Genomic DNA, 57,671 nt, shown 5'->3' on the forward strand with positions numbered 1-57,671 from the left:
GATCCTGGTGGCCGCCGGCGTATTCGGCCTGGCCACCGTGCTGGCGCATAACCCGGTATTGCTGGCGATTGCCCGCTGGGGTGGTGCGGCGTTCCTGCTCTGGTACGGTACCCTCGCCCTGCGCCGGGCCTGCTCGAAGCAGAGCCTGGGCGAGGGCGAGAACCTCAAGGTACGCTCGTTGAAGGCGGTGATGCTCAGCGCCCTGGCAGTGACGTTGCTCAACCCCCACGTGTACCTGGACACCGTCTTGTTGATCGGCTCCCTCGGCGCCCAGCAAACCGAACCGGGCGCCTACGTGGCCGGCGCCGCCAGCGCTTCGTTCCTGTGGTTCATGACCCTGGCCCTGGGCGCCGCATGGCTGGCACCGTGGCTGGCGCGCCCCGCCACCTGGCGGATTCTGGACCTGCTGGTAGCCGCCATGATGTTCAGCGTGGCCTATCAATTAATCAGCGCAGCGTAGATATTCCAAAACGCTCTGGAACCTCTATCCCACACAGTTGTTGCGTGGTTTTGCCGCACCCCCGGTGCTATGATCCAGCCCCTGCGCCGCAAAGAGTACAAACTCCCCGGCGCTTGTTTGGCCGCCCGTGATCGGCCTTGCGCTCACCGCAACTGACCTGATTAGGAGAATCATCATGGCTTTCGAATTGCCGCCGCTGCCCTACGCACACGATGCCCTGCAGCCGCACATTTCCAAGGAAACCTTGGAATACCACCACGACAAGCACCACAACACCTATGTCGTGAACCTGAACAACCTGGTGCCTGGCACCGAGTTCGAAGGCAAGACCCTGGAAGAAATCGTCAAGTCTTCTTCGGGCGGCATCTTCAACAACGCCGCTCAGGTCTGGAACCACACTTTCTACTGGAACTGCCTGGCGCCAAACGCTGGCGGCCAACCTACCGGCGCACTGGCTGAGGCGATCAACGCTGCCTTCGGTTCGTTCGACAAGTTCAAGGAAGAGTTCACCAAGACTTCCGTCGGCACCTTCGGTTCCGGTTGGGGCTGGCTGGTGAAAAAGGCTGACGGTTCCCTGGCACTGGCCAGCACCATCGGCGCCGGCAACCCGCTGACCAGCGGCGACACCCCGCTGCTGACCTGCGACGTCTGGGAACACGCTTACTACATCGACTACCGCAACGTGCGTCCAAAGTATGTGGAAGCGTTCTGGAACCTGGTCAACTGGAAGTTCGTGGCTGAGCAGTTCGAAGGCAAGACCTTCACCGCTTAAGTACCGCTTGCAGTAGAAAGAGCCCGGCGATTGCCGGGCTTTTTTGTGGGCGATTACAAATGGAAAAATGCCAGGAAAACGCTGGAACTCATCAAAAGGATTTCGCCACGCAGCATGTAAGAGGAATGTCCCTCTGATTGACTGCAGGAGAACTTGATATGGATCTAGCATCTTTGATCGGCATGGCCCCTCAAGCACTTAACGTGTTCGATAACGTGACAGATAAGGGCCTGGACGTCCTGGACAAAAGCTTGGGCATCCTTGATAAGACCGTGGACATAGCTCGACAGGCCTTGGGGCAAATCGACCCTCAGGCGCAAGACCAGCCACAACCGCCGAAAATTTCGTTTACCTGATGGGCGCTGACGCTCGACGGTTTGTTTCGCTGGCCTGAAAAACCCGCGCTCGTCCTGAAAAGACAGTACAAGAAGTCGGCACGTACGATCCGCCGACTTCACTCCATGCCAGGCCTGCCTTTCCATTCCCCCTCCCAACGTCTTACCCCCGGACGCGCTCATCTAAACTGCAAAACCTGCCCTGGCCGCAATGTCCCTTTGACTGCCCTCACGGGATTGCCAATACTCATGGCATATTGAGGCTACCCGCATGGAACAAGGAATAACCCTTTGAAGCTGGAACTCAAAAACAGCTTGTCGGTGAAGTTGCTACGGGTGGTACTGCTTTCGGCATTCGCCGTGGGCGTGGTACTGAGCGCGGCGCAGATCGTCTTTGATGCGTACAAGACGCGCCAGGCCGTGGCCGGTGATGCCCAGCGCATCCTCGACATGTTTCGCGACCCGTCCACCCAGGCCGTCTACAGCCTGGACCGGGAGATGGGCATGCAGGTCATCGAAGGCCTGTTTCAGGATGATGCCGTGCGCATGGCCTCCATCGGCCACCCCAACGAAACCATGCTCGCGGAAAAAACCCGCGACCTGCAACAATCCCCGAGCCGCTGGCTGACCGACCTGATCCTGGGCCAGGAACGCACGTTCACCACGCCGCTGGTGGGGCGCGGGCCTTACAGCGAGTACTACGGTGACCTGAGCATCACCCTCGACACCGCCACCTATGGCAAAGGGTTTCTCGTCAGTTCGGTGATCATTTTCATCTCCGGGGTGCTGCGGGCCCTGGCCATGGGCCTGGTGTTGTACCTGGTCTATCACTGGCTGCTGACCAAGCCGCTGTCGCGCATCATCGAGCACCTGAGTTCGATCAACCCCGACCGCCCCAGCGAGCACAAGATCCCGCAGCTCAAGGGCCACGAGAAAAACGAGCTGGGGCTCTGGATCAACACCGCCAACCAGTTGCTCGAATCCATCGAGCGCAATACGCACTTGCGCCATGAGGCGGAAAACAGCCTGCTGCGCATGGCCCAGTACGACTTCCTGACCGGCCTGCCGAACCGCCAGAAACTGCAGGAGCAACTGGACAAGATCCTGATCGACGCCGGCCGCCGGCAACGTCGGGTCGCGGTGTTGTGCGTGGGGCTGGATGACTTCAAAAGCGTCAACGAGCAGTTCACCTACCAGGCCGGCGACCAGTTGCTGCTGGCCCTGGCCGACCGCCTGCGCGCCCACAGCGGCCGCCTCGGCGCCCTCGCCCGCCTCGGCGGCGACCAGTTCGCCCTGGTGCAGGCCGATATCGAGCAGCCCTACGAAGCCGCCGAATTGGCACAAAGCATCCTCGACGACCTGGAAGCCGAATTCGCCCTCGATCACGAACAGATCCGCCTGCGTGCCACCATCGGCATCACCCTGTTCCCGGAAGACGGCGACAGCACCGAGAAGCTGCTGCAAAAAGCCGAACAGACCATGACCCTGGCCAAGAGCCGCTCGCGCAACCGCTACCAGTTCTATATCGCCAGCGTCGACAGCGAAATGCGCCGCCGCCGCGAGCTGGAAAAGGATCTGCGCGACGCCTTGAGCCGCGAGCAGTTTCACCTGGTGTACCAGCCGCAGATCAGCTATCTCGACCACCGTGTGGTGGGTGTCGAAGCGTTGATCCGCTGGCAGCACCCGGAGCACGGCCTGGTGCCGCCCGACCTGTTTATCCCCCTGGCCGAACAGAACGGCACCATCATTGCCATCGGCGAATGGGTACTGGACCAGGCCTGCCGGCAACTGCGGGAATGGCATGACCTGGGCTTCACCGAGCTGCGCATGGCGGTCAACCTGTCGACCGTGCAGTTGCACCACGCCGAGCTGCCACGGGTGGTCAACAACCTGCTGCAAATCTACCGCTTGCCGCCGCGTAGCCTGGAGCTGGAAGTCACCGAGACCGGCCTGATGGAAGACATCAGCACCGCCGCCCAGCACCTGCTGAGCCTGCGCCGCTCCGGGGCACTGATTGCGATTGATGACTTCGGCACCGGCTATTCGTCCCTGAGCTATCTGAAAAGCCTGCCGCTGGACAAGATCAAGATCGACAAGAGCTTCGTCCAGGACCTGCTGGATGACGACGACGATGCGACCATCGTGCGGGCGATCATCCAGCTCGGCAAAAGCCTTGGCATGCAGGTGATCGCCGAGGGTGTGGAGACCGCCGAACAGGAGGCCTACATCATCTCCGAGGGTTGCCACGAGGGTCAGGGCTACCACTACAGCAAACCCTTGCCGGCACGGGAGTTGGTGGCCTACTTGAAACAGGCCCAGCGCAATAACGCCGCCATCCTCTGAAGCGATGCCGGCCATCGGGGCCACGCGCACCGATGGCCGGCAAATCGATACTAAATATTTCCTGCTTATAACGCTTTACACAAAATGCAAATCTTTCGCATTATGTCGCAGTTTTGCGCGCCCCCCGCGTGCCCCATCAACAACCGAAGCAGGATGTTCGCCATGATTCGTATGCCCCTGGCCACCGCCAGCCTTCTCGCCATTGCCATTTCGCTCGCCGGTTGCGGTGAAGGCAAAGACAAGGCCGCCGCGCCTCAAGCCCCGGCCGCCGCCAGCACCACCGCCCCGGCGGCTGCCCCGGCAGGCCAGGTAGACGAGGCCGCCGCCAAGGCCGTGGTCGCGCATTACGCTGACATGGTGTTCGCGGTGTACAGCGATGCCGAGTCCACCGCGAAAACCCTGCAAACCGCGATCGACACTTTCCTTGCCAACCCGAACGACGACACCCTGAAAGCGGCCCGTACCGCCTGGATCGCCTCGCGCGTGCCGTACCTGCAGAGTGAAGTGTTCCGCTTCGGCAACACCATCATTGACGACTGGGAAGGCCAGGTGAACGCCTGGCCCCTGGACGAAGGCCTGATCGACTACGTCGACAAGACCTACGAACACGCCCTGGGCAACCCTGGCGCCACCGCCAACATCATCGCCAACAACGAGATCCAGGTCGGCGAAGACAAGGTCGATGTCAAAGACATCACCCCGGAAAAACTCGCCAGCCTGAATGAGCTGGGCGGTTCCGAAGCCAACGTAGCCACCGGCTACCACGCAATTGAATTCCTGCTCTGGGGCCAGGACCTGAACGGCACCGGCCCGGGCGCCGGCAACCGTCCAGCGTCGGACTACATGACCGGTGATGGCGCCACTGGCGGCCACAACGAGCGCCGCCGCACCTACCTGCGCGCCGTGACTCAACTGTTGGTCAGCGACCTGGAAGAAATGGTCGGCAACTGGAAGCCCAACGTCGAAGACAACTACCGCGCCACGCTGGAAGCAGAACCTGCGACCGATGGCCTGCGCAAGATGCTGTTCGGCATGGGTAGCCTGTCCCTGGGCGAGCTGGCCGGTGAGCGCATGAAGGTTTCCCTGGAAGCCAACTCGCCGGAAGACGAACAGGACTGCTTCAGCGACAACACCCACAACTCGCACTTCTACGACGCCAAGGGTATTCGTAACGTTTACCTGGGTGAGTACACCCGCACCGACGGTACCAAGATGACCGGCGCCAGCCTGTCCTCCCTGGTGGCCAAGGCCGACCCGGCGGCCGATGAAGCGTTGAAGGCTGACCTGGCCTCCACCGAAGCGAAGATCCAGGTGATGGTGGACCACGCCAACAACGGCGAACACTACGACCAGTTGATTGCTGCCGGTAACGACAAAGGCAACCAGATCGTACGTGACGCCATCGCCGCATTGGTGAAGCAGACCGGTTCGATCGAACAGGCTGCTGGCAAGCTGGGCATCAGTGACTTGAACCCGGATAACGCTGATCACGAGTTCTGATCAGTGCCGCGTTGAATGAGGCGACCTTCGGGTCGCCTTTTTTGTGCCTGCCCTCCAAGCTCCATCAACCTGCACAAATCTCCTGTGGGAGCGGGCTTGCTCGCGAAAGCGGTGGGTCAGCCAATGCATCCGTTGACTGATACACCGCTTTCGCGAGCAAGCCCGCTCCCACACTTGATCTGCCACGTCTCCAACGCCCCCCGGTTTACTTGCCCTGCACCGCAGGTAGAATGGCGCCTTTCCTGTCACCCCGAGCGGACCTCATGGCGTTGCCGACCTTACGGATAATCGGTTTCATTATCGGCATCTTCCTGATCACCCTGGCGATCGCCATGGTCATCCCCATGGCGACCCTGGTGTTTTTTGAACGCACCAGCGACCTGCCGTCGTTCCTCTGGGCCAGCCTGATTACCTTTATCGCGGGCCTGGCACTGGTCATCCCCGGCCGTCCGGAACACGTGCACCTGCGCCCGCGGGACATGTACCTGCTGACCGTCTCCAGCTGGCTGGTGGTGTGCATCTTCGCCGCACTGCCGTTTCTGTTGACCCAGCACATCAGCTACACCGACTCGTTCTTCGAAAGCATGTCCGGTATCACCGCTACCGGTTCCACGGTGCTCAGCGGCCTGGACACCATGTCCCCGGGCATCCTCATCTGGCGCTCGCTGCTGCACTGGCTCGGCGGTATCGGCTTTATCGGCATGGCGGTGGCGATCCTGCCGCTGCTGCGCATCGGTGGCATGCGCCTGTTCCAGACCGAATCCTCCGACCGCTCGGAAAAGGTCATGCCCCGCTCACACATGGTGGCGCGCCTGATCGTGGCGGCGTACGTGGGCATCACCATCCTCGGCAGCCTGGCGTTCTGGTGGGCCGGGATGGGGCTGTTCGATGCGATCAACCATGCGATGTCGGCGATTTCCACCGGCGGGTTTTCCACTTCCGACGAATCCCTGGCCCACTGGAAGCAACCGGCGGTGCACTGGGTGGCGGTGGTGGTGATGATTCTCGGCAGCCTGCCGTTCACCCTGTATGTGGCCACGATGCGCGGCAACCGCCGGGCGCTGATCAAGGATCAGCAGGTGCAAGGCTTGCTCGGGTTGCTGGTGGTGACCTGGCTGGTGCTCGGCACCTGGTATTGGTGGACCACCGACCTGCCTTGGCTGGACGCGCTGCGCCACGTGGCGGTGAACGTCACCTCTGTGGTGACCACCACCGGTTTCGCACTCGGGGACTACAGCATCTGGGGCAATTTCTCGCTGATGCTGTTCTTCTACCTGGGCTTTGTGGGCGGTTGCTCCGGCTCCACGGCTGGCGGGATCAAGATCTTCCGTTTCCAGGTCGCCTACATCCTGCTCAAGGCCAACTTGAACCAGCTGATTCACCCACGGGCGGTGATCAAGCAGAAGTACAACGGTCATCGCCTCGATGAAGAAATCGTGCGTTCGATCCTGACCTTCTCGTTTTTCTTCGCCATCACCATCTGCGCCATTGCCCTGGCCCTGTCACTGCTGGGCCTGGACTGGATGACCGCACTGACCGGCGCCGCCAGCACCGTGTCCGGTGTAGGCCCGGGCCTGGGTGAAACCATCGGCCCGGCCGGTAACTTCTCCACCCTGCCGGACGCGGCCAAGTGGATCCTGTCATTCGGCATGCTGCTGGGCCGGCTGGAGATCATTACGGTGTTTGTGCTGTGCATTCCGGCGTTTTGGCGTCACTGACAGGCAGCTCATGCAACCGCGCCCGGTACTCGCCGGGCGTGGCATCGAACCAGCGGCGGAACGCACGAAAGAAGTTGCTCGGGTCGGCAAACCCCAACAGGTAGGCAATTTCCAGCAGGGTCATGCTCGGCTGCGCCAGGTATTGCTCGGCCAGTTCGCGGCGGGTGTCGTCGAGCAAGGTCTGGAAACTCGTGCCCTCCTCCTGCAAGCGGCGCTGCAAGGTGCGCTGGGACAGGTGCAACGTCTGCGCAACCACTTCACGCTTGGGCTCGCCCTGGGGCAGCAATCGGCATAGCACCTGCCGCGCCTTGTGGGTCACCCGGCTCTCGGAAAACCGCGCCAGGTACTCCCCGGCAAAACGATCGTGCAACAACGCCATCGCCTCGTTCGCCGTGGGCAACGGCGCCTCCATATCGGCCCGTTCGAAGATCAGCGCGTCATAGGGCGCGTTGAACACCAGCGGTGCATGGAAGGCTTGTTTATAGGGTGCCAGGTCCGCTGGCTGATCGCCCTGCACCAGCACCTTGCGCGGTTGCAACGTGCGCCCGGTCAGCCAGCCGCATAACGCCAGGGCACTGGCCAGGGACGCTTCGGCACTTTGCCGGGTAGGCGGCAGGTGGTCGCCGTGCACCGTCAGAATCAGCGCATAACCTTCGGGCAACAGGCGGAAACTCAGGTCGGCACTTTCAGCAATGATTCGCTGGTAACGCACCAGCCGCATAAAACCTTCGGCCAGGGTATTGCTGGACATCAAGGCGTAGCCGGCCACATGAAACGACGCCGGGCGCACCACCTTGCCCATGTTCAAGCCAATCGCCGGGTTGCCCGACAGCTCGACCGCGCGCTGCCAGAGGCGGGTCATGGAGTCCTGGGGGAAGCGTGCATCCGGGTCATTCAGCGCGGCGTAATCCAGGCCAAGCTGCTTGAACAAGGCACGGCAATCCAGGCCGTCCATTTCCAGCGCCTTGACTATCCCCATCGCCCAGCTTGCAGAAGTCGTTCGTTCGCTCATGGCGTTTTCTTAACAAGGAAGGCTGAAACGACAGCCAGGAATCCGAAGGATACTAAAGTGGCATCTATTGTCACTGGCTGTTACCACTGATGACTCTAGACTCAAATAAGCTCCCCGCCGAACATCTGTCGGGCAGAACAATAACCAGAGGGCCGACCACTGTGGAAAATGCCAGGCAATTCAACAGCTTCGCCGATTTCTACCCGTATTACCTGAGCGAACACGGCAACAGTACGTGCCGTCGACTGCACTTTATCGGCACCAGCCTCGTTATCTTCATACTCGCGTTGGCGATCGGCAAAGGTGCGTGGTGGCTGCTGCTGGCGCTGCCGGTGGCCGGCTACAGCTTTGCCTGGATCGGCCATTTCTTCTTTGAAAAGAATCGCCCGGCGACCTTCCAGCATCCGCTGTACAGCCTGTTGGGGGATTTCGTGATGTACCGCGACATGATTCTGGGCAAGGTGCCGTTCTAGCCCCACGCTTGAAGAACAATAAGAGAGGCTTTGATGAACCAGCAGGCCCGTTTCACCCATATGCAGGATGGTACCCAGGAAGACTGGGCGATCATCGCCAAGGATTTCAGTGCTTACGCCCGGCAATTGCCAAGCCGGATCCTGGCGCATCTACGGCTGCTGGAGGGCGACTTCGGCGGCTTCCCGGTGGACCGCCTGACCCACTCGCTGCAAACCGCCAGCCGCGCCTGGCACGATGGCCGGGATGAAGAGTACGTGGTGTGCGCCCTGCTCCACGACATCGGCGACACCCTCGGTTCCTACAACCACCCGGACATCGCCGCCGCGATCCTCAAGCCGTTTGTGAGCGCCGAGAATCTGTGGATGGTGGAGAAGCACGGGATCTTCCAGGGCTACTACTTCTTCCACCACCTGGGGATGGACCGCCACCTGCGCGAGCAATTTGGCGACCACCCGCAGTACCGGCAAACCATCGAGTTCTGCGCGCAGTACGACGCGGCGGCGTTCGACCCGGCCTACGACACCCTGCCGCTGAGCTTCTTCGAGCCGATGCTGGCGCGGGTGTTTGCCCAGCCGAAGAACTCGCTCTACAAGGCGGCGATGGAACGCCAGGGTTAAACCGGCAGCAATGTGCCGCCGTGACCGGTTTGGGTGGCTGGCTCCGGATCTTTGACGATCTCCCGGGCCACCATCAGGATCACGATGGCCGCAATGATGTCGAAAATCGCCAGCACCACAAACAGCGGGCTGTAGCCGACCTTGGTCACCAGCACGCCGAACACCGCAGTAAATGCCGCAGCCCCGATAAACCCGCACATCTGCCCGCCACCGGTGGCGGTGGCCACGTCGTTCTTGCCGAATGAGTCCGAGGCGATGGAAAACAGTGCACCCGACAAGGTCTGGTGGGCGAAACCGCCGACACACAGCAGGGCAATCGCGGTGTAGGCACTGTCCACCAGGCCGATGCACGCCGGGCCGATCATGCACAGGCAACCGAACAGCATCACCAGCTTGCGCGAGGTGAACAGCGAGACCTTGAAGTAGCGGTGGAACAACGGGCTCAGGTAGCCACCCAGCACACAGCCAATGTCGGCGGCCAGGAACGGCAGCCAGGCGAACAGCGCCATTTCCTTGATGTTCATGTGCCGCTCGGTCATCAGGTACAACGGAATCCAGGCATTGAACGTCTGCCAGGCCGGCTCCGAGAGCATGCGCGCCGAGGCGATGGCGAAAAAGTTGCGGCTCTTGAGGATGCGCTTCCAGCTGGCTTTCTTCTGCACGCCTTCCTTGAGGTGGGTTTCCTGGCCGGCCTCGATGTACTCACGCTCGGCCTGGGCCAGCAGGCGCTGGTCACGCGGGTGCTTGTACAGCAGCAGCCACAGCCCGCTCCACACCAGGCCGATGCCGCCAACGATCAGGAATGCCAACTGCCAGCCGCTGTGCAAAATCGCCCAGACCACCAGTGGCGGCGCCAGCAACGCACCAAACGACGAACCAAAGTTGAACCAGCCGATGGCGACGGAGCGCTCCTTGGCCGGGAACCACTCGGTAATCGCCTTGACGCCGCCGGGGAAGCCCGCCGACTCCGTCAGCCCCAGTGCGCCACGGGCCACTGCCAGGCTCTGCCAACCGGTGGCGAATGCCGCCAGGGCACAGACTACCGACCAGGAGATGGCGAAGATGGCAAAGCCCATCTTGGTACCGATCGCATCGATCACATAACCGGCGATCGGCTGCATCAAGGCGTAGCACACCTGCCAGGCAACAACGATGTGGGAATACTGCTCAGTGGAGATGCTCAGGTCGGTCATCAGCGTGGGGGCTGCGACTGAGAGCGTGTTGCGGGCCAGGTAGTTAATAATCAGGCCGACCGTCATCAGCCCGACCATCCACCAACGGATGCCTTTGATTTTCATCGCTTCACCTTAATTATTTTTAGATTTGAGGCGTACGTTCTGCGACCGAGCGCATCCGTATTACGGGCGCTATAAAACTGTAACGTCATATGTCGTCATACAACTGTTAGCGTTATATTCAGTCCGCAGCACGATGTCAATCCGTGAAGGGTGATGTTGTACGATGACAATCGACACCCCTGTGGCGCCACGTCACTTGCGCGGCGGGATGAAGACGCGTTCATTTTCTGAGATAAAATCTTTCTGTCATTTACAGTGCTGTATCCTGCACAGGCTTTTTGAACGCGCGGAATCACCTGCGATTGATAAAACAGATCTTGCGAGGAGCGACGACGATGCACGAAATCCCTAATCTCCCCTTCCCAAGCCTGCACGAAACTGAGCAGCCAACCCCGCAACAGGCCGGTGCCACCAAGCCCGAGCCCAAAGAGGCAAAACCGGTCGACCGCAAGAGCGAAGACTGAGAGCCGTACCCAGACCGTGTGGAAAGCGTGACATTGCGCGCTTTCCACACCGCCTGAACACCGTGAGCCCCGCCATGACCGACACCACCCCCGATACCGCCCTGCTCGACACTGCCTTGCACATGGTCGACGTATGGAACCGCCTCACCCCGGAAAAACAGGCCCTCCTGCTCAAGCGCTTCGGCACCCAGGAAAACGCCCTCGCCGCGTTGGTAACCACGCAACTGCTCAACCCCGCCGATCGCTAAAAGTTTGCTTTGCTGCCCCCGCACGCGCCCAGCATCGGTATCATAAGCAGCCTATCTTTTCCTGCTGCGACAGTGGACCTCTCCCCATGCCAGATACCCAGCGCCCCATGGCGGTCACGCTGCAAGTCGTTTCCATCGTTTTGTTCACCTTCATCGGCTACCTGAATATCGGCATTCCCCTGGCCGTGTTGCCTGGCTATGTGCACAGCGACCTGGGCTTTGGCGCCGTGATCGCGGGCCTTGTGATCAGCGTGCAATACCTGGCCACTCTGCTGAGCCGGCCCTATGCCGGACGCATCATCGATAATCGCGGCAGCAAGCGCGCCGTCATGTACGGCCTGGCCGGTTGCGGGTTGAGCGGCGTGTTCATGTTGCTCTCGGCGTGGCTGTCACACCTGCCGGCGCTGAGCCTCACCAGCCTGCTGATTGGCCGCCTGGTGCTGGGCAGCGCTGAAAGCCTGGTGGGCTCGGGTTCCATCGGCTGGGGCATTGGCCGGGTGGGCGCGGCGAATACCGCCAAGGTCATCTCCTGGAACGGCATCGCCAGCTACGGCGCCCTGGCCATCGGCGCACCGCTGGGGGTGTTGCTGGTCAGTCATTTCGGGTTGTGGAGCATGGGCGTCAGTATCATCCTGCTGGCGGTGCTGGGCCTGCTGCTGGCCTGGCCGAAAGTCGCCGCGCCGATCGTGGTGGGCGAGCGCCTGCCGTTCATGCATGTGCTGGGGCGCGTGTTGCCTCACGGCTGCGGGCTGGCGCTGGGCTCGATCGGGTTTGGCACCATCGCCACCTTCATCACCTTGTATTACGCGACCCAGCATTGGGATAACGCGGTGCTGTGCCTGAGCCTGTTCGGTGCCAGCTTTATCGGGGCGCGGTTGTTGTTCGGCAATTTGATCAACCGCATTGGCGGGTTTCGCGTAGCGATTGCCTGTTTGTCGGTGGAGACGCTGGGGCTGCTGCTGCTGTGGCTGGCGCCGGATCCTCATTTGGCGTTGGCGGGTGCGGCGTTGAGCGGGTTTGGCTTTTCCCTGGTGTTTCCGGCCTTGGGTGTGGAGGCGGTCAACCTGGTGCCCGCCTCGAGCCGGGGCGCGGCGGTGGGGGCGTATTCGCTGTTTATCGATTTGTCGTTGGGGATCACCGGGCCGTTGGCCGGGGCGATTGCGGCGGGGTTCGGGTTTGCCTCGATCTTCCTGTTTGCGGCGATCGCGGCGTTTGGCGGGTTGCTGTTGAGCCTGTATTTGTATCGGCAGGCGCCGAAGTATCGCGAAGAACGTCAGGCGAGTTAGAAGTCCACCTTGCCGCGGCCGGCCTTGATGCTGCCGCGTTTGGTCTTGGATTCGAGGCGGCGCTTCTTTGAGCCCAGGGTGGGTTTGGTGGGGCGGCGTTTCTTTTCGACCTTGGTGGCGCTGAGGATCAGTTCCACCAGGCGCTCGAGGGCGTCGGCGCGGTTTTGTTCCTGGGTTCGGTATTGCTGGGCCTTGAGGATCAGTACGCCTTCGCTGGTGATGCGGGTGTCGCGCAGGGCCAGCAGGCGTTCCTTGTAGAAGTCAGGCAGGGACGAGGCCGGGATGTCGAAACGCAGGTGCACGGCGCTGGAGACCTTGTTGACGTTTTGACCGCCAGCGCCCTGGGCGCGGATGGCTGTCAGCTCGATCTCGGCGTCGGGGAGGTGCACGTTGTTGGATATCACCAGCATTTTTTGATCGGGCCTTGGGGTGGAGGGGTAAGGATACGCCAATGTGTTGGGCTGCTGGGGGCTGGGGGCTGGGGGCTGGGTACATATCCGTTATTTGGGTGATGGCTGATATTGGTTCCGCTCTTACAGCGGCTCACTTTTGAACAGCGCAAAAGTAAGCAAAACGCTCTTGCCCCACCACTCGGCACCTCGCCTAGGCTCGGTGTGCCCTCACTCCGGCTTTGGACCGTGGGCCGCCGTCATGGGCCATCCTTGGCCCAGGACGGCTAACCCGGCGTCCTGCCGGGTTACCCACGCTCCAAAGCCTGCGTTCGGCCAGCGTGGTTTAACGGGGCGCCTAAGATCAAGATCAAAAGCAGATCAAGAGCACAGCGGCCTACCGGCCGGCTTGAGTGTTGAAGAGCAAAAGCCAAATCAAAATCTAAAGCGGGCACGGTCAAAAATGTGGGAGCGGGCTTGCTCGCGAAGGGCGTTAACGATGACCCGGGCATTCTGAATGAACGCGGCGCCCTCAGGTTTTTCGCGAGCAAGCCCGGCTCCCACAGAAAAGCAGATCGGTTTTCGCTCTGGTTTTTGATCTGGCTTTTAACACTCAGGTCGGCTTTCAGGCCGCCGTGCTTTTGCTTTTGATTTTGATCTGCGGGCCCCGTCAACCACGATGGCCGCAAGCAGGCACGGTGGAGCGGGTAAACCGGCAAGGATGCCGGTTTAGCCGCGCCGGGCCATGGATGGCCCGTCGCGGCGGCCCGCGGAACCGGGCCGGAGTGCGGGCATGCCGAGCCTAAGCGAGGCACCGAGTGGTGGGGCAAAGACCTTTTGGTTACTTTTGGGGCGTTTGCCAAAAGTGACCCGCTGTAAGAGCGGAACCATAAGTGGCCGTTACCGCAGCAACGGATATGTACCCGAGATCAACCCCGACTCAACACCACCCCCTCCCGAGCCTTGCGCCTGTTCTTGATCCCATAACAAACCCACATAAACACCACCCAAACCGGAATCGCATACACCGACACCTGAATCCCCGGAATCAGCAGCATCACCCCAAGAATAAACACCACAAACGCCAGGCAAACATAATTCCCATACGGATACCAAAGCGCCTTGAACAACGGCACCTGCCCCGTCCGATCCATATGCTGCCTAAACTTGAAATGCGAAAAACTGATCATCGCCCAGTTGATCACCAGGGTCGCCACCACCAGCGACATCAACAACTCCAGCGCATGCTGCGGAATCAGGTAATTCATCAACACCGCCACCAGCGTAATCGCCGCCGACGCCAGGATCGACCGCACCGGCACCCCACGCTTGTCGATCTTCGCCAATGCCCGCGGCGCATCACCCTGCTCGGCCATCCCCAACAGCATCCGGCTATTGCAGTAAGTGCCGCTGTTGTAGACCGACAACGCCGCCGTCAGCACCACAAAGTTGAGAATATGCGCTGCCGTGTTACTGCCCAACATCGAAAACACCTGCACAAACGGACTGCCGCTATAGGCGTCCCCGGAGGCATTCAGGGTCTCCAGCAAGCTGTCCCAAGGCGTCAACGACAACAGCACCACCAACGCGCCGATGTAGAAAATCAGGATCCGGTAGATCACCTGGTTGATCGCCTTCGGAATCACCGTGCGTGGCTTGTCCGCCTCAGCCGCAGTAAACCCGAGCATCTCCAGGCCGCCAAACGAGAACATGATGATCGCCATGGCCATCACCAAACCACCCACGCCATGGGGAAAGAACCCGCCGTGCTCCCACAGGTTGGTCACCGAGGCTTGTGGCCCGCCGGTGCCGCTCACCAGCAGGTAACTGCCCAGGGCGATCATGCCGACAATGGCGACCACCTTGATGATCGCAAACCAGAACTCGGCCTCGCCGAAGACTTTGACGTTGGAAAGATTGATCACATTGATCAACACAAAAAACGCCGCCGCCGACACCCAGGTCGGGATCTCGGGCCACCAGTAGTGCACATACTTGCCAACTGCCGTCAGCTCCGACATGCCCACCAGGATGTACAAAATCCAGCAGTTCCAGCCCGACAGGACGCCGGCGAAACCGCCCCAATACTTGTGGGCAAAGTGGCTGAAGGAACCGGCCACCGGCTCTTCGACGATCATCTCGCCCAGCTGGCGCATGATCATGAAGGCAATAAAGCCGCAGATGGCATACCCGAGGATCATCGACGGCCCGGCGGATTTCAGCACGCCGGCCGACCCCAGGAACAACCCGGTGCCAATCGCGCCACCGAGGGCGATCAGTTGGATATGGCGATTTTTCAGGCCGCGCTTCAGTTCGCCTGAATGCGAGTTGGCTTCACTCATGGAAAGGGTCTCACGCAAGGTTTGAGGGTGCTCATGGAGGGGTGCTGCTTTGGTAACGGGCTACAGCAGCGCCGATCAAACCCCGGTCCAGCGTTTTTTCTTACGGTCATACGTCACCTGTTGTTTTTATCTGTGACGAAATCGAACCCGACGGGCTTGTGGCCAGGCGGAATGAACAAGGCGGATAGCCCTGAGAGAGTGGGATCACAGTAAAACGCGGCGCATTGTACACCGCCAAACCTGTCTGGGCTGACAGGATGCGGTGCGGCAGATAGGAGGGACATTAGGAAAATTCTTTCAGATAACGAGAAGTTGACGAAAGGACGATTCCTACAAAACGATGCAACCAACTCTCTGTTTCATCGACATAAACCAAATCGCCATCAAAACGGAATAAAAAATCCAAATGGAACCGTGTCAATAAAAATTTTGCAATCCCAAACACTCTCTTCTAGGTTCATCCACTTGCCCAGCGCAGCAAGCTGGCAAGCTCGTTCTCAAACAACGTCATCTAGGAGATTCACCATGCAAGCACTGGAAAATGACCTGGAAACCGAACTGCAACTCGACGATTGGTTTGAAGCGCCGACCCATGAGGCCGCCGTTGAAATGATGCAAGCCGATGCCGTCGTGCCGTTCGGCACCGCGATGTGGCCTTTCTAATCTGATCAGGCACCCCGGCAGGTGCGGGACGCCGCACCTGCCACTGCTCCTACCGAAGGCTTTGAAGGAAGGACGTCATGGACAAGGCCCGCGCCGTCGAACATTTTCTGTATTACCTCGCCCATCACCCGGCCCTCGCCGGCCTGCACCGCCCCACCATTTTGCTTGGCCATACCGAACGCTACGACGCCATCGCCCAATCGATCATCCAGGGCAGCGCTGCCCGCTTCGACTTCCAGGTACAACGCCTGGACCAGGCCCCCTGCGAAGCGCTGGCCAAGGCCATCGAAGACTGTGACCTGTACATGTTTCTCTACGATTCCTCGACCCTGCCCAACCCACGCGCCGAAGGCCCGGACTTTATCCGTGCCCTGCAAGGCGTGATGGCCGAGCACTGGAAAAAATCCCTGCTGCTCAAGGACTACGGCGACTATTTCTACGACACCTTCAGCGTCGCCCCACAGCGAATTGCCGACCTCAACGCCACGTTGATCCGGCGCATGTCCCAGGCCAGCGTGCTGAGCTTCACCGACCAGCATGGCTCGCGCCTTGAAGCGCCCATGAGCAGCATCAAGAAGTGGACCAATATCAACGGCATCGGCAACCACGACCTGGCACCCGGCGAGATCGCCACCCACAGCGAGGCCATCAACGGCCAGGTGCGGTTCGTCGGCACCTTCCTCAGCACCATTCCCTTTGCGCGCAAATACGGCGTGCTGCAATCACCGCTGGAACTGTGGATCGAGAACTCGACCATCTGCACCGTGGCCAGCGAAGTGCCGGGGCTGGCGGATGACTTCAACAAATACCTGAATGCCAACCCGTCCAATCGCCGGGTGGAAGAACTGGGCATTGGCACCAATGAAGGCGTGAAGGATTTGTATGCGCGCAACGCCGGCTTTGAAGAGCGTCATTGCGGGCTGCACCTGGGCTTGGGTGGCGGGCAGAAAGGCAGCCACCACCTGGACCTGATCTTCGCCAGCGGCGTGTTGGCCCTCGACGATAAACCTGTGTTCGATGGGGCTTTCATGTTCTGACACGCCCGCCAAAACAATGGAGATCAACTGTGGGAGCGGGCTTGCTCGCGAATGCGGTGGGTCAGTCACTGGATGTATCAACTGATACACCGCATTCGCGAGCAAGCCCGCTCCCACAATGGACCTGCTTTGCTCATAGAGCAGGTTCCAAATCCAGGCCAAAAAAAACGCCAACCCGAGGGTTGGCGTTTTTATGCAGCGCTTAACGAATCACTGCGGCTTCTTGCGACCAAAACCTGGACGCTGGCCGGAACCGGCCGGTGCACCACGACGCTTGCCCGATGGCGCGTCATCGACCAGCTTCAGGCCCGGGCGCTTTTTCGGCGATGGCTTGGCTGGACGTTTGGTGCTGGCGCTGTCGTCGGCACGGCCCGCAGCCGGAGCACCACGACCAGACTCGCCACGGTTACCGCGACCGCCGGCAGGTGCATCACCACGACCGGCTGGACGCGGTGCGCGCGGCGCACGTTCGCCATCCTGACGGGGCGGTGCCGAAGGACGACGCTCGCCTTCGATGTGCGGCTCGCGGGAGATGCGGCCGCCCGTGGCCGGTGCATCCAGCGCAGGGCGCAGGGTGCGGGCAACACGGTCGGTACGCGCCACCGGACGCGACGATTTACGCTGCATACGCTCAAGCTTGTCTTTGCTCTTGGCGTTCATCTGCGGCATGGCCACCGGCGTCAGGCCGACTTCGGCACTGAGGATGTCGACTTCGTACTGGCTCATTTCGCGCCAGCGGCCCATCGGCAGGTCGGAGTTGAGGAACACCGGGCCGAAACGCACGCGCTTCAGGCGGCTGACCACCAGGCCCTGGGATTCCCACAGGCGACGTACTTCACGGTTACGGCCTTCCATCACCACGCAGTGGTACCAATGGTTGAAGCCTTCGCCGCCCGGCGCCTGCTTGATGTCGGTGAACCTGGCCGGGCCGTCTTCCAGCACGACGCCGGCTTTCAAGCGCTCGATCATTTCGTCATCGACTTCACCACGCACACGTACCGCGTATTCACGGTCCATCTCGTAGGAAGGGTGCATCAGGCGGTTGGCCAGCTCACCGTCGGTGGTGAACATCAGCAAGCCGGTGGTGTTGATGTCGAGACGACCGATGTTGATCCAGCGGCCTTCTTTGGGGCGCGGCATCTTGTCGAATACGGTTGGACGGCCTTCCGGGTCGTCACGGGTGCAGATTTCGCCATCAGGCTTGTTGTACATGATGACGCGGCGCACCGATTCGGCGGCCTCTTCACGCTTGATGACCTTGCCATCAATGGTGATGGCATCGTGCAGGTCGACGCGCTGGCCAAGGGTGGCTTCAACGCCGTTGACCTTGATGCGCTTCTGGGTGATCCAGGCTTCTACGTCGCGGCGCGAGCCTACGCCGATACGGGCGAGGACTTTCTGCAGTTTTTCGCCTGCGGGGCCGATTTCCTGGGTGTCGTTCTGGTCTTGGTCACTCATCTTAAGCACCTCCCGGTGTGTCGATTCAGGCTTGGCCTGAAGATAGTAAAAGCTGGGCTTTTGGCGAACGCATCGCCAAAGGGTCGCGAATCATACGCTCATGGCGCGCGTTGCGCATCAGAGACTAGTCGATAAGTGCGGGCTCATTTGCCTTTCCGCCGACCGGTGGCACCCAGCGCCAGCAGGCGCAGCTCGGCTTCGGCGAGTACCGTGCGCTTGTCGACCTTGTCGAGTTTCTTCCAGGCACGGATCTCGCGCTTGCTGCGCCCGCAGCCCACGCAGATGTCATCGGTGAATTTGCAGACGCTGATGCAGGGGTCTTTGGTGGAGCTCATTTGAGTTCTCCTTGCTGGCGACAATCCAAATGTGGGAGCGGGCTTGCTCGCGAATGCAGTGTGTCAGTCGCCGGATGCTTGGCTGACCCACCGCATTCGCGAGCAAGCCCGCTCCCACATTTTGTTCTGCGTCAGTCTTCGAATTGGCGGCGCTCGTTTTCGATGGCTTCGGCCAGGGCGCGGGCTTCGTCTTCTTCGTCGCTCAGCGGCGGTTGTTCGAGCGCTGCGACGGCGGCCAGCAGTTTGGCACGCGCTTCGGCGACGCCGAGGATGTCCTCCTCGGGTTCAGGCTCGGGCTCATCTTCAACTTCGACTGGCAGCTCAACCTCAACGTTCAGTTGCAGCGCAGGCTCCTGCTCACCGTCACTGGCCGCACCATCACGCAGCAAGTCATCGAAGTCAGTCTTGATGCCCTGCTCCATGTCATCCAGTTCCAGCAACAATGTGTGGAAACTGGTTTCGTCCTTCGGCTCTTCCGGCTCGGCGCTGGCGTCGGCCAGCTCCTGCAACCCGGCGGGCACCGGTGCGTCGTCGAAATCCAGGACCGGGTCCGGCTCCATCTCCCGCAGCTCGGCCAGCGGCGGCAAGTCGTCGAGGTTTTTCAGGTTGAAGTGGTCGAGGAACACCTTGGTAGTGGCAAACATCGCCGGCTTGCCGGGCACGTCGCGGTAGCCAACGATCCTGATCCACTCCCGCTCCAGCAACGTCTTGACGATATGGCTGTTGACCGCGACGCCGCGCACGTCTTCGATCTCGCCCCGGGTGATCGGCTGGCGATAGGCGATCAGCGCCATGGTTTCCAGCATCGCGCGGGAATAGCGCTGCGGGCGTTCTTCCCACAGGCGGCCGACCCACGGCGAAAACTTCTCGCGAATTTGCAGGCGATACCCGGAAGCCACTTCCCGCAGCTCGAAGGCACGGCCGTCGCAGGACTTGCGCAGAATCTCCAGGGCCTTCTTGAACACCGGCGGCTCAGGGCGCTCGGCTTCTTCAAACAGTTCGAACAGGCGCTCCAGGGATTGCGGCTTGCCCGAGGCCAGGAGAAAGGCTTCCAGCAGCGGAGCCAGTTCGCGGGGTTCAGTCAGATTCATCGATTCAGCTCTTTATTCGGCTCGCGCCCGCACGTGGATAGCCGCAAAAGGCTCATTCTGGACCAGCTCGACCAAGGATTCCTTGACCAGCTCAAGGATCGCCATAAAGGTCACGACTACCCCCAGGCGCCCTTCTTCCTTGGTAAACAGCTCGACAAACGGCACAAACCCGCCGCCCTTGAGGCGATCCAGCACATCACTCATGCGCTCGCGGGTGGACAGTGCCTCGCGGCTGACCTGGTGGCTTTCAAACATATCGCCACGGCGCAGTACTTCGGCCATGGACATCAGCAACTCTTCCAGGCTCACGTCCGGCAGCAGCTTGCGCGCCCGGGCTTCCGGGGCGTCGAGCTTGGGCACCACCACATCGCGGCCGACCCGGCTCAAACCGTCGATGCCTTCGGCCGCGGCCTTGAAGCGCTCGTACTCCTGCAGGCGGCGGATCAGTTCGGCGCGGGGGTCATCCTCTTCCGCCTCGATAGTCTCCGAGCGCGGCAGCAGCATGCGTGACTTGATTTCCGCGAGCATCGCGGCCATCACCAGGTATTCGGCGGCCAGTTCCAGGCGCACGGTCTGCATCAGTTCGACGTAGCCCATGTACTGGCGGGTGATTTCCGCCACCGGGATGTCGAGGATATTGATGTTCTGCTTGCGGATCAGGTACAGCAGCAAGTCCAGCGGACCTTCGAAGGCTTCGAGGAAGACTTCCAGCGCATCCGGCGGGATGTACAGGTCCAGCGGCATTTCCATCACGGCCTGGCCGTAGACCATGGCAAATGGCAGTTCCTGCTGGGCGCCCGCCTGGCTGTCGACGGTTTCCACGGCCGACATTCAGGCCTCGACCATGAACGGTGCCGGGTCGCCACACCCCACACGCACCACTTCCGGCTCGCCATCGGCCAGGTTGATCACGGTGGAGGCCTTGTTGCCGCCGTAGCCGCCGTCGATGATCAGGTCGACGTGTTTTTCCAGCAGCCGGCGCATTTCATAAGGGTCGTACAACGGCTCTTCTTCCCCCGGCAGGATCAGCGACACACTCATCAGCGGCTCACCGAGTTCGGCCAGCAGCGCCAGGGCGATCGGGTGTTCCGGCACCCGCAGGCCGATGGTGCGCTTCTTCGGGTGCAGCAGCAGGCGCGGCACTTCGCGGGTGGCGTTGAGGATGAAGGTGTAGGGCCCCGGCGTGTGGGCCTTGAGCAGGCGGAAGGTGCCGGTGTCGACCTTGGCGAACAGCCCCAGCTGGGACAGGTCGCTGCAAATCAGTGCGAAGTTGTGGTTCTTGTCCAGGTCACGCAGGCGTCTTACGCGCTCGACCGCATTCTTGTCGCCGATCTGGCAACCGATGGCGTAGGACGAATCCGTGGGGTAGATCACCACGCCACCGGCACGGATGATCTCCACGGCCTGTTTGATCAGGCGCGCCTGCGGGTTTTCCGGATGAATCTGGAAGAATTGACTCACGTGTTCTACCTGTTCAGACGGTGGCAATAATGGGGTCATGTTTGAAGCGACACCAAAGGGGCGGCAAATCTTCCGGAACGGCGCGGTACTCGCCAATCTCGGACCAGCCGCCGGGGCCATGAAAATCACTGCCGGCGCTGACCAGCAGACCAAATTCGCGGGCAAGAATCGCCAGGCTGCCTACCTGCTCGGCGGGTTGATGCCCGTTGACCACTTCGATTGCGTGGCCGCCCGCTCCAATATAGTCGCCAATCAGCTTGCGACGCTTGCTGCGGGTGAAATCGTAATGCCACGGATGCGCCAGGCTGACCCAGGCACCTGCTGCCCGCAGTGTGCCAACGGTGTCTTCCAGGGTTGGCCAGTGTTGCTTGACGTCCCCCAGCTTGCCGGCACCCAGCCATTTGCGGAACGCTTCGGCGCGATCCTTTACAAAACCTTCACGCACCATCCAGTCGGCAAAGTGCGGGCGGGCCGGGGCGTTGCCGCTGTCACCCAGTTCCTGCTGGATGGCGCGGGCGCCTTCCAGGCCGTTGGGCATGCCCTTGAGGGCCAGCTTGCGGCTTATTTCTTCGGACCGCAGCCAGCGGCCATCGTGCAATTTGGCGATGGCCTCCACCAGCGGCGGCGCGTTGACGTCGAAACCGTAGCCCAATACGTGGATGGTTGCGCCGCCCCAGGTGCAGGACAATTCAACCCCGTTGACCAGTTGCATGCCCAACGCATGCGCCGCCTCGCGGGCCTCTGCCAGGCCTTCGAGGGTGTCGTGGTCGGTCAACGACAGGACTCGCACGCCTTTTTCAAACGCACGCGCAACCAGGACCGCGGGCGCCAGGGCGCCGTCGGAGGCTGTGCTATGGCAGTGCAAATCAACATTCACGGGAGTGTGTAACCTCAAGTCAGCTGGCGCTTTCGCTACCAAGGATGTTTGTTATTATGCCGCCACATCCAGCTTCTGGCTCTTACTGTGAAACAATTCATCGACTTCATCCCGCTGTTGCTGTTTTTCATCGTTTACAAAACCGACCCTCGCGTTATCGATCTTGCCGGCCACGAGCTGACCGTCGGCGGCATCTACAGCGCCACGGCGGTGCTGATCATCAGCTCCGTGGTGGTCTACGGCGCGCTCTTCATCTCCCAGCGCAAGCTGGAAAAAAGCCAGTGGCTGACCCTGGTCGCCTGCCTTGTGTTCGGCAGCCTGACCCTGGCCTTCCACAGCGAAACCTTCCTTAAATGGAAAGCCCCGGTGGTCAACTGGCTGTTCGCCCTGGCCTTTATCGGCAGCCACTTCATCGGTGATCGCCTGCTGATCAAGCGGATCATGGGCCACGCGCTGACCTTGCCAGACCCGGTATGGACCCGCCTGAACATCGCCTGGATCGTGTTTTTCCTGTTCTGCGGCGCCGCCAACCTGTTCGTCGCCTTTACCTTCCAGAGCTACTGGGTGGACTTCAAGGTGTTCGGCAGCCTGGGCATGACCGTGCTGTTCCTGGTCGGCCAGGGTATCTACCTGTCGCGCCACCTGCATGACACCGACCCTACCACGCCGAAAACCGAGGACTGACATGCTCTACGCCATCATTTCCACCGACGTCGCCAACTCCCTGGAAAAACGCCTGTCCGTACGCCCGGCCCACGTCGAGCGCCTGAAACAGCTGCAAGCCGAAGGCCGCCTGGTACTGGCCGGCCCACATCCTGCGGTAGACAGCAACGACCCGGGAGACGCCGGTTTCATCGGTAGCCTGATCGTCGCCGAGTTCGCCTCCCTGGCGGCGGCACAAGCCTGGGCCGATGCTGATCCGTATGTAGCGGCCGGCGTGTACGCCCAGGTGCTGGTCAAACCGTTCAAGCAAGTCCTGCCTTGATTCGTTGCGCGCTGAACCAAATGGCTTCAGCGCACTCCTAAACGCTCATTATTCCCGGTAACCTGCCGACAACGTTCTGAATATTCGTGTGGAATCAGGAGTTCCGATGCGCTTACGTCAGTTGTGTCTGTTGGCAGTGTTAATGATCGGGGCTACGGCCCACGCTGAAGAAACCTCGAACACCGGCAGTTCCACGCCCCTGTCCTTGAGTGCCGGCAGCCAGATCACCGATTTGCAGCAACGTTTGAAAGAGAGCGAACGCCAGCGCGATGAGCTGAGCAAGCAATTGCAAAGTGCTGACGCCACGCGGGAAAGTACCCAACTGAGTAAACTGCGCCAGGAGAACCAACGCCTGGTCCAGCAACTCAAAGAAGCACAGGGCAGTGCCTTGCCACGCTGGCTTACCGAGCAACAACAATGGTTCGTGACCGGCGGGGCAGTCGCGCTGATCGCCCTGTTATGCGGGATCTTCGCCAGTGGCGGGCACCGGCGCCGTCGACAATGGCTAAATTGAGTGAGTCATGAGCGAGCTGTTACTGATAGATGATGACCAGGAGCTCTGTGAGCTGCTGACCAGTTGGTTGAGCCAGGAAGGTTTCCAGGTGCGCGCCTGCCATGACGGCTTGAGCGCCCGCAAGGCATTGGCCGAAGCCGCCCCGGCGGCCGTGGTGCTCGACGTGATGCTGCCCGACGGCAGCGGCCTGGAGCTGCTCAAGCAATTGCGCAGCGACCACCCGGAACTGCCGGTGCTGATGCTCTCGGCCAGGGGCGAACCCCTGGACCGGATCCTCGGCCTGGAACTGGGCGCCGACGACTACCTGGCCAAACCCTGCGATCCTCGTGAACTGACCGCGCGCCTGCGCGCCGTGCTGCGCCGCAGCCACCCGGCCGCCGTGTCCACTCAGCTGGAGCTGGGCGACCTGTGCTTCAGCCCGGTGCGTGGCGTGGTCACTATCGATGAACAGGAATTTGCCCTGACCGTGTCCGAAAGCCGCCTGCTGGAAGCCTTGCTGCGTCAGCCCGGCGAGCCGCTGGACAAGCAGGAACTGGCGCAAATCGCCCTGGGCCGCAAGCTGACCCTGTATGACCGCAGCCTGGACATGCACGTCAGCAACCTGCGCAAGAAGATCGGCCCGCACCCGGATGGCCGGCCACGGATCGTGGCGCTGCGTAGCCGCGGCTATTACTACAGCCTCTAGCCCGCGTAGCAGCTGTCGAGCCTCGGCGAGGCTGCGACAGCATCGCCTCGGTACAGGTGTCAGACCGCAGCGCCTGCCTCGCAGCCTCGCCAAGGCTCGACAGCTGCTACGGTCGCCAATAGTTTTGTCAGCCCCGCCCAAAATCCTCTTTACCCAAGCTTTACCGTACCCTGACTGCCGCTGACCTTGATCTCCGTAATCTACTCACATCCGGACTCACCGGAATAGAGACAGGAGAATCACCATGCGCAAGACCCTTATCGCTTTGATGTTCGCTGCTGCCCTGCCAACCGTTGCCATGGCCGCTGCGCCAGAAGGCCCAGGCCCGATGGGCGGTCCTGAAGGCCACATGATGGGTGGCCCAGGTCACGGCGGTGAACACGGCATGCGGGGCAAAGGTGGCCCTTTCAGCCAGCTGGACCTGAGCCCTGAACAGCGCCAGCAGATCGGCAAGTTGATGGGCCAGCAATGGCACGCTCGCAAAGAGTTGGTGCGCAAGTACCTGGACAAACTGCCAGCCGCAGATCAGAAAGCCATGAAAGACGAAATGGCGGCCGCCAAGCAGAAAACCCAGACCGACATCCGTGCCGTGCTGAAACCCGATCAACAGAAGAAATTCGACGAGATCGTGAAGAAACAAGCCGAGCGCCGCGCCGAGTGGAAGGAATTCCAGGCCTGGAAAGCCCAGCAGCCGCAAAAAGCGCAATAATGATCTAGCTTCACTCCCAGCCCAGTGGCCACCGCCGCTGGGCTTTTCCTGTTTGAGGATTTCTTGTGCGTTCATTGTTCTGGCGCGTCCTTGCCAGCTTCTGGCTGGCCATCGCCCTGGTTGCCGGGTTGTCGATCCTGCTTGGGCATATGCTCAACCAGGACGCCTGGATTCTCAGCCGCCACCCTGGGCTCAATAACCTCGCGCAGGAATGGACGCAGCTTTACGAGGCCCAGGGCGAGGACGCCGCCCAGGAGCTGCTGCAGCAGCGCAAGCGTCAGTACCACATTGACGTGCAAGTGCTTAACGAAAGCGGCGAGCCTGTGGTGCGCGGCACCTTCCCGCGCCGCGCCGCCGCCCTCGAAGCCCGGCAAAACGACAGCCAGGACCGCCACCTGCCCTGGCGCCGGCTGACCGCCGAGTACACCAGCGAAAAAACCGGCGACACCTACCTGCTGATCTACCGCATTCCCCACCCGGAACTGGACGCCTGGCACCGCAGCAGCCTACTCTGGCCGTTAAGTGCCCTGGCGATTGCGCTGGTGGTGCTGACCCTGTTCAGCCTGTTGGTGACGTTGTCCATCACCCGCCCCCTCAGCCGCCTGCGCGGCGCAGTGCACGACCTGGGCCAGACCACCTATCAGCAGAACAGCCTGGCGCGGCTGGCCAACCGTCGCGACGAATTCGGCGTACTGGCCACCGACTTCAACCGCATGGGCGCCCGCCTGCAAAGCCTGATCGGCAGCCAGCGCCAGTTGCTGCGGGATGTGTCCCACGAACTGCGCTCGCCCCTGGCCCGCCTGCGGATCGCCCTGGCCCTGGCAGAACGGGCCACGCCCGAAGCGCGGGAAAAACTCTGGCCGCGCCTGACCCGCGAATGCGACCGCCTGGAAGCGCTGATCAGCGAAATCCTGGTACTCGCCCGGGTGGACGCTGATAACGCCAGTGCCGAAGACATCGACCTCAACCCGTTGCTCCGGACCCTGCAAAAAGACGCCTTGCTCGGCGCGCCGGACCAACCCGTGCAGCTGGATGCCGAGGCCGGGCTGCACCTCAAGGGCTGGCCGACCATGATCGAACGCGCGGTGGATAACCTGCTGCGCAACGCCCAACGCTTCAACCCGCCCGGGCAACCGATTGAAATGGAAGCCAGACGCCAGGGCGAACGCATTGTGATCAGTGTGCGCGACCACGGCCCCGGCGTGGATGCCGAACACCTGAGCCAACTCGGCGAGCCGTTTTACCGCGCCCCGGGGCAAACCGCCCAGGGCCATGGCCTGGGCCTGGCCATTGCGCGGCGCGCCGCAGAGCGCCATGGCGGCAGCCTGATCCTGGCCAATCATCAAGGCGGCGGCTTTATCGCCAGCGTGGATCTGCCACTGGAGCCGGGGGTTGTCATTCAACCCTGATGATCTTCTATGATGGTCCTTCTCATTAGGAGGGCCTTTGATGACTGATCTGCTCACCCCCATCCAGGAAGCACTCGATTTACCCGTCACCCCACTGGCCGTAACCGAAGTCGGCGCCCTGCCCTCGACCTTTGCCGTCACCGAACTGGCCAGCGCCAGCATCGGTGCCGCGGGCCAGGCGGTCGCCCAGTTGCTGTTGCAGCAAACCGGGCGCCTGCCCTCGGTGACCGTGGACCGGCGCCTCGCCTCGTTCTGGTTCTCCTCCTCGCTGCGCCCCGACGGCTGGACCACACCGCCGCTGTGGGACCCGATAGCCGGCGACTACGCCTGCACCGATGGCTGGATTCGCCTGCACACCAATGCACCGCATCACCGTGCCGCCGCCGAGCGCGTACTCGGGCAGGTCGCTGACCGTGAAGCAATGGCCGCGAAGGTTGCGCCATGGACCGCTGCCGAGCTGGAACAGGCGATCGTCGAAGCCAACGGCTGTGCGGCGCAGATGCGCTCATGGCAAGACTGGCAGGTGCATCCACAAGGCTTGGCGGTCAATCAGGAACCGCTGGTCCATCGCCAGACCTTTGCAGCCCTCAGCGACAAACCCTGGTTGGGCTCGGTGGCAAGGCCGCTGGCGGGCATCAAGGTGCTGGACCTGACGCGCGTATTGGCCGGCCCCACCGCCAGCCGTTTTCTGGCTGGCCTCGGCGCCGATGTACTGCGCATCGATTCCCCTGACTGGAACGAACCCGGCGTGGTGCCGGAAATGACCCTGGGCAAACGTTGCGCCCGCCTGGACCTGAAAAACCCCGACGACCGCCTGATCTTCGAAAACCTGCTCAAGGACACCGACATTCTGCTGCACGGCTATCGCGCCGATGCACTGGAACAGTTGGGCTACGGTGAGGCTGCGCTGCAAGCCCTCGCGCCTGGCCTGATCGACGCCAGCCTCAACGCTTACGGCTGGAGCGGCCCGTGGCGCAATCGCCGGGGGTTCGACAGCCTGGTGCAGATGAGCACCGGGATTGCCGAGGCTGGCAGGCAGTGGAAAAACTCGGACAAACCGGTGCCGCTGCCGTTGCAGGCGCTGGACCACGCCACCGGGTATTTGATGGCGGCCAGTGCGATTCAGGCGTTGAGTGAACGATTGAAATCCGGCCGCGGCGGTTCGGCACTGTTGTCCCTCGCGCGCACGGCAAAGCTGTTGGTGGACGCAGGACAAGTCCCTGAACAACTACCGCTGCGGGCCGAAGAACCGGGTGATCAAGGCTTGGTGGTGGAGCAAACCGCCTGGGGCCCGGCCCACCGCTTGCTGCCCCCGGTGACCATCAGCGGGACACCGTTGCAGTGGGACTTGCCCGCCGGGGAATTGGGCTCACACCGCCCTCAGTGGTGACCGAAGATCCTGTGGCGAGGGAGCTTGCTTCCGCTGGACTGCGCAGCAGGCCCCAGCTTTTGGGTCAATGGGGCCGCTTCGCGCCCCAGCGGGAGCAAGCTCCCTCGCCACAGGTACGCAGAATCAATCCGCGCGGCTCAGTGATGTCCACAAATGCTGCGCCGCATAGGCTCTAAGCGGTCGCCAGGCCTCAGCCCGCGCCAGCAACTGGCGCGGGCTCACCGGCCCGCCTTCCAGCGCCACCAGCGCATTGATCAAACCGATATCCCCCGAGGCAAACGCATCCTGCTCGCGCATCTGGCGCATGGCGATGTACTGCGCCGTCCAGTCACCAATCCCGGGTAATGCGACCAACCGCGCCACGCCTTCCTTCAGGTTCGCCTTCGCCTGGAAAATCTGCGGGTCATCCAGCAACGCCTGGGCCACGCCCGACAAGGTACGCCCGCGACTTTTCGGCATGCCGAGGGTTGCCAAATCTGCGGCTGCCAGCACCTCGGCCGAAGGAAACACATGGGTCACACCGGCATGGGGCGTCACCAGCGGCGTGCCGTACTGCGCCACCAGCTTGCCCGCCAGCTTGATCGCCGCCACCACGGTAATCTGCTGGCCCAACACCGCGCGGATCGCCAACTCCAGCCCATCCCAGGTTCCCGGCACCCGCAAGCCAGGACGCGCCGCCACCAAGCTCGCCATCAAGGGATCATTCGCCAATTGCCGGTTGATCCGCTTCGGGTCAGCCGACAGGTCAAACATGTCCCGTAACCGCCGCTCAATTTCCGGCAACGCTGCCGGGTCGGGGAAGTCCACCGTTACCTCAAGCCAATCACCGGCCCCGGGCGACACACTGAGCCAACCCTGCTGACCGTCGACACTGATACTGCGCGAGTAAACGCCTGCGTCCACCGTCTCCATCCCGCTGATCGCCCGCGCCGACAAAAAGCCCAACATCGCCGCCCAGTCATACGGCGCCTGATACGCCAGCTGCATTCTCACAACGACAATACCCCGCTGTACAACCCATACGCCGCCAGGCTCGCCCCGGCGATCACGCAGGCGAAAATGCCTTTTTCCAGATGGGTAAACAAGGGCTGGCCCTGCTCGCGCTTGGCCAGGGCAAACAGGATCACCCCCGGTGCATACAGCAGCGCCGACAGCAGCAAGTACTTCAGGCCACCGGCGTAGAGCAGCCACACCGCATAGGCCAGGGCGATCAGGCTCACCAGCAGGTCCTTGGTGCGTTCGCCATGGGCGCCTTCGTAGGTTTCACCGCGGCCGCTCAACAGCACCGCATACGCCGCCGACCACAGATAGGGCACCAGGATCATCGACGACGCCAGGTAGATCAGGGTGGTGTAGGTGCTTTCCGAAAACAGCGTGATCACCAGGAACAGCTGGATCATTACATTGGTCAGCCACAACGCATTGACCGGCACCTGATTGACGTTTTCCTTTTTCAGGAACGCCGGCATGGTCTTGTCATGGGCGGTGGCATAGAGGATTTCGGCGCAGAGCAAGGCCCACGACAGCAGCGCGCCCAACAGCGAAACCGCCAGGCCGATGCTGATCAACAGCGCGCCCCACGGGCCGACGATATGTTCCAGCACCCCGGCCAGGGACGGGTTTTGCAGGTTGGCCAGTTCCGGCTGGCTCATGATCCCGAGCGACAGCAGGTTGACCAATACCAGCAGCGCCAACACCCCCAGGAAACCGATGACCGTGGCCCGGCCCACGTCCGAGCGTTTCTCGGCCCGCGCCGAGTAGACACTGGCGCCCTCGATGCCGATAAACACAAACACCGTGACCAGCATCATGTTGCGCACCTGATCCACCACGCCGCCGAAATTCGGATTACTCAGGCCCCAGATATCCCGGGTAAAGATATCGCCCTTGAATGCCACGGCGGCGATCACGATAAACATCACCAGCGGTACGATCTTGGCCACGGTGGTGATCTGGTTGATGAACGCCGCCTCCTTGATCCCGCGCATCACCAGGAAATGCACCGCCCACAACAACACCGATGCGCAGCCAATCGCCACCGGGGTATTGCCCTGGCCGAACACCGGAAAAAAGTAGCCGAGGGTACTGAATAGCAACACGAAGTAACCGACGTTGCCCATCCAGGCACTGATCCAGTAGCCCCAGGCCGACGAGAAACCCATGTAGTCGCCGAACCCGGCCTTGGCGTACGCGTATACGCCGGAATCCAGTTCCGGCTTGCGGTTGGCCAGGGTCTGGAACACAAAGGCCAGGGTCAGCATGCCCACGGCGGTAATGCCCCAGCCAATCAACACCGCGCCTACCTCGGCCCGCGCCGCCATGTTCTGCGGCAACGAGAAAATCCCGCCGCCGATCATCGAGCCCACCACCAGGGCGATCAAGGCATTGAGGCGCAGCTTTTCCGAGGATTGGGACATGAACACTCCTGAACAAAACAACCATTGAGCCAACAACTGTGCACTCAACTAATTTATTAAGCCGGCGCAGCGTTTATTAGATATAGCCAATAAAGGCGCCTGCTTCATAACTTAAAGGCATGACAATAAAGAGCGTTAAGGCAAATTTATAATTTAAATAACGCTGCGCTGTAAAAGTTTGCATATCTGCAAATACGGGCTAGCTTCAAAGGTCCACGCTAATGAGAAAACCTGTTGTTTGAAACGCAGAACCGCTCTACGACGAGCCTCTGCGAGGCACTTGAGCGCCCGTACCTTTCATCATAAGTCATTAATTCACAATGGAATGTGCCAATGAAGTGATCTGAGTCAGCTGTTTGATTAGCGCACGGATTTATTCTGTGGTCTCTCTTCTCCTGCATTGGAGTCATGCGATGTCTGAATCTCCCGGAAAACTTCGACTCGGCGCACTGGTTGCACTTGTCGTGGGTTCAATGATTGGTGGCGGGATCTTCTCACTGCCGCAAAACATGGCGGCCAGCGCCGATGTCGGCGCGGTACTGATTGGTTGGGTGATCACCGCCGTGGGCATGTTGACCCTGGCGTTCGTGTTCCAGACCCTGGCCAATCGCAAGCCCGACCTCGACGGCGGGGTCTATGCCTACGCCAAGGCCGGGTTTGGCGACTACATGGGTTTCTCATCCGCCTGGGGTTACTGGATCAGTGCCTGGCTGGGCAACGTCGGCTATTTCGTGCTGCTGTTCAGCACCCTCGGTTACTTCTTCCCCATCTTCGGCGAAGGCAACACCCCGGCGGCGGTGATCGGCGCGTCGGTGCTGCTGTGGGCCGTGCACTTCCTGGTACTGCGCGGGATCAAGGAAGCCGCGTTCATCAACCTGGTTACCACCATCGCCAAGGTGGTGCCACTGGTGCTGTTTGTGTTGATCGCGCTCTTCGCGTTCAAGCTGGACATCTTCACCGCCGACATCTGGGGCGTGAAAAACCCGGACCTGGGCAGCGTGATGAACCAGGTGCGCAACATGATGCTGGTCACCGTCTGGGTGTTCATCGGCATTGAGGGTGCGAGCATCTTCTCGTCCCGCGCCGAAAAACGCTCCGACGTCGGCAAGGCCACGGTGATTGGTTTTATCACCGTGCTGCTGTTCCTGATGCTGGTGAACGTGCTGTCCCTGGGGATCATGACCCAACCGGAATTGGCCAAGCTGCAAAACCCGTCGATGGCCGCCGTGCTGGAGCACGTGGTGGGTCACTGGGGCGCGGTATTGATCAGCGTCGGCTTGATCATTTCCTTGCTGGGGGCGCTGCTGTCGTGGGTGCTGCTGTGTGCGGAGATCATGTTCGCCGCCGCCAAGGACCACACCATGCCGGAGTTCCTGCGTAAGGAAAACGCCAACCACGTGCCGGCCAACGCCCTGTGGCTGACCAACGCCATGGTGCAGATTTTCCTGGTGATCACGCTGTTCTCGGCCAGCACTTACCTGTCGCTGATCTACCTCGCCACCTCGATGATCCTGGTGCCTTACCTGTGGTCGGCGGCCTATGCACTGCTGCTGGCGGTGCGCGGTGAAACCTATGAAAGCGCCCCGGGCGAACGCAGGAAAGACCTGCTGATCGGCGCCATCGCGTTGATCTACGCGGTCTGGCTGCTGTACGCCGGTGGCACCAAGTACCTGTTGCTGTCCGCCCTGCTCTACGCCCCTGGCGTGATCCTGTTCGCCATGGCCAAGCATGAATTGGGCAAACCGATTTTCACCAACGTCGAGAAGCTGATTTTCGCCGCAGTCGTCATAGGCGCCCTCGTGGCGGGCTATGGCCTCTACTCCGGCTTCCTGACCCTGTAATCATTGTTCACTGGAGGATCTGTAATGACCACGGAAAAAGTGAAGTACGGCGTACATTCCGAAGCCGGCAAACTGCGCAAAGTCATGGTGTGCTCCCCAGGTTTGGCCCACCAGCGGCTGACCCCAAACAACTGCGATGAACTGCTGTTCGATGACGTGCTGTGGGTAGCCCAGGCCAAGCGCGACCACTTCGACTTCGTGACCAAGATGCGCGAGCGCGACATCGATGTGCTGGAAATGCACAACCTGCTGACCGACATCGTCGCCATCCCCGAAGCGCTGGACTGGATCCTGGAGCGCAAGATCACCGCCAACCAGGTGGGCCTGGGGCTGGTCAATGAGGTCAGCTCGTGGCTGCGCAGCCTGGAGCCGCGCAAGGTCGCCGAGTACCTGATCGGTGGCGTGTCGGCCGATGACCTGCCGAGCAGTTTCGGTGGCAAGACCATCGAGATGTTCCGCGATTTCCTCGGCCACTCAAGCTTCATCCTGCCGCCGCTGCCCAACACCCAGTTCACCCGCGACACCACCTGCTGGATCTACGGTGGCGTGACGCTGAACCCGATGTACTGGCCGGCGCGACGCCAGGAAACCCTGCTGGCCAGCGCCATCTACAAATTCCACCCCGAGTTCACCAACGCGGACTTCCAGGTGTGGTACGGCGACCCTGACCAGGAACACGGCAACGCCACCCTGGAAGGCGGCGACGTGATGCCGATTGGTAACGGCGTGGTGTTGATCGGCATGGGCGAGCGTTCCTCGCGCCAGGCCATCGGCCAACTCGCCCTGAACCTGTTCAAGCACAAGGCCGTGGAGCGTGTGATCGTCGCCGGCCTGCCGAAATCCCGCGCGGCGATGCACCTCGACACCGTATTCAGCTTCTGCGACCGCGACCTGGTCACGATCTTCCCGGAAGTGGTCAACCAGATCGTCGCTTTCACCCTGCGCCCGGACGAGACCAAGCCCGGCGGCATCGACATCCAGCGCGAAAAAACCAACTTCCTCGACACCGTCGCCGCCGCCCTGAACCTCAAGGCCCTGCGTGTGGTGGAAACCGGCGGCAACAGCTTCGCCGCCGAGCGCGAGCAGTGGGATGACGGCAACAACGTAGTGGCCGTGGAGCCTGGCGTGGTGATCGGCTACGACCGCAACACCTACACCAACACCTTGCTGCGCAAGGCCGGTGTGGAAGTCATCACCATCAGCGCCGGTGAACTCGGCCGTGGCCGTGGCGGCGGCCACTGCATGACCTGCCCGATCATTCGCGACCCAATCGACTACTGATATTCAAACCCTGGCCGCCGCTCATAAGGCGCCGGCCAGGGGGATAACCTAAACAGAAGGAGATCCACCATGGCTTTTAATATGCGCAACCGCAGCCTGCTGTCGCTGATGCACCACACCACTCGCGAGCTGCACTACCTGCTGGACCTGTCCCGCGACCTCAAGCGCGCCAAATACACCGGCACCGAGCGTCCGCACCTGAAGGGCAAAAACATCGCGCTGATCTTCGAAAAAACCTCGACCCGCACCCGTTGCGCGTTCGAAGTCGCGGCCCACGACCAGGGTGCCCACGTCACCTACATCGACCCGGTGTCGTCGCAGATCGGCCACAAAGAAAGCATGAAAGACACCGCCCGCGTCCTCGGCCGGATGTTCGATGCCATCGAGTACCGTGGCTTTGAACAGGAAATCGTCGAAGAACTGGCCAAGTTCGCCGGTGTGCCGGTGTTCAACGGCCTGACCGCTGAATTCCACCCCACCCAAATGATCGCCGACACCCTGACCATGCGCGAGCACAGCGACAAGCCGCTGCATGACATCAGCTACGCCTACCTGGGCGACGCCCGCTACAACATGGGCAACTCGCTGCTGATGATTGGCGCCAAGCTGGGCATGGACGTGCGCATCGGCGCACCGAAAGCCCTGTGGCCCCATGCTGATTTCATCAAGCAGTGCCAGGCATTCGCCGAGGAAAGTGGCGCGCGCATCACCATCACCGAAGACCCGAAGGAAGCGGTGAAAGGCGTGGACTTCATCCACACCGATATCTGGGTGTCCATGGGCGAACCCGTGGAAGCGTGGGACGAGCGCATCGAGCAACTGCTGCCGTACCAGGTCAACGCCAAGATGATGAAGGCCTCGGGCAACCCACGGGTGAAATTCATGCACTGCCTGCCGGCGTTCCACAACAGTGAAACCAAGGTCGGCAAGGACATCGCCGCGCGTTATCCGAACCTGGCCAATGGCGTGGAAGTGACCGAAGAGGTGTTTGAGTCGCCGGCCAACATTGCCTTTGAACAGGCGGAAAACCGCATGCACACCATCAAGGCGATCCTGGTGTCGGCGCTGGCGGATATCTAAACCAATACCGCTCCCACTGTCGAAACACAGTCAATGTGGGAGTGCTTTTGTGGGAGCTGGCTTGCCTGCGATGCAGACGCCTCGGTATTTCAGATGCACCGAGGTGATGCCATCGCGGGCAAGCCCGGCTCCCACACAAGCCCGCTCCCAAATTTTGTCCTGTGTTCACAAGGCCGAATTTTAGAAGGATTGAATTATGCGTATCGTCGTTGCACTGGGCGGCAACGCCCTTCTGCGCCGTGGTGAACCCATGAACGCAGACAATCAACGGGCCAATATCCGTATCGCCACCGAACAGATCGCCAAGATCCACAAAGGCAACGAGCTGGTGATTGCCCACGGCAATGGCCCGCAAGTGGGCCTGCTGTCGCTGCAGGCTGCCGCCTACACCCAGGTTTCACCTTACCCGCTGGATGTGTTGGGAGCCGAAACCGAAGGCATGATCGGCTACATCATCGAACAGGAACTGGGCAACCTGCTGGACTTCGAAGTGCCGTTCGCCACGCTGCTGACCCAGGTCGAAGTCGACGCCAAGGACCCGGCCTTCCAGAACCCGACCAAACCCATCGGCCCGGTGTACTCCAAAGCCGAAGCGGAAAAACTGGCCGCTGAAAAAGGCTGGGCGATTGCCCCCGATGGCGACAAGTATCGCCGCGTGGTGGCCAGCCCACGGCCAAAGCGGATCTTTGAAATCCGCCCGATCCAGTGGTTGCTGGAAAAAGGCAGCATCGTGATCTGCGCCGGCGGCGGCGGGATTCCGACGATGTATGGCGAAGACGGCAAGCTCAAGGGCATTGAAGCCGTGATCGACAAAGACCTGTGCTCCTCGTTGCTGGCCGGGCAACTGGACGCCGATTTGCTGGTGATTGCCACCGACGTCAATGCCACCTTTATCGACTTCGGCAAGCCCACCCAGAAAGCCATCGGCCAGGCACACCCGGACGAAATCGAAAAGCTCGGCTTCGCCGCCGGCTCCATGGGGCCCAAGGTCCAGGCCGCCTGCGAGTTCGCCCGCCAGACTGGAAAAACCGCAGTGATCGGTTCACTCTCGGACATCGAAGCGATCGTCCAGGGCAGCGCCGGCACCCGCATCAGTACCGCAAAACCTGGCATCACCTACCTGTGAAGTAGAGGAGAAACGCCTATGGCTACCTTTGAACCTGGTCACCTGCACATCGAACGCCACGCGCTGAACAAGGATGACTACAGCTACAACCTGTGCATCGACTACGAAGTCAGCCAGGACCCAAAGGAAGGCAAGGGAATGCTCTTCAAGATGCACGGCACGGTGCAGGGCAAGGAGCTCAAGGAAGAGTTCTTCCTGCCCAAGGACCAGTCGTTCGACTTCGCCCGGCAGGCGATGAACATCGCGCAGAAGTACGGCATGCCGAAGATTGCCGTGCTCAATGGCCAGATGCACAAGCAGTACGATTTGATGTTTGAAGATGTGCGGCATCAGCTGGATGTGAAGCCTGGGGATCCGGTCAAACCCGAACACCTCGAATAACCCGATTTCCCAGGCACCAACCATCAAATGTGGGAGCGGCGGTGCGACGATTCGACTTGCTCGCGAATGCGGTGTATCAGCTAATACATCCGGTGACTGACACACCGCATTCGCGAGCAAGCCCGCTCCCACATTTTGATCTCTATCTTCTCCAAGGCATACTTGCCACCTCTCGCTCGCCAGAACCAAAAACAGCCCCATGCGTATCCACGTCAGCTTCATCGACCGCGTCGGCATCACCCAGGAAGTCCTGGCCTTGCTCGGTGGGCGCAATCTGAACCTGGATGCGGTGGAAATGGTTCCGCCCAACGTCTACATCGACGCCCCGACCCTAAGCGCCGAGGTACTGGAAGAGCTGCGTGATGCACTGTTCAGCGTGCGCGGCGTGCAAGCCGTGACCGTGGTCGACATCCTCCCCGGCCAGCGCCAGCACCTGCAACTCGATGCCCTGCTCGCCGCCATGACCGACCCGGTACTGGCCCTGGACAGCGCCGGCAAGATCCTGCTGGCCAACCCGGCGCTGATCGCCTTGTACGGTCGTGAACCCGCCGGGGAAAGCATCAACGAACTGTTCGACGACCCAACCCTGCTGGCCACCCTGCTGGAACACGGCTTTCGCCTGGCCCTGCGCGAAATCAGCGTCAACGGCCAGACCCTGCTGCTGGACGCCACGCCGATCACCGACGCCGGCGCCCTGCTGACCCTGTACCAACCCAACCGCATCGGCGAACAACTGTCGGCGCTGCACCATGACCACGCCGAAGGTTTCGACGCGTTGTTGGGCGAGTCCCCGGCGATTCGCACCCTCAAGGCGCGGGCGCAACGGGTGGCGGCGCTGGATGCACCGTTGTTGATCCAGGGCGAGACCGGCACCGGCAAGGAGCTGGTGGCCCGTGCCTGCCACGCCATCAGCGCGCGCCACAGCGCGCCGTTCCTGGCCCTGAACTGCGCGGCGCTGCCGGAGAACCTGGCCGAGAGCGAACTGTTCGGCTACGCCCCCGGAGCCTTCACCGGTGCCCAGCGCGGCGGCAAGCCGGGGCTGATGGAACTGGCGAACCAGGGCACGGTGTTCCTCGACGAGATCGGCGAGATGTCACCGTACTTGCAGGCCAAGCTGCTGCGGTTTCTCAACGACGGCAGCTTCCGCCGGGTGGGCGGCGACCGTGAGGTGAAGGTCAATGTGCGGATCCTCAGCGCCACCCACCGCGACCTGGAAAAGATGGTCAGCGAAGGCACCTTCCGCGAAGACCTGTTCTACCGCCTCAACGTGCTCAACGTCGAAGTGCCGCCCCTGCGCGAGCGCGGCCAGGACATCCTGCTGCTGGCCCGCTACTTCATGCAGCAGGCCTGCGCGCAGATCCAGCGCCCGGTCTGCCGCCTGGCGCCGGGCACCTACCCGGCGCTGCTGGGCAACCGCTGGCCGGGCAACGTGCGCCAGTTGCAGAACGTGATCTTCCGCGCCGCGGCCATTTGCGAAAGCAGCCTGGTGGACATCGGCGACCTGGACATCGCCGGCACCTCGGTGGCGCGGCAGAACGATGGTGAAGTCGACAGCCTGGAGCAGGCCGTGGAGGATTTCGAGCGCGGGTTGCTGGAGAAGCTCTATGTCAGCTATCCGTCCACGCGCCAGCTGGCCAGCCGCCTGCAAACCTCCCACACCGCCATTGCCCATCGCTTGCGCAAGTACGGTATTCCCAGCAAGCCCTGACTGACTGAACGCGATCAACATGTGGGAGCGGGCTTGCTCGCGAATGCGTTGGGTCAGTCAATACATTCGGCACTGACATACCGCTTTCGCGAGCAAGCCCGCTCCCACATTTGATCTACGGCGCCCTCAAAAGCGACCTCCGCCCGTACTGAAAGCGCTACAGTGGAACGATATCGATACACACCGTCGTAGGCGTCGCCATGCAAGGCTTTGATCCTCATAGTCTTTTTTTCAACGGTCCAGCTGTAGCGATATCGCTACAACCACCTTCCGAACATCACCCGCCATAATCAGTAACTAATTGTTTTATAACGATAAAAAAACATTGGCCGCAATTTTGCTAAGCAACTCCCCATTATTCCAATCCCGTCCACCAGACGAATCTGGCCCTGAGGAGTTTCCATGAGCGAGTTGCGCTTTACTGAAGATCACGAATGGCTGCGCGCCGAAGCCGACGGCAGCGTGACCGTGGGCATTACCGCTTTTGCGCAGAACGCGCTGGGTGATGTGGTTTTCGTGCAACTGCCTGAGCTGCAGTCCTACGACAAAGGGGCAGAAGCCTCCACCGTTGAATCGGTCAAGGCCGCCAGCGGCGTATACATGCCATTGGACGGCGAAGTCCTCGAAGTAAACGGAAAGCTGGACGGCAGCCCCGAGCTGGTCAACGAAGACCCGATGGGCGAAGGCTGGTTCTTCCGCTTTAAACCGGCTGATGCCGACGCAGTAGCTAAGCTGTTGGATCAGGATGCGTATGACCGCCTGATCAAAGCCAACGCTGAAGCCTGAGGAGCGCGCCATGACTAATCTGACCACCGCCAACGAATTCATCGCCCGCCACATCGGCCCGCGCCAGGACGACGAGCAACACATGCTCGCCACCCTGGGCTTTGATTCCCTGGAAGCCCTGAGCGCCAGCGTGATCCCGGAAAGCATCAAGGGCACCGCTGTGCTGGGCCTGAGCGACGGCCTGAGCGAAGCCGACGCACTGGCTTCGATCAAGGCGATTGCCGCCAAGAACGAGCTGTTCAAGACCTACATCGGCCAGGGCTACTACAACTGCCACACACCGTCGCCGATCCTGCGCAACCTGCTGGAAAACCCGGCCTGGTACACCGCCTACACGCCGTATCAGCCGGAGATTTCCCAGGGCCGCCTGGAGTCGCTGCTGAACTTCCAGACGCTGATCAGCGACCTCACCGGCCTGCCGATCGCCAACGCCTCGCTGTTGGACGAAGCCACCGCCGCTGCCGAAGCCATGACCTTCTGCAAACGCCTGAGCAAGAACAAAGGCAGCAACGCGTTCTTCGCCTCCGTGCACAGCCACCCGCAAACCCTCGACGTATTGCGCACCCGTGCCGAGCCGCTGGGCATCGACGTGGTGGTGGGCGACGAGCGTGAACTGACCGACGTCAGTGCCTTCTTCGGCGCCCTGCTGCAATACCCGGCGAGCAACGGTGACGTGTTCGACTACCGCGAGCTGACTGAGCGCTTCCACGCCGCCAACGCACTGGTGGCCGTGGCCGCCGACCTGCTGGCCCTGACCCTGCTGACCCCGCCGGGTGAGTTCGGCGCCGACGTGGCCATCGGCAGCGCGCAACGCTTCGGCGTGCCGCTGGGCTTCGGTGGCCCGCATGCGGCGTACTTCTCCACCAAGGATGCGTTCAAGCGCGACATGCCGGGCCGCCTGGTCGGCGTCTCCGTGGACCGTTTCGGCAAGCCGGCCCTGCGCCTGGCCATGCAGACCCGCGAGCAACATATCCGCCGCGAGAAGGCCACCAGCAACATCTGCACCGCCCAGGTATTGCTCGCCAACATCGCCAGCATGTATGCCGTGTACCACGGCCCGAAAGGCCTGACCCAGATCGCCAACCGCATTCACCACCTGACCGCGATCTTCGCCAAAGGCTTGGGCGCATTGGGCCTGGCGGTTGAACAAGCCAACTTCTTCGACACCCTGACCATCAAGACCGGCGCGCAAACTGCTGCCCTGCACGACAAGGCTCGCGCCCAGCGCATCAACCTGCGTGTGGTCGACGGCGAACGCGTTGGCCTGTCGGTGGACGAAACCACCTCCCAAGCCGATATCGAAACCCTGTGGAGCGTGTTCGCCGGCGGTAAAGCCCTGCCGGACTTCGCCGCATTGGCTGCCAGCGTTGAAAGCACCCTGCCGGCCGCGCTGCTGCGCCAGTCGCCGATTCTCAGCCACCCGGTGTTCAACCGTTACCACTCCGAAACCGAGCTGATGCGCTACCTGCGCAAACTGGCCGACAAGGACCTGGCCCTGGATCGCACCATGATCCCGCTGGGCTCGTGCACCATGAAGCTCAACGCCGCCAGCGAAATGATCCCGGTGACCTGGGCCGAGTTCGGTGCCCTGCACCCGTTCGCCCCGGCCTCGCAAAGCGCCGGCTACCAGCAACTGACGACCGAACTGGAAGCCATGCTCTGCGCGGCCACCGGTTACGACGCGATTTCCCTGCAACCGAACGCCGGTTCCCAGGGCGAATACGCCGGCCTGCTGGCCATCCGTGCCTATCACCAGAGCCGTGGCGAAGAACGCCGCGACATCTGCCTGATCCCGTCGTCGGCCCACGGCACCAACCCGGCCACCGCCAACATGGCCGGCATGCGCGTCGTGGTCACCGCCTGCGATGCACGCGGTAACGTCGACATCGAAGACCTGCGTGCCAAGGCCATCGAGCACCGCGAGCACCTCGCAGCGCTGATGATCACCTACCCGTCCACCCACGGCGTATTCGAAGAAGGCATCCGCGAAATCTGCGGGATCATTCACGACAACGGCGGCCAGGTGTACATCGACGGCGCCAACATGAACGCGATGGTCGGCCTCTGCGCCCCGGGCAAGTTCGGCGGCGATGTATCACACCTGAACCTGCACAAGACCTTCTGCATTCCCCACGGCGGTGGCGGCCCGGGCGTCGGTCCGATTGGCGTCAAATCCCACCTGACGCCGTTCCTGCCCGGCCATGCCGCGATGGAACGCAAGGAAGGCGCGGTCTGCGCCGCACCGTTCGGCAGCGCGAGCATCCTGCCGATCACCTGGATGTACATCAGCATGATGGGCGGCGCAGGCCTCAAGCGCGCTTCGCAGTTGGCGATTTTGAATGCCAACTACATTTCCCGTCGCCTGGAAGAGCACTACCCGGTGCTGTACACCGGCAGCAACGGCCTGGTGGCCCACGAATGCATCCTCGACCTGCGCCCGTTGAAAGACAGCAGCGGCATCAGCGTGGATGACGTGGCCAAGCGTCTGATCGACTTTGGTTTCCATGCGCCGACCATGTCGTTCCCGGTGGCCGGCACCCTGATGATCGAGCCGACCGAAAGCGAATCCCGGGAAGAACTGGACCGCTTCTGCGACGCGATGATCGCCATCCGCGAAGAAATCCGCGCGGTGGAAAATGGCTCGCTGGACAAGGACGACAACCCGCTGAAAAACGCGCCACACACTGCCGCGGAACTGGTTGGCGAATGGAGCCACCCATACAGCCGTGAACAAGCGGTGTACCCGGTGGCGTCGTTGATCGAAGCCAAGTACTGGCCGCCGGTTGGCCGGGTCGACAACGTGTTTGGCGATCGCAACCTGGTGTGCGCTTGCCCGTCGATCGAAAGCTACGCGTAACCTGATGTGGGAGCGGGCTTGCTCGCGAATGCGGAGTGTCAGTTGATACATCTGGTGACTGACCCACCGCTTTCGCGAGCAAGCCCGCTCCCACATTGGACCGCGTACATCCGATCAATAATAAGAAACCGGAGAACAACCATGTCTTTAAGCGTGTTCGACCTGTTCAAGATTGGCATCGGCCCCTCCAGCTCCCACACCGTCGGCCCGATGCGCGCTGCCGCTCGATTCGTCGAGGGACTGAAGCGCGACAACCTGCTGGGCGCCACCACCTGCGTCAAGGTGGAGCTCTACGGCTCACTCGGCGCCACCGGCAAAGGCCACGGCAGTGACAAGGCCGTATTATTGGGCCTGGAGGGCGAGCACCCGGACACCGTGAACACTGAAACCGTTGCCGCCCGCCTGTTGGAAATTCGCGGCAACGCACGCTTGAACCTGCTCGGCGAACACAGCATTGCGTTCAACGAGAAAGAACACCTGGCGATGATTCGCAAACCCCTGCCCTATCATCCCAACGGCATGATCTTCCGCGCCTTCGACGCCGCCGGCTTGCAGATTCGCAGCCGCGAGTACTACTCGGTGGGCGGCGGGTTTGTGGTGGATGAAGACGCCGCCGGCCACGACCGGATTGTCGAAGACGCCACGCCCCTGACGTTCCCGTTCAAAAGTGCCAAGGACTTGCTCGGCCATTGCGCCACCTATGGGCTGTCCATCAGCCAGGTGATGCTGACCAATGAAAGCGCCTGGCGCCCGGAAGCGGAAACCCGCGCCGGCCTGCTGAAGATCTGGCAGGTGATGCAGGACTGCGTGGACGCGGGCTGTCGCAACGAAGGGATTTTGCCCGGAGGCCTGAAGGTCAAGCGCCGCGCCGCCGCGTTGCATCGCCAACTGTGCAAGAACCCGGAATCGGCGCTGCGCGACCCGTTGTCGGTGCTGGACTGGGTCAACCTGTACGCCCTGGCGGTCAACGAAGAAAACGCCAATGGCGGGCGCGTGGTGACGGCGCCCACCAACGGTGCGGCCGGGATTGTGCCGGCGGTGTTGCACTACTACATGCGCTTTATCCCGGGGGCCAGCGAAGACGGAGTGGTGCGCTTCCTGCTCACCGCCGCAGCCATCGGCATTCTGTACAAGGAAAACGCCTCGATCTCCGGCGCCGAAGTCGGCTGCCAGGGGGAAGTCGGCGTGGCCTGTTCCATGGCCGCCGGCGCCCTTTGCGAAGTGTTGGGCGGTACAGTTTCCCAGGTGGAGAACGCCGCCGAGATCGGCATGGAACACAACCTCGGCCTGACCTGCGACCCCATCGGCGGCTTGGTGCAGGTGCCCTGCATCGAGCGCAACGCCATGGGTTCGGTCAAGGCCATCAATGCGGTGCGCATGGCCCTGCGCGGCGACGGGCAACACTTCGTGTCCCTCGACAAGGTCATCCGCACCATGCGCCAGACCGGCGCCGACATGAAAAGCAAATACAAGGAAACCGCCCGTGGCGGTTTGGCGGTCAACATTATCGAGTGCTGACGCCTATAAGCGCGTCCGCACGTTTTTCAGGAGCTGAATATGTCCACCGAAACCCTGTTGAAAACCCCGTTGCACGCCCTGCACATCGAACTGGGCGCGCGCATGGTGCCCTTCGCCGGCTACGACATGCCGGTGCAATACCCGCTGGGCGTGATGAAAGAACACCTGCACACCCGTGAACAAGCCGGGTTGTTCGATGTGTCGCACATGGGCCAGATCCGCCTGACCGGCGCCGGTGCCGCCAAGGCCCTGGAAACCCTGGTGCCGGTGGACATCATCGACCTGCCGGTGGGCATGCAGCGTTATGCGATGTTCACCAACGAGCAAGGCGGCATCCTGGATGACCTGATGGTCGCCAACCTGGGTAACGACGAACTGTTCCTGGTGGTGAACGCTGCCTGCAAGGACCAGGACCTGGCCCACCTGCGCCAGCACATCGGTGACCAGTGCACCATCGAACCACTGTTCGAGGAACGCGCCCTGCTGGCCCTGCAAGGCCCGGCTGCCGTCAGCGTGCTGGCGCGCCTGGCGCCGGAGGTCAAGCACATGACCTTCATGCAATTCGCACCGACCCGCCTGCTGGGCGTGGACTGCTACGTCAGCCGCTCGGGCTACACCGGCGAAGACGGCTTCGAAATCTCGGTACCGGCGGCGAACGCCGAGGCCCTGGCCCGCAGCCTGCTGGCCGAAACCGAAGTACAGGCCATCGGCCTGGGCGCCCGCGACTCCCTGCGCCTGGAAGCCGGCCTGTGCCTTTATGGCCATGACATGAACACCGAGACCACGCCGATTGAAGCCAGCCTGTTGTGGGCAATTTCCAAGGCCCGTCGTGCTGATGGCGCACGCGCCGGTGGCTTCCCGGGCGCCGATGCGATCTTCACCCAGCAACAAACCGGCGTCAGCCGCAAACGCGTAGGCCTGTTGCCACAGGAACGCACGCCGGTCCGTGAAGGCGCAGAAATCGTCGACGAACACGGCACCGTGATCGGCAGCGTCTGCAGCGGCGGTTTTGGCCCGAGCCTGGGCGGCCCGCTGGCCATGGGTTATCTGGACAGCGCTTTCATCGCACTGGATACCGAAGTATCTGCGTTGGTACGTGGGAAAAAGGTGCCACTACGTGTAAGTAAAATGCCATTCGTACCACAACGTTACTACCGTGGTTGATTGACTGTTCCTATAAGTAACGCGGTTGCGTTAACGTGCACTAATCTGTAACGCAACCGCCACATTAAAGTGCATTGACGATAGTCAATGTTATGTTCAGTCACCTATAACAAGTGACGAATTCTATCGAATAAACGCGTTCCACATTGTGGACAGAAGTGTAACGAGGCCGAGCAAAACCTGGGGTTTTGCCGGGGCTTGTTTTTTCTGTATTAGTTGGCGTAGAGTTTGCCCACTGTGTTTGCATGGGTCGCTTTGAACCTGGACCTGGGCAGTAGCCAAAGTTTGCTACAACCCGTTCGACGTCTCTTACTTTCCTGCAACCCAGCCCAGTACTCTTTCATGTGAAAGGGGCTGTCATTAATTTTTTTGCGTCAAGGAAATAAGAAAATGGCTGATCGTCAGAGCGGTACCGTCAAGTGGTTTAACGACGAAAAAGGGTTTGGTTTTATCACTCCAGAAAGCGGTCCGGATCTGTTCGTCCACTTCCGCGCTATTCAGGGCAACGGCTTCAAAAGCCTGAAAGAAGGCCAGAAAGTGACCTTCATCGCGGTGCAAGGCCAGAAAGGCATGCAAGCCGACGAAGTACAAGCAGAAGGCTGATCCTTGCTGCGACAAAAAGCCCCTGATATGACATCAGGGGCTTTTTTATGGGCGTTCTTCCGTAAAATGGCTTTTTTCCTGCCGAGAGCCATGCCATGTCGAAACACCTGCTGAGCCCCCAAGGCGAGTTTCCCGCCGTAGGCCTGGGCCGTCGTCTGGCAGCGATGTTCTATGACTTCCTGTTGTGCACCGCCCTGCTGATCGTCACGGCCTTCATCTACAAGCTGGTGTGGATGGGGTTTGTCGGTGAGGCCAAGTTGCGGGCGCTTTCCGAATCCGGCGCTCTGGATGGTGATCCGCTGTTGTCGACGATTTTGTTTTTTGTGTTGTTTGGGTTTTTTGCCAAGTTCTGGACGCACTCGGGGCAGACCCTGGGGATGCAGGTTTGGGGGGTGCGGGTGCAGAACGCTGATGGGTCGCGGATTAGTCTGTGGCAGGCGTTGTTGCGGTTTGTGGTGTCGATTGCTTCGTGGTTGTGCCTGGGGCTTGGGTTTATCTGGTCGTTGTTCGACAAGCAGAAGCGTGGCTGGCATGACATTTATTCGGATACGCGGTTGGTGCGGGTTCCGAAGAAAAAGAAGTAGGTTTTCAGGTTGGGGGCATATCCGTTGCTGCGGTTATGGCCGCTATTGGTTCCGCTTTTACAGCGGCTCACTTTTGAAAAGCGCAAAAGTAAGCAAAACGCTCTTGCCCCACCACTCGGCTCCTCGCCTAGGCTCGGAGTGCCCTCACTCCGGCTTTGGACCGTGGGCCGCCGTCATGGGCCATCCTTGGCCCAGGACGGCTAACCTGGCGTCCTGCCAGGTTACCCACGCTCCAAAGCCTGCGTTCGGCCAGCGTGGTTTAACGGGGCGCCTAAGATCAAAATCAAGATCAACAGCAAGAGCACAGCGGCCTCCCGGCCGGCTTGAGTGTTAAAAGCAAAATCAAAATCTAAAGCGGGCACGGTCCAAATGTGGGAGCTGGCTTGCTCGCGAAGGTCGTTAACGATGACGTGGGCATCCTGATTCAACGCGGCGCTCTCAGGTTTTTCGCGAGCAAGCCCGCTCCCACATAAAAGCAGATCTGTTTTCGCTCTGGTCTTTGCTTTTGCTTTTAACACTCAAGCCGGCCGGTAGGCCGCTGTGCTCTTGCTTTTGATTTTGATCTGCGGGCCCCGTCAACCACGATGGCCGCAAGTAGGCACGGTGGAGCGGGTAAATCGGCAGGGATGCCGATTTAGCCGCGCCGGGCCATGGATGGCCCGTCGCGGCGGCCCGCGGAACCGGGCCGGAGTGCGGGCATGCCGAGCCTAAGCGAGGCACCGAGTGGTGGGGCAAAGACCTTTTGGTTACTTTTGGGGCGTTTGCCAAAAGTGACCCGCTGTAAGAGCGGAACCATAAGCGGCCGTTACCTAAATAACGGATATGTACTCAAACAAGATCAAGCATTCCCCGCCAACCTCAACCGAGCCGCCTGAGTAAAATCCAACATCCGCTTCAGCGGTCTAACCGCCTGCGGAATCACCGAAGGCTCAACAAAAATTTCATTACTCCCCTCACGCAAACACTGCAGCGTACGCTCCAGAGTATTCATCGCCATCCACGGGCAATGCGCACAACTGCGACACGCCGCCCCATTCCCCGCCGTCGGCGCCTCGACAAACACCTTGTCCGGGCACAGCTGCTGCATCTTGTAGAAAATGCCGCGGTCGGTGGCCACGATAAACGTCTTGTTCGGCAACCGCTGCGCCGCCGCAATCAACTGGCTGGTAGACCCCACCGCATCCGCCAACTCGATCACCGACGTCGGCGACTCCGGGTGCACCAGAATCGCCGCGTCCGGGTACAACGCCTTCATGTCCTCCAACTGCTTGGACTTGAACTCCTCGTGCACGATGCACGCACCATCCCACAGCAACATGTCTGCACCCGTCTGACGCTGGATATAGGTGCCCAGGTGCTTGTCCGGCCCCCAGATAATCGTCTCGCCGTTATCCATCAGGCTTTCGACAATCTCCAGCGCACAACTGGAAGTCACCACCCAATCAGCACGGGCTTTCACCGCCGCCGACGTGTTGGCATAAACCACCACGGTGCGCTCAGGGTGCTGATCACAGAATGCCGAGAACTCATCCACCGGGCAGCCAAGGTCCAGAGAGCACGTGGCTTCCAGTGTCGGCATCAGGATGCGTTTTTCAGGCGTGAGGATCTTGGCCGTCTCCCCCATGAATCGCACGCCCGCCACCAATACGGTCTTGGCCGGGTGCGCCGCGCCGAAGCGGGCCATTTCCAGGGAGTCGGACACACAACCACCGGTTTCTTCGGCCAGGGCCTGAATCACCGGGTCGCAGTAGAAGTGTGCCACCAGCACCGCGTCCTGAGCCTTGAGCTCGGCGGCGATGGCGGCGCGGTAGCCCGCCTCTTCTTCGGCGCTCAGCACCTTGGGCTGCTTGGCGTCGAGGTGGGCTTGGACCAGAAGGCGTTCGGAAATTTGCGTCATGTTCGCAAGACCTGCAGGCGCAGTTGCGCGAAAGTCGAGTGTACCACCGGCTCTGGAGCCTTTCGGGCGCCGCCGGACGAAGTGATTGTGTTCATCAAGCACGGTGAAGCTGCGCAAGGCTACAGAATATCGAATGGTTTCAAAAGCCTAATCTGGGATTCGGCCAGGCATGAAAAAGGGAAACCCGGCCAGGGGTTTCCCTTTTTTTACAACGACCGGTTTAACCGGGCAAAGCGGACGGATCGCCTTGCAGCAACGCCCACTGATGCATGTTCGCCAGGGCATCCTTCAGGATGGTTTCATCGGCGCCCTTGGCACTCTTGCCTTCCCGCGCCGCATATTCCAGCAGTACCAGGTAGTCGCGATGGCTGGTGGCCTCGTTCGGTACCACGCTGTCTTTAACCAGTCGAGCCATCTCGTATCGCTGGGTGCGGGTGTTCTGGCTGGCGCTTTGGTCCACGGAGGCGTTGGTCAGGAAGCCATCCTTGTAGGTGATGTTCGCCGCACTGCTGGCCTTGTCGTCGACCTGCACATAGAGGTAGTTCTGCGACTCGCGCCTGGTATCGAAAGCCGGCGGCTTCCCGCCATCCAGGCCCTGATGGAAACTGGCCTTGAGGCTTGATCGCTGGACCTGATCGATCGTGCGATTGGAGAGGTCATTGCCGCCGATGCGCGTTTTCTGGGAAATCCCATAGGCAAACGTATCGGTTTCCCCTGGGCGCGCCGGGTTGGGGGAGCTGGCCGCCTGGCTGATGGAGGCCTTGAAATCCGCCAGGCCCGTCAGCAGGCCTTGATCTGCCGCGCTGCGGGTCAGCGGCGCAGGCGCTTTGGCGCTCTGCGGGTAGTTGCTGTTCATGGCGGTAAACGCATCCTTGAACATCGCCATCAGGTCAGCATTGGCCTTGCCCCGCGCCTGGGCCTTGTCGAACTGGGCCAGGTAGCTTTTCAGCGCGATTGCCTGTTGCTTGGCGTTGCCGAGGATGCCGGCGTTCTTCAGGTCGACCGAGAGATTCACTTCCCCCGCCGGGCTACTCATGCGCGTGGTGCGGCCCTGGCTGTCCGCATGGAATGCAAGCGTGAGGTCGTCAGTATTGCTCACTTTCAATTTGCCGCTGAGGTCCACCGAAGCCAATACGCTGGAATCAAACTGCGTCAGCTTGCTCAGCTCGAGTTTCGGCGGCTGGGCGGCCAGGCCGTCGATCGCGTCCTGGAAGGCTTCGCCCAACTTGGCGACTTCCTTGAGTTCGGCGGCGCTGAGGGCGCCACCGTCCACCTTCGCCTGCGCGGCCAGGCCTGCGGACTGGCTGGCCAGGCTGAAGGTGACGGTCTTGCCGCTGGCCGTCTTGACGGTCAGGCTGACCAGGTTGTCGGCCTTGCTGTGCAGCAGCGTCTGTTGAACCTTGAGTTCGGCGGGGCTTTGGGTCCTGGAAGCGCTGGTGCTCAGCGCCGACTGGGAAATGTCGGTACCGCTCTTCGCAAATTGCTCGATCAGGGTAGCGCCCAGGCCGCTGAAGCCTGTGCCTCTGGGCAGTGCAGGGAAATTCGTGCTGATCGCTTTGGTGACCGCATCGTCGCTGTCACTTTCCCAGGCATTGATCGGCCCATGGCCGGGCAATTGGCCGTTGCGGGAATACGTCTCGGCTTGAACGTCTACCGTGACATTGCCAAGGCTGACCACCGAGGAAGGTCGCACGGCAGCGGCGTCCGTTTCTGGCGCCTGCGTAGCTGGCGGGGTAACGGCGGGTCGATTGGTAAGGGCGATGGCGGAGCTGATCGGCGAAAGCGTAGTCATGACGATCCCTGTCTTGAGCTGGATTGCAGCCAATTTAACCAAGACAGGGAAGGTTTGGTAGCGCGACCGATACAATTGCTAGCAAAGAGCCATGTCAGAAAACTGACTCTTTGCCCTCTTCCGGTGCATCAGAAGCGGTAAGTCACCGAACCGCCGAAACCGTTGGCGCTGTTTTCATACTTGGCGTCGTAGGTCAGCGCCAGTTGCGGATTATTGTCGCGGACCTTGATCGGCTCTTCTTTCAGGTAGGAATAAGCGACGTCGAAGGTCAGGTTATCCACTGGCGTCCAGCCAGCGCCCAAGCTGAACACCGTGCGATCGCCCGTAGGAATACGTACGGACCGGTCGGTGTTGTTGGTGGGCGTCTGGTCCACCGAAAAGCCGGTACGCAGCACCAGTTGCTTGTTCAACTGGTACGACAGGCCGATGGCGTGAGACCAGGTGTCATGCCAGTGCTGTTCTTCGGTGATGGAGTTCAGGCCGGCCAGTTCGGTGGCGAGGTCAGAGACGCCACTGTTGTTGATCGTAATCTTCTTCAACTGGCTCCAGCGGGTGTAGGTGCTGCCGACGTACAGGGTCCAGTCATCGTTGAGTTTATGGGTGACCGAGAAGTCCACGGACGACGGCGTGGTGACATCCAGCTTGGCGTCATACCGCTGCGGGCCGCCATCCACCAGGTCGGTGAGCACCCCCGAGGCGTTGGTTTTGCCCGACAGGTGATACACAACCTGCGAGTGGTAGGTCACACCAATGCGCGTGCTTTCAATCGGCTGCACCAGGATACCGGCGTTGAAACCGGTGGCAGTGTCGTCGCCCTTGACCTTTACGCTTTCCGTGCCGAGGCCAAATGCCGGGACCTTGGAGTCCAGTTCGCCACTGATACGGTTGAAGGTCGGACCGAAGCCCACCGAAACCTTGTCGTTGAAGGCATAGCTGACGGTTGGCTGCACCGTGATGACTTGAACCTTGCTTTTGTTGCCAAAGCCATTGCCCTGGAAGCTGTGTTCATAGTCGGTCACGAGGCCGAACGGCGCGTAGATTCCCAGGCCAAACGCCCAGTGTTCATCAATCGGCGTCACCAGGTAGCCCATCGGTACGGCGATGCCGGGGACCATATCGCCTTTGTTGGTGCCGGGGTTGTCCACGCCACCTTGGCTGGAACTGGCGTCCTTGATGTTCGACTTGGCATCCAGGTAGGTCGCCCCGATGCTCACTTCATTCTGCTTGAGACGAGACATGCCCGCCGGGTTGCCAAACACCGTGCTGGCGTCATCCGCGGAGGAGGAACGCCCGGCGTAACCGGTCCCCATTGAACTGATGCTTTGTTCGTTGAGGGCAAAACCACCGGCAAACAAGGAAGTGGAGGCAAGGGAAATCGACAGCGCCAAAGCGCTCTTGAAGAGTTTTTTATTCATTATTAGAACTCGAATTATTGGGCAGCGAGAGGAAGCTACCAATCTTCGAGCGGGCAAATTATGAAGAGTTTTTCATGCGCAAAATTGTCCGACAATCCTATTTTTTTCAAAGACTTCGACGGTTTTTCCAGCACTTATTCAGACCCCGGAACCTGAATATGACTGACGGGTTTTAATCTCGCCGTCACGCTTGGAGCATGCCGGATTGCCTGCCATCGAATATGCGTGAAGGCGCTGGTGATATAAGTGTCGCAATGACATGATGACGGCCATTTAACACGCGTGGCAGCACTCAAATGAATAGCACTATCGGGACGGGTCCTGAGACAAACAGCCCACCTGAATCTGGCGAGAGTGATTTGTCCGCCGCGGGCCTCAACCACAGCGAAGCCTTCACCGAACGCGTGCTTGCCAGCATCAACGATTGCATCAAGGTGCTGGACCTCGACGCCCGCCTGACCTTCATGAGCGAAGGCGGCAAGCAGATCATGGAAGTCAGCGACTTCAATGCGATCCGCGGCTGCCCCTGGCCCGACTTCTGGCACGACCAGGGCAATCTCGATGCCAAGGCTGCCGTTGAGGCCGCCAAGGCCGGTCGCAATGCCAGCTTTGTCGGCGCTGCCCACACCCTGGCCGGCAACCTTAAATGGTGGCACGTGAACGTCAGCCCGATCATGGGCAGTGACGGCCTGCCGGAGAAAATCCTCTGCGTGTCCCGGGACATCACGCCCCTGCGCGAAGCCGAAGAGTCCCTGCGCAAACTCAACGAGTCCCTGGAACAGCGGGTGGTCGAACGCACTCGCGATCGCGACCGTATCTGGCGCCTGTCGCCGGACCTGATGCTGGTGGCACAACTCGACGGTGTGATCTCCGCCGTGAACCCGGCCTGGACACGCATGCTCGGCCACGCCGAAAACGACCTGGTGGGCAGCCAGTTGCTGGCCCTGGTTCACCCCGACGACCTGGCCGTCTCATCCTCGGCGGTCAGCCGTTTGGGCGATGGCAAGAACTTCCCCAATTTCAAGAACCGTTACCGCCACCAGGACGGCAGCTACCGCATGATCGCCTGGACGGCCGTGCCCGACAGCGACTACATCCACGCCGTGGGCCGTGATATCCAGGCTGAGGAAGAAGCCAAGGAAGCCCTGCGACTGTCGGAAGACGCCCTGCGTCAGTCACAGAAACTGGAAGCCATCGGCCAACTCACTGGCGGTGTCGCACATGATTTCAATAACCTGCTGACGGTGATCAAGTCCTGTGCCGACTTGCTCAAGCCACCTGCCCTGAGCGAAGCACGCCGCGTGAAATACGTGGAAGCCATCGCCAGCACGGTCGATCGCGCGGCCCGCCTGACGGCCCAGTTGCTCACATTCGCCCGCCGCCAGGCTTTGCGACCCGAGGTGTTCAACGTCGGCGAAAGTGTAAAGCGGGTGGGCGAGATGATGGACAGCCTGACCGGTTCACGGGTCAAGGTAAGCATCCAGGTGCCTGACGACGCCTGCTTTATCAACGCCGACGAAAGCCAGTTCGATACCGCGCTGGTCAACATGGTGGTGAACGCCAGGGATGCCATGGCCGGCAACGGGCATTTGACCATCACCGTTTCGACGGCAAGCTGGCTACCCTCGGTTCGCGCTCACCCGGTACGTGTCGCCGATTACGTGACCATCGAACTGGCGGACACCGGCTCGGGTATCCCGCCGGAAAAACTCGACGCGATCTTTGAGCCCTTCTACACCACCAAGGGTATCGGCCAGGGCACCGGCCTGGGCTTGTCCCAGGTGTACGGCTTCGCCAAGCAATCAGGCGGGGAAATCCTGGTACAGAGCGAGTGCGGCAGGGGTAGCCAATTTACGCTGTACCTGCCCAAGGTCGAGCCAAGTGCCATGCCGGTACCTCAAGACACCAGCGCTTCGCCCATCATCTCAGGCTTGTGCGTGCTGATGGTCGAGGACAACGCCGATGTGGGCCTGTACACCTCGCAAACCCTGGAACAGATGGGCTTTCACGTGCTGTGGGTGCCGGATGCGAACAGCGCGCTGGAAGCCCTGGCCCCCAACCCAGAAAGCTTCCAGGTGGTGTTCTCCGATATCTCCATGCCCGGCATGAGTGGCCTGGAGTTGCTGGACGCAATCGAAGCCTTGTACCCATGGCTGCCGGTGGTGCTCACCACCGGCTACAACGACGAATACGCGCGTATCGCCCAGGAAGAAGCCAGCCGTTTTGTCTTGCTGCAAAAGCCGTATTCCACCGAGGTGCTGGCCCTGCTGCTGCAAAAAGTCGTCAAGAGCCGCCTGCCCCTGGTCGCACAAGGCTAGACCGCAGGCCGGGTCGTGTCCGGAACATTCCCCATCTCCAGGGCCAGATCCAGCCAGGCCCGCGCCGCCGGTGGCAAGTGCGCCTGTCGCCGCCAAGCCAGGGCGATGTGCCAATCAGTCTGGGGCTCGTCCAGCTGGATCAGGGCGATGCCGGCGTGCAGGTGTTTGTAAGCCAGCATGCTCGGTAGAAACGCGACACCCAGGCCTGCGGCAACCAGGTCGACGATAAAGTCGATCTGCGCACTGCGGGCGGTGATACGCGGGACTACGCCTCTGCGCTCGCAGGCTGTGAGAATGATCCGGTTAAGCGCAAACCCGGCCTCGAACAGAATAAAGGGCGAGTCAGCCAGGTCGGAAAAATCGACGCTTTTACGCCCGGCCAAAGGATGGTCGATCGGCATCACCACCATCAGTGGCTCGACGCGCACATCCTGATATTCAAATTCTCCCGCCACCGGTACCAGCAACGCGGCCAGGTCCACCTCCCCGGCCTCCAGGCATTCGCCCAACTTCTTGCTGCCATGCTCGATCAGCTCGATCTCGATTTCCGGATAACGCTGTCGATACAAGGCAAACATCGCCGCAAACAGCACCCCACTGCCCACCGGCGGCAAGCCGATGCGCAATACACCGCGCTTGAGCCCCAGCAAGTCGTTGATCTCGGCCACCAGGTCACTGCGCTCCGCCAGCAACACCAGCGCTCGGCGGTAGGCAATTTCGCCGGCGGCCGTGAGCTCGCTCTTGTGGCCGATGCGATTGAACAGCGGCGTGCCCAATTCATCTTCCAGAGTCTTGACCGCCTTGCTGACGGTAGACTGGGTGAGCGAAACCACCTCGGCTGCTTGTGAGAAGCTGCCCTGGCGAACTACTTCGACAAAGGCCAGCAACGTACGAAGGTTCATGAGTATTCCGTTTGCGACTTGATTCAAGTTGGAAAAGTTGTTTTTACCATGAAAGGCCTTTGTCTATCCTCACCCCACCGTTTTCTTCACTCGGGGCATCACTGTTCATGATCATTTCGTCTGCATCGGATTACCGCGAAGCCGCCCGCCGCAAACTGCCGCGTTTCCTGTTCGACTACATCGACGGCGGCGCCTACGCCGAACACACCCTCAGGGCCAACAGCTCGGACCTGTCGGATATCAGCCTGCGCCAGCGCATCCTGCGCAACGTCGAAAGCCTGAGCCTTGAAACCACGTTGTTCGACCAGCCATTGGCGATGCCGGTGGTCCTCAGCCCGGTGGGCCTGACCGGCATGTTTGCCCGGCGTGGTGAAGTCCAGGCGGCGAAGGCGGCAGCGAACAAGGGCATTCCGTTTTGCCTGTCGACCGTTTCCGTGTGCCCGATCGAGGAAGTGGCGTCCCAGAGCCCGCAATCGATCTGGTTTCAGCTGTATGTGCTGAAAGACCGCGGCTTCATGAAAAACGCCCTGGAGCGCGCCCAGGCCGCCGGGGTGAAAAACCTCGTGTTCACGGTCGACATGCCCACCCCCGGCGCGCGTTATCGCGATGCCCATTCGGGTATGTCCGGTGCCTACGGGCCGCAACGCCAAATCCTGCAGGCCATGACCAAACCAGCCTGGGCCTTCGATGTGGGCCTGCTGGGTCGCCCCCACGACCTGGGCAACATCTCCAAGTACCTGGGCAAGCCCACCCAACTGAAGGACTACATCGGCTGGCTGGCCAACAACTTCGACCCTTCCATCAGTTGGAAAGACCTGGAGTGGATCCGCGAATTCTGGAAAGGCCCGATGATCATCAAAGGCATCCTCGACCCACAAGATGCCAAGGACGCGGTGAGCTTTGGTGCCGACGGCATCGTCGTATCCAACCACGGCGGGCGCCAGTTGGATGGCGTGCTGTCCACAGCCAAGGCACTGGCGCCTATCGTACAAGCCGTGGGCAGCGATCTGACGGTGCTGGTGGACTCCGGCGTACGCTCGGGGCTGGACGTGGTGCGCATGCTCGCGCTGGGCGCCAAGGGCGTTCTGCTGGGCCGTGCACAGGCTTACGCACTGGCCGCCGACGGGCAGCGTGGCGTGGAGAACCTGCTGGATATCTTCGCCAAGGAAATGCGCGTGGCCATGACGTTGACCGGAGTCACGTCGATCGCCCAGATCGATGAGTCGATCCTGGTGCGCAGCCAGGGTTGATCAGTGCAGCGACCTCGGAGCATCCCTTCCGGGGTCGCCCACAGATATTTCTAAATGTTTCTTCATAAAGCCAAACCGTCATTAAACAGACACATTTCAGGAATTAAATCGTCACGTCCCAGGCAGGTGGAGTCCTCCACCTGCCCCCTTCCTTTGAGGTGTCGTCGTGATGTTGCTGACCAAAAAGAGTCTGTCAGTGTTGTTCACTGCCCTGTGCCTGAGTGGTGTCGCTCACGCCACTGACGTCACGGGCGCAGGCTCCAGTTTCGTCTACCCGGTGCTGTCCAAGTGGTCCCAGGAATACAGCAAAAGCTCCAGTGACCGGATCAACTACCAGTCCATCGGCTCCGGTGGTGGTATCGCCCAGATCAAAGCGGCTACCGTGGACTTCGGTGCGTCCGACGCGCCGCTGTCGGCGGATGAACTGAAGGCCGGCGGCCTCGGCCAATTCCCAAGCGTGATTGGCGGCATCGTGCCGGTGATGAACGTCGAGGGCGTTGCAGCTGGCCAGCTGAAACTCGATGGTGATGTGCTGGCGAAGATCTTCCTCGGTGACATCAAGGCCTGGAACGACCCGGCGATTGCCGCCCTCAACCCCGGCTTGAAACTGCCGGGCGCGAATATCACCGTGGTCCACCGCTCGGACGGCTCGGGCACCTCGTACAACTTCACCAACTACCTCTCCAAGGTCAGTGATGGCTGGAAAACCAAAATCGGTTTCGGCACCACCGTGCCGTGGCCGGTCGGTGTGGGCGGCAAGGGTAACGAAGGTGTTTCGGCCTACGTGAAGCAGATCAAGAACTCCATCGGCTTTGTTGAATACGCCTACGCCCTGCAAAACAAGATGACCTACGCCTCACTGAAGAACGCGTCCGGCAAATTCGTCGAGCCCAACGCCAAGGCCTTCCAGGCAGCGGCTGATACTGCCGATTGGGCCAACGCCCATGACTTCAACCTGATCATGACCAACGCACCGGGCGAGAACGCGTGGCCGATCACGGCGACCACCTGGATCATCATGTACAAGCAGGCAAAAAACGTTGAGCAAAGCCAGGCCGCTTTCAACTTCTTCAAATGGTCGTTGGAGAAAGGTCAGCAGCAGGCTGCGGCATTGGACTACGTAGCGTTGCCCGATTCCCTCGTGACCCGGATCGAAGGTTACTGGAAGTCTGACTTCGCCCACTGATCCGCCTCTATAGCCCCCTTCCTCAAGCATCTGCATGCTTGATGGAGGCGGGTGAGCACTTCTGATATGAACGACACCGTGCAATCCCTGGTTATGACTACTCACGCAAGCGACGTGTCGGGTGATAGCCGCGCCGCTCGCGATCAGCGCCACGATCTGTGGTTCAAACGCTCGATGTTCGGGGCCGCGATGCTGGCGCTGCTGCTCTTGGCAAGCATCGCCGCCTCCACCCTGTGGGGCGGTGGCCTGGCCTTCAAGACCTTCGGTTTCGGTTTCATCACCAGCACCGAGTGGGATGCGGTCAACAACCACTTTGGCGCCCTGGTACCGATCTACGGCACCTTGGTCACCTCGTTGCTGGCGTTGCTGATTGCGGTGCCGGTGAGTTTCGGCATCGCTATTTTCCTCACCGAAGTGGCGCCGCCCTGGCTCAGAATGCCAGTCGCCTCCGCCGTTGAATTGCTCGCGGGCATTCCCTCGATTATCTATGGCATGTGGGGCCTGTTTGTTTTCGGGCCCTTTATGGCTGAACACTTGTCACCCTGGATCAATGACTACCTGGGTGCGCTTCCGTTTATTGGCTCGCTGTTCCAGGGGCCGCCGCTGGGCATCGGGATGCTGACCGCCGGCATCGTGCTGGCGATCATGATCACGCCGTTCATCACGTCGGTGATGCATGAGGTTTTCCGCAGTGTGCCGACTCAATTGAAGGAGTCGGCCTACGCACTGGGCAGTACTACCTGGGAAGTGGTGTGGGACATCGTCCTGCCCTACACCCGTTCGGCCGTGGTCGGCGGGATCTTTCTCGGCCTCGGCCGCGCCCTGGGTGAAACCATGGCCGTGACCTTCGTGCTGGGCAACGCGCAACAGTTCTCCGCCTCGTTGCTGATGCCCAGCAGTTCCATCGCGTCCGTCATCGCCAACGAGTTCAGCGAGGCGTACACCGACCTGCATCGCTCGGCGCTGATCGCCCTGGGCTTCCTGCTGTTTATCGTGACATTCGTGGTGCTGGCACTGGCGCGGCTGATGCTCATGCGCCTGTCCCGCAAGGAGGGCCTATGAGCAGCAACGAACGCCTGTACCGCAAGCGTGCCTTGAAGAACCGGGTGGCCATGCTGCTCAGTTGTGGCGCGACAGTCTTTGGCCTGCTGTGGCTGGCGTGGATTCTGCTGACCACCATCATCAACGGCTTTCAGGCGCTCAACCTGCGCCTGTTTACCGAGATGACGCCGCCACCCGGAACAGACGGCGGCCTGGCCAACGCGTTTTATGGCAGCGCCCTGATGTCCGGGATTGCGCTGCTGATTGGCACGCCCATCGGGCTGATGGCCGGTATCTGGCTGGCGGAATTCGCACGACACTCGCGCCTGGGTACCACGGTGCGTTTCATCAACGACATCCTGCTGTCCGCGCCGTCGATCGTGCTGGGCCTGTTCATCTACACCGGGGTGATCCTGCCGCTGAACCTGCTGACCAATCACCAGGTAGGTTTCTCCGCCATTGCCGGTGCCCTGGCGCTGGCCTTGCTGGTGATTCCGGTGGTGGTGCGCACGACCGACGAGATGCTCCAACTGCAACCTTCCACCATGCGCGAGGCGGCCCTGGCCCTGGGCGTACCCCAGTGGAAACTGACGTTGCAGATCGTGTTGAGAGCGGCCAAGGCCGGCGTGGTGACCGGCATCCTGCTGGCGCT

The 57,671-nt window shown here is 61.1% G+C and carries 53 protein-coding genes (2 of these 53 running past the window's edge); 37 read left to right on the forward strand and 16 right to left on the reverse strand.

Annotated features, from left to right (window positions below):
* From C0058_RS25155 to C0058_RS25185, 6 genes are all read left to right on the forward strand, one after another.
* A protein-coding gene (locus C0058_RS25155; protein WP_003212999.1) for a LysE/ArgO family amino acid transporter crosses the window boundary here: on the forward strand, nucleotides 1–460 show its 3' portion. Its footprint begins 143 nt before the window's first position; only the last 460 of its 603 coding nucleotides appear in the window; its start codon lies off the left edge, out of view; its stop codon occupies nucleotides 458–460.
* Between the two features lie 175 nt (nucleotides 461–635).
* Nucleotides 636–1,232 (forward strand): superoxide dismutase, encoded by a 597-nt coding sequence (locus C0058_RS25160; RefSeq protein ID WP_003212997.1) that lies wholly within the window; start codon nucleotides 636–638, stop codon nucleotides 1,230–1,232.
* Between the two features lie 158 nt (nucleotides 1,233–1,390).
* Complete coding sequence (locus C0058_RS25165) at nucleotides 1,391–1,588, forward strand: hypothetical protein (RefSeq protein ID WP_003212995.1); 198 nt, start codon at nucleotides 1,391–1,393, stop codon at nucleotides 1,586–1,588.
* Nucleotides 1,589–1,858: 270 nt separating this feature from the next.
* Nucleotides 1,859–3,910: a bifunctional diguanylate cyclase/phosphodiesterase gene (locus tag C0058_RS25170; protein ID WP_102369766.1), complete on the forward strand. Its 2,052-nt coding sequence runs from the start codon at nucleotides 1,859–1,861 to the stop codon at nucleotides 3,908–3,910.
* Between the two features lie 162 nt (nucleotides 3,911–4,072).
* Complete coding sequence (locus C0058_RS25175) at nucleotides 4,073–5,410, forward strand: imelysin family protein (protein ID WP_003212990.1); 1,338 nt, start codon at nucleotides 4,073–4,075, stop codon at nucleotides 5,408–5,410.
* 263 nt (nucleotides 5,411–5,673) lie between these two features.
* Nucleotides 5,674–7,128, forward strand: coding sequence for a TrkH family potassium uptake protein (locus tag C0058_RS25185; protein WP_102369768.1), 1,455 nt, complete (start codon nucleotides 5,674–5,676; stop codon nucleotides 7,126–7,128).
* On the opposite strand, the gene C0058_RS25190 is transcribed toward C0058_RS25185, so the two are convergent.
* Nucleotides 7,085–8,140, reverse strand: coding sequence for an AraC family transcriptional regulator (locus C0058_RS25190; RefSeq protein WP_003212986.1), 1,056 nt, complete (start codon nucleotides 8,138–8,140; stop codon nucleotides 7,085–7,087). The genes C0058_RS25185 and C0058_RS25190 overlap by 44 nt on opposite strands.
* Nucleotides 8,141–8,301: 161 nt before the next feature.
* Between C0058_RS25190 and C0058_RS25195 the strand changes: the two genes are divergently transcribed.
* On the forward strand, nucleotides 8,302–8,613 hold the full coding sequence (locus C0058_RS25195) for a DUF962 domain-containing protein (RefSeq protein ID WP_003212984.1): 312 nt from the start codon (nucleotides 8,302–8,304) through the stop codon (nucleotides 8,611–8,613).
* Between the two features lie 33 nt (nucleotides 8,614–8,646).
* Complete coding sequence (locus C0058_RS25200; RefSeq protein WP_003212982.1) at nucleotides 8,647–9,231, forward strand: HD domain-containing protein; 585 nt, start codon at nucleotides 8,647–8,649, stop codon at nucleotides 9,229–9,231.
* Here the strand turns inward: C0058_RS25200 and C0058_RS25205 are convergent.
* Nucleotides 9,228–10,502, reverse strand: a complete 1,275-nt coding sequence (locus C0058_RS25205; RefSeq protein ID WP_052024259.1) for an MFS transporter — start codon at nucleotides 10,500–10,502, stop codon at nucleotides 9,228–9,230. The two genes, C0058_RS25200 and C0058_RS25205, sit on opposite strands and share 4 nt — an antisense overlap.
* Nucleotides 10,503–10,864: 362 nt before the next feature.
* On the opposite strand from C0058_RS25205, the gene C0058_RS33110 reads away from it, so the two are divergent.
* The 3 genes from C0058_RS33110 to C0058_RS25210 all read left to right on the forward strand — a co-directional run bounded on the left by C0058_RS33110 (nucleotide 10,865) and on the right by C0058_RS25210 (nucleotide 12,527).
* Entirely contained in the window at nucleotides 10,865–10,993 is a 129-nt protein-coding gene (locus C0058_RS33110; protein ID WP_003212978.1) for a hypothetical protein, read from the forward strand.
* A gap of 74 nt (nucleotides 10,994–11,067) precedes the next feature.
* Nucleotides 11,068–11,241 (forward strand): hypothetical protein, encoded by a 174-nt coding sequence (locus C0058_RS32840; RefSeq protein ID WP_008430977.1) that lies wholly within the window; start codon nucleotides 11,068–11,070, stop codon nucleotides 11,239–11,241.
* A gap of 86 nt (nucleotides 11,242–11,327) precedes the next feature.
* Nucleotides 11,328–12,527, forward strand: a complete 1,200-nt coding sequence (locus tag C0058_RS25210; RefSeq protein ID WP_003212974.1) for an MFS transporter — start codon at nucleotides 11,328–11,330, stop codon at nucleotides 12,525–12,527.
* Here the strand turns inward: C0058_RS25210 and arfB are convergent.
* Nucleotides 12,524–12,937, reverse strand: coding sequence for an alternative ribosome rescue aminoacyl-tRNA hydrolase ArfB (gene arfB, locus C0058_RS25215; RefSeq protein ID WP_003212972.1), 414 nt, complete (start codon nucleotides 12,935–12,937; stop codon nucleotides 12,524–12,526). The two genes, C0058_RS25210 and arfB, sit on opposite strands and share 4 nt — an antisense overlap.
* Nucleotides 12,938–13,845: 908 nt before the next feature.
* A complete protein-coding gene (locus tag C0058_RS25225) occupies nucleotides 13,846–15,258 on the reverse strand; it encodes an amino acid permease (RefSeq protein ID WP_102369769.1) in 1,413 nt (470 codons plus the stop codon).
* Nucleotides 15,259–15,783: 525 nt separating this feature from the next.
* Between C0058_RS25225 and C0058_RS32845 the strand changes: the two genes are divergently transcribed.
* Complete coding sequence (locus C0058_RS32845; RefSeq protein WP_003175756.1) at nucleotides 15,784–15,921, forward strand: hypothetical protein; 138 nt, start codon at nucleotides 15,784–15,786, stop codon at nucleotides 15,919–15,921.
* 77 nt (nucleotides 15,922–15,998) lie between these two features.
* Nucleotides 15,999–16,958, forward strand: a complete 960-nt coding sequence (locus C0058_RS25230; protein ID WP_102369770.1) for a leucyl aminopeptidase — start codon at nucleotides 15,999–16,001, stop codon at nucleotides 16,956–16,958.
* A gap of 210 nt (nucleotides 16,959–17,168) precedes the next feature.
* Here the strand turns inward: C0058_RS25230 and rluB are convergent, their stop codons facing one another.
* From rluB to C0058_RS25260, 6 genes are all read right to left on the reverse strand, one after another.
* On the reverse strand, nucleotides 17,169–18,416 hold the full coding sequence (gene rluB / locus C0058_RS25235) for a 23S rRNA pseudouridine(2605) synthase RluB (protein ID WP_003220080.1): 1,248 nt from the start codon (nucleotides 18,414–18,416) through the stop codon (nucleotides 17,169–17,171).
* Nucleotides 18,417–18,559: 143 nt separating this feature from the next.
* A complete protein-coding gene (locus tag C0058_RS25240; protein WP_008433107.1) occupies nucleotides 18,560–18,751 on the reverse strand; it encodes a DUF1289 domain-containing protein in 192 nt (63 codons plus the stop codon).
* 131 nt (nucleotides 18,752–18,882) lie between these two features.
* Complete coding sequence (gene scpB / locus C0058_RS25245) at nucleotides 18,883–19,842, reverse strand: SMC-Scp complex subunit ScpB (protein ID WP_102369771.1); 960 nt, start codon at nucleotides 19,840–19,842, stop codon at nucleotides 18,883–18,885.
* Between the two features lie 12 nt (nucleotides 19,843–19,854).
* Nucleotides 19,855–20,553 (reverse strand): ScpA family protein, encoded by a 699-nt coding sequence (locus C0058_RS25250; RefSeq protein WP_173406103.1) that lies wholly within the window; start codon nucleotides 20,551–20,553, stop codon nucleotides 19,855–19,857.
* Nucleotides 20,554–20,673: 120 nt separating this feature from the next.
* Nucleotides 20,674–21,303, reverse strand: coding sequence for an L-threonylcarbamoyladenylate synthase (locus C0058_RS25255; protein ID WP_003220075.1), 630 nt, complete (start codon nucleotides 21,301–21,303; stop codon nucleotides 20,674–20,676).
* Between the two features lie 13 nt (nucleotides 21,304–21,316).
* The gene (locus C0058_RS25260) at nucleotides 21,317–22,180 is read right to left on the reverse strand and encodes a PHP domain-containing protein (protein ID WP_003220073.1); all 864 of its coding nucleotides are present in this window, start codon (nucleotides 22,178–22,180) and stop codon (nucleotides 21,317–21,319) included.
* 87 nt (nucleotides 22,181–22,267) lie between these two features.
* On the opposite strand from C0058_RS25260, the gene C0058_RS25265 reads away from it, so the two are divergent.
* From C0058_RS25265 to C0058_RS25295, 7 genes are all read left to right on the forward strand, one after another.
* Nucleotides 22,268–22,864, forward strand: a complete 597-nt coding sequence (locus C0058_RS25265; protein ID WP_102369772.1) for a septation protein A — start codon at nucleotides 22,268–22,270, stop codon at nucleotides 22,862–22,864.
* 1 nt (nucleotide 22,865) lies between these two features.
* Nucleotides 22,866–23,165 (forward strand): YciI family protein, encoded by a 300-nt coding sequence (locus tag C0058_RS25270; RefSeq protein ID WP_087692655.1) that lies wholly within the window; start codon nucleotides 22,866–22,868, stop codon nucleotides 23,163–23,165.
* Nucleotides 23,166–23,271: 106 nt separating this feature from the next.
* Nucleotides 23,272–23,679, forward strand: a complete 408-nt coding sequence (locus C0058_RS25275; protein WP_003220067.1) for a hypothetical protein — start codon at nucleotides 23,272–23,274, stop codon at nucleotides 23,677–23,679.
* 7 nt (nucleotides 23,680–23,686) lie between these two features.
* Entirely contained in the window at nucleotides 23,687–24,364 is a 678-nt protein-coding gene (locus C0058_RS25280) for a response regulator transcription factor (RefSeq protein WP_003220065.1), read from the forward strand.
* A gap of 244 nt (nucleotides 24,365–24,608) precedes the next feature.
* Nucleotides 24,609–25,073 carry a Spy/CpxP family protein refolding chaperone gene (locus C0058_RS25285; protein ID WP_087692654.1) on the forward strand — a complete coding sequence of 155 codons (465 nt, stop codon included), beginning with the start codon at nucleotides 24,609–24,611 and terminating at the stop codon, nucleotides 25,071–25,073.
* 65 nt (nucleotides 25,074–25,138) lie between these two features.
* Nucleotides 25,139–26,482 carry a cell wall metabolism sensor histidine kinase WalK gene (locus C0058_RS25290; protein ID WP_003220063.1) on the forward strand — a complete coding sequence of 448 codons (1,344 nt, stop codon included), beginning with the start codon at nucleotides 25,139–25,141 and terminating at the stop codon, nucleotides 26,480–26,482.
* A gap of 40 nt (nucleotides 26,483–26,522) precedes the next feature.
* Nucleotides 26,523–27,872 (forward strand): CoA transferase, encoded by a 1,350-nt coding sequence (locus C0058_RS25295; RefSeq protein ID WP_102369773.1) that lies wholly within the window; start codon nucleotides 26,523–26,525, stop codon nucleotides 27,870–27,872.
* A 123-nt stretch (nucleotides 27,873–27,995) separates the two neighbouring features.
* Here C0058_RS25295 and C0058_RS25300 read toward each other — a convergent pair whose 3' ends face one another.
* Together C0058_RS25300 and arcD (C0058_RS25305) are read right to left on the reverse strand one after the other, a co-directional pair.
* Complete coding sequence (locus tag C0058_RS25300; protein ID WP_008433096.1) at nucleotides 27,996–28,859, reverse strand: DNA-3-methyladenine glycosylase; 864 nt, start codon at nucleotides 28,857–28,859, stop codon at nucleotides 27,996–27,998.
* Nucleotides 28,860–28,861: 2 nt separating this feature from the next.
* Nucleotides 28,862–30,289, reverse strand: a complete 1,428-nt coding sequence (gene arcD, locus C0058_RS25305) for an arginine-ornithine antiporter (RefSeq protein WP_087692651.1) — start codon at nucleotides 30,287–30,289, stop codon at nucleotides 28,862–28,864.
* A 413-nt stretch (nucleotides 30,290–30,702) separates the two neighbouring features.
* On the opposite strand from arcD (C0058_RS25305), the gene arcD (C0058_RS25310) reads away from it, so the two are divergent.
* The 12 genes from arcD (C0058_RS25310) (at nucleotide 30,703) to C0058_RS25375 (ending at nucleotide 45,218) form a co-directional block, all read left to right on the forward strand.
* Entirely contained in the window at nucleotides 30,703–32,130 is a 1,428-nt protein-coding gene (gene arcD, locus C0058_RS25310; protein ID WP_003220056.1) for an arginine-ornithine antiporter, read from the forward strand.
* Nucleotides 32,131–32,154: 24 nt separating this feature from the next.
* Nucleotides 32,155–33,411 carry an arginine deiminase gene (gene arcA, locus C0058_RS25315; RefSeq protein WP_003220054.1) on the forward strand — a complete coding sequence of 419 codons (1,257 nt, stop codon included), beginning with the start codon at nucleotides 32,155–32,157 and terminating at the stop codon, nucleotides 33,409–33,411.
* Between the two features lie 69 nt (nucleotides 33,412–33,480).
* The gene (locus C0058_RS25320; RefSeq protein WP_003220053.1) at nucleotides 33,481–34,491 is read left to right on the forward strand and encodes an ornithine carbamoyltransferase; all 1,011 of its coding nucleotides are present in this window, start codon (nucleotides 33,481–33,483) and stop codon (nucleotides 34,489–34,491) included.
* Between the two features lie 196 nt (nucleotides 34,492–34,687).
* On the forward strand, nucleotides 34,688–35,617 hold the full coding sequence (arcC, locus tag C0058_RS25330; RefSeq protein ID WP_102369775.1) for a carbamate kinase: 930 nt from the start codon (nucleotides 34,688–34,690) through the stop codon (nucleotides 35,615–35,617).
* Between the two features lie 18 nt (nucleotides 35,618–35,635).
* Entirely contained in the window at nucleotides 35,636–35,998 is a 363-nt protein-coding gene (locus C0058_RS25335) for a DUF5064 family protein (protein WP_003220051.1), read from the forward strand.
* A gap of 199 nt (nucleotides 35,999–36,197) precedes the next feature.
* Nucleotides 36,198–37,706, forward strand: a complete 1,509-nt coding sequence (locus C0058_RS25340; RefSeq protein WP_102369776.1) for a sigma-54-dependent transcriptional regulator — start codon at nucleotides 36,198–36,200, stop codon at nucleotides 37,704–37,706.
* A 402-nt stretch (nucleotides 37,707–38,108) separates the two neighbouring features.
* Nucleotides 38,109–38,492 carry a glycine cleavage system protein GcvH gene (gcvH, locus tag C0058_RS25345; protein ID WP_102369777.1) on the forward strand — a complete coding sequence of 128 codons (384 nt, stop codon included), beginning with the start codon at nucleotides 38,109–38,111 and terminating at the stop codon, nucleotides 38,490–38,492.
* A gap of 10 nt (nucleotides 38,493–38,502) precedes the next feature.
* Nucleotides 38,503–41,349 carry an aminomethyl-transferring glycine dehydrogenase gene (gcvP, locus tag C0058_RS25350; RefSeq protein WP_102369778.1) on the forward strand — a complete coding sequence of 949 codons (2,847 nt, stop codon included), beginning with the start codon at nucleotides 38,503–38,505 and terminating at the stop codon, nucleotides 41,347–41,349.
* 141 nt (nucleotides 41,350–41,490) lie between these two features.
* Nucleotides 41,491–42,867: an L-serine ammonia-lyase gene (locus C0058_RS25360; protein WP_087692646.1), complete on the forward strand. Its 1,377-nt coding sequence runs from the start codon at nucleotides 41,491–41,493 to the stop codon at nucleotides 42,865–42,867.
* A 39-nt stretch (nucleotides 42,868–42,906) separates the two neighbouring features.
* A complete protein-coding gene (gcvT, locus tag C0058_RS25365) occupies nucleotides 42,907–44,031 on the forward strand; it encodes a glycine cleavage system aminomethyltransferase GcvT (RefSeq protein WP_003220046.1) in 1,125 nt (374 codons plus the stop codon).
* 390 nt (nucleotides 44,032–44,421) lie between these two features.
* Nucleotides 44,422–44,634: a cold-shock protein gene (locus C0058_RS25370; RefSeq protein WP_003220045.1), complete on the forward strand. Its 213-nt coding sequence runs from the start codon at nucleotides 44,422–44,424 to the stop codon at nucleotides 44,632–44,634.
* A 95-nt stretch (nucleotides 44,635–44,729) separates the two neighbouring features.
* Complete coding sequence (locus C0058_RS25375; RefSeq protein ID WP_003220044.1) at nucleotides 44,730–45,218, forward strand: RDD family protein; 489 nt, start codon at nucleotides 44,730–44,732, stop codon at nucleotides 45,216–45,218.
* Between the two features lie 838 nt (nucleotides 45,219–46,056).
* Here C0058_RS25375 and nadA read toward each other — a convergent pair.
* The 3 genes from nadA to C0058_RS25395 all read right to left on the reverse strand — a co-directional run bounded on the left by nadA (nucleotide 46,057) and on the right by C0058_RS25395 (nucleotide 50,322).
* Nucleotides 46,057–47,115, reverse strand: a complete 1,059-nt coding sequence (nadA, locus tag C0058_RS25385; RefSeq protein WP_003209852.1) for a quinolinate synthase NadA — start codon at nucleotides 47,113–47,115, stop codon at nucleotides 46,057–46,059.
* Between the two features lie 220 nt (nucleotides 47,116–47,335).
* Nucleotides 47,336–48,907, reverse strand: coding sequence for a lactate dehydrogenase (locus C0058_RS25390; protein WP_256579522.1), 1,572 nt, complete (start codon nucleotides 48,905–48,907; stop codon nucleotides 47,336–47,338).
* Nucleotides 48,908–49,035: 128 nt separating this feature from the next.
* Complete coding sequence (locus C0058_RS25395) at nucleotides 49,036–50,322, reverse strand: OmpP1/FadL family transporter (protein WP_008432395.1); 1,287 nt, start codon at nucleotides 50,320–50,322, stop codon at nucleotides 49,036–49,038.
* Between the two features lie 359 nt (nucleotides 50,323–50,681).
* Here C0058_RS25395 and C0058_RS25400 point away from each other — a divergent pair, with 359 nt between their 5' ends.
* Nucleotides 50,682–52,640 carry a PAS domain-containing sensor histidine kinase gene (locus tag C0058_RS25400; protein WP_087692901.1) on the forward strand — a complete coding sequence of 653 codons (1,959 nt, stop codon included), beginning with the start codon at nucleotides 50,682–50,684 and terminating at the stop codon, nucleotides 52,638–52,640.
* Here the strand turns inward: C0058_RS25400 and C0058_RS25405 are convergent.
* The gene (locus tag C0058_RS25405; RefSeq protein ID WP_003209844.1) at nucleotides 52,637–53,542 is read right to left on the reverse strand and encodes a LysR family transcriptional regulator; all 906 of its coding nucleotides are present in this window, start codon (nucleotides 53,540–53,542) and stop codon (nucleotides 52,637–52,639) included. The genes C0058_RS25400 and C0058_RS25405 overlap by 4 nt on opposite strands.
* 107 nt (nucleotides 53,543–53,649) lie before the next feature.
* Here C0058_RS25405 and lldD point away from each other — a divergent pair, with 107 nt between their 5' ends.
* The 4 genes from lldD to pstA all read left to right on the forward strand — a co-directional run.
* Nucleotides 53,650–54,792 (forward strand): FMN-dependent L-lactate dehydrogenase LldD, encoded by a 1,143-nt coding sequence (gene lldD, locus C0058_RS25410; RefSeq protein ID WP_003209842.1) that lies wholly within the window; start codon nucleotides 53,650–53,652, stop codon nucleotides 54,790–54,792.
* Between the two features lie 169 nt (nucleotides 54,793–54,961).
* Complete coding sequence (gene pstS, locus C0058_RS25415) at nucleotides 54,962–55,978, forward strand: phosphate ABC transporter substrate-binding protein PstS (protein ID WP_102369780.1); 1,017 nt, start codon at nucleotides 54,962–54,964, stop codon at nucleotides 55,976–55,978.
* A gap of 66 nt (nucleotides 55,979–56,044) precedes the next feature.
* Nucleotides 56,045–57,040, forward strand: coding sequence for a phosphate ABC transporter permease subunit PstC (pstC, locus tag C0058_RS25420; RefSeq protein ID WP_102369781.1), 996 nt, complete (start codon nucleotides 56,045–56,047; stop codon nucleotides 57,038–57,040).
* Nucleotides 57,037–57,671, forward strand: partial view of a phosphate ABC transporter permease PstA gene (gene pstA / locus C0058_RS25425; protein ID WP_003209837.1) — the 5' portion only. It continues 238 nt past the right edge of the window; the window shows 635 of its 873 coding nt (coding positions 1–635); its start codon is at nucleotides 57,037–57,039; its stop codon lies off the right edge, out of view. Before pstC ends, pstA begins: the two co-directional genes overlap by 4 nt.

The sequence above is a fragment of the Pseudomonas sp. NC02 genome, assembly GCF_002874965.1.
In the GTDB taxonomy this organism is placed as follows: Bacteria; Pseudomonadota; Gammaproteobacteria; order Pseudomonadales; family Pseudomonadaceae; genus Aquipseudomonas.

Bases quoted from the DNA above. Each gene is read 5' to 3' on its own strand.
- C0058_RS25160 (WP_003212997.1), top strand. From the start codon at position 636: ATGGCTTTCGAATTGCCGCCGCTGCCCTACGCACACGATGCCCTGCAG.
- C0058_RS25165 (WP_003212995.1), top strand. From the start codon at position 1,391: ATGGATCTAGCATCTTTGATCGGCATGGCCCCTCAAGCACTTAACGTG.
- C0058_RS25175 (WP_003212990.1), top strand. From the start codon at position 4,073: ATGATTCGTATGCCCCTGGCCACCGCCAGCCTTCTCGCCATTGCCATT.
- C0058_RS25185 (WP_102369768.1), top strand. From the start codon at position 5,674: ATGGCGTTGCCGACCTTACGGATAATCGGTTTCATTATCGGCATCTTC.
- C0058_RS25190 (WP_003212986.1), bottom strand. From the start codon at position 8,140: ATGAGCGAACGAACGACTTCTGCAAGCTGGGCGATGGGGATAGTCAAG.
- C0058_RS25200 (WP_003212982.1), top strand. From the start codon at position 8,647: ATGAACCAGCAGGCCCGTTTCACCCATATGCAGGATGGTACCCAGGAA.
- C0058_RS25205 (WP_052024259.1), bottom strand. From the start codon at position 10,502: ATGGTCGGGCTGATGACGGTCGGCCTGATTATTAACTACCTGGCCCGC.
- C0058_RS33110 (WP_003212978.1), top strand. From the start codon at position 10,865: ATGCACGAAATCCCTAATCTCCCCTTCCCAAGCCTGCACGAAACTGAG.
- C0058_RS32840 (WP_008430977.1), top strand. From the start codon at position 11,068: ATGACCGACACCACCCCCGATACCGCCCTGCTCGACACTGCCTTGCAC.
- C0058_RS25210 (WP_003212974.1), top strand. From the start codon at position 11,328: ATGCCAGATACCCAGCGCCCCATGGCGGTCACGCTGCAAGTCGTTTCC.
- arfB (WP_003212972.1), bottom strand. From the start codon at position 12,937: ATGCTGGTGATATCCAACAACGTGCACCTCCCCGACGCCGAGATCGAG.
- C0058_RS25225 (WP_102369769.1), bottom strand. From the start codon at position 15,258: ATGAGTGAAGCCAACTCGCATTCAGGCGAACTGAAGCGCGGCCTGAAA.
- C0058_RS32845 (WP_003175756.1), top strand. From the start codon at position 15,784: ATGCAAGCACTGGAAAATGACCTGGAAACCGAACTGCAACTCGACGAT.
- C0058_RS25230 (WP_102369770.1), top strand. From the start codon at position 15,999: ATGGACAAGGCCCGCGCCGTCGAACATTTTCTGTATTACCTCGCCCAT.
- rluB (WP_003220080.1), bottom strand. From the start codon at position 18,416: ATGAGTGACCAAGACCAGAACGACACCCAGGAAATCGGCCCCGCAGGC.
- C0058_RS25240 (WP_008433107.1), bottom strand. From the start codon at position 18,751: ATGAGCTCCACCAAAGACCCCTGCATCAGCGTCTGCAAATTCACCGAT.
- scpB (WP_102369771.1), bottom strand. From the start codon at position 19,842: ATGAATCTGACTGAACCCCGCGAACTGGCTCCGCTGCTGGAAGCCTTT.
- C0058_RS25270 (WP_087692655.1), top strand. From the start codon at position 22,866: ATGCTCTACGCCATCATTTCCACCGACGTCGCCAACTCCCTGGAAAAA.
- C0058_RS25275 (WP_003220067.1), top strand. From the start codon at position 23,272: ATGCGCTTACGTCAGTTGTGTCTGTTGGCAGTGTTAATGATCGGGGCT.
- C0058_RS25280 (WP_003220065.1), top strand. From the start codon at position 23,687: ATGAGCGAGCTGTTACTGATAGATGATGACCAGGAGCTCTGTGAGCTG.
- C0058_RS25285 (WP_087692654.1), top strand. From the start codon at position 24,609: ATGCGCAAGACCCTTATCGCTTTGATGTTCGCTGCTGCCCTGCCAACC.
- C0058_RS25295 (WP_102369773.1), top strand. From the start codon at position 26,523: ATGACTGATCTGCTCACCCCCATCCAGGAAGCACTCGATTTACCCGTC.
- C0058_RS25300 (WP_008433096.1), bottom strand. From the start codon at position 28,859: ATGCAGCTGGCGTATCAGGCGCCGTATGACTGGGCGGCGATGTTGGGC.
- arcD (WP_087692651.1), bottom strand. From the start codon at position 30,289: ATGTCCCAATCCTCGGAAAAGCTGCGCCTCAATGCCTTGATCGCCCTG.
- arcD (WP_003220056.1), top strand. From the start codon at position 30,703: ATGTCTGAATCTCCCGGAAAACTTCGACTCGGCGCACTGGTTGCACTT.
- arcA (WP_003220054.1), top strand. From the start codon at position 32,155: ATGACCACGGAAAAAGTGAAGTACGGCGTACATTCCGAAGCCGGCAAA.
- C0058_RS25320 (WP_003220053.1), top strand. From the start codon at position 33,481: ATGGCTTTTAATATGCGCAACCGCAGCCTGCTGTCGCTGATGCACCAC.
- arcC (WP_102369775.1), top strand. From the start codon at position 34,688: ATGCGTATCGTCGTTGCACTGGGCGGCAACGCCCTTCTGCGCCGTGGT.
- C0058_RS25335 (WP_003220051.1), top strand. From the start codon at position 35,636: ATGGCTACCTTTGAACCTGGTCACCTGCACATCGAACGCCACGCGCTG.
- C0058_RS25340 (WP_102369776.1), top strand. From the start codon at position 36,198: ATGCGTATCCACGTCAGCTTCATCGACCGCGTCGGCATCACCCAGGAA.
- gcvH (WP_102369777.1), top strand. From the start codon at position 38,109: ATGAGCGAGTTGCGCTTTACTGAAGATCACGAATGGCTGCGCGCCGAA.
- gcvP (WP_102369778.1), top strand. From the start codon at position 38,503: ATGACTAATCTGACCACCGCCAACGAATTCATCGCCCGCCACATCGGC.
- C0058_RS25360 (WP_087692646.1), top strand. From the start codon at position 41,491: ATGTCTTTAAGCGTGTTCGACCTGTTCAAGATTGGCATCGGCCCCTCC.
- gcvT (WP_003220046.1), top strand. From the start codon at position 42,907: ATGTCCACCGAAACCCTGTTGAAAACCCCGTTGCACGCCCTGCACATC.
- C0058_RS25370 (WP_003220045.1), top strand. From the start codon at position 44,422: ATGGCTGATCGTCAGAGCGGTACCGTCAAGTGGTTTAACGACGAAAAA.
- C0058_RS25375 (WP_003220044.1), top strand. From the start codon at position 44,730: ATGTCGAAACACCTGCTGAGCCCCCAAGGCGAGTTTCCCGCCGTAGGC.
- nadA (WP_003209852.1), bottom strand. From the start codon at position 47,115: ATGACGCAAATTTCCGAACGCCTTCTGGTCCAAGCCCACCTCGACGCC.
- C0058_RS25390 (WP_256579522.1), bottom strand. From the start codon at position 48,907: ATGACTACGCTTTCGCCGATCAGCTCCGCCATCGCCCTTACCAATCGA.
- C0058_RS25395 (WP_008432395.1), bottom strand. From the start codon at position 50,322: ATGAATAAAAAACTCTTCAAGAGCGCTTTGGCGCTGTCGATTTCCCTT.
- C0058_RS25405 (WP_003209844.1), bottom strand. From the start codon at position 53,542: ATGAACCTTCGTACGTTGCTGGCCTTTGTCGAAGTAGTTCGCCAGGGC.
- lldD (WP_003209842.1), top strand. From the start codon at position 53,650: ATGATCATTTCGTCTGCATCGGATTACCGCGAAGCCGCCCGCCGCAAA.
- pstS (WP_102369780.1), top strand. From the start codon at position 54,962: ATGTTGCTGACCAAAAAGAGTCTGTCAGTGTTGTTCACTGCCCTGTGC.
- pstC (WP_102369781.1), top strand. From the start codon at position 56,045: ATGAACGACACCGTGCAATCCCTGGTTATGACTACTCACGCAAGCGAC.